The following is a 56,688-nucleotide window of genomic DNA, read 5'->3' as shown; positions in this document are numbered from 1 at the left end:
ACTGATTCACTTTTATTTTTTGATGCATAACTAATTTTACTAGCGAAAATAATAACGGTCATTAAGCACATGCACAGTATCACAAGCTTAAGTAGTTTTCCCATTTATGAACCCCCGCTTTTAATATTATTAGTTTGCATGGATATTATAAACAGTTTCACTCCACCAAAAATTATTATTGTTATGGAACGTACTGAAATTATGATTATAATGATCACCATACCAAGGGTCCATGTATGTTATATAATCTGTTCCATTTGTCCCTTTATAAAATCCATCAAGTACTAGAAAGTGTCCGATGTTAGCTCCATTTTGCCACATAATGAGTGCAATCATCGGCTGATTACTATTAATTTGACTTTTGAACCAATCATAAGATTTTGCTCCAGAACTTATAGCTGAGCTAACACCATATCCCGATAATCCATATTGTATTTCACGTGAAGTTGCAGGATTATTATATGATCCACCCTTAACATACCTAACGTACTGATCTTGTGAAGGAGTTTTCCCAAAATAATTTAAAACTGAAACCGAAGTGCCTGCCCAACACCAATTTGATCTTTCTTGTAATATGTTAGGTACAGATAATTTACGGTCTGTTGGTGTACTTGGGGGATTTCCATTAATATACGCTGACGTTACATATACTTTTTTTCCATCTTTAAAATAATAAAACCAACGATTATCTAAATTTCCTGTCCAGTAATCTTTAACCGCTTCACCATACTCCCATCCTTTAAAAGATACTTTTGTATTTCCGGGAATCACATCTACAATATTTGCATTTAAACTTTTTGCCTCTCTAACATTTACATTCAATGGAGCTGTTGTTCCTGAAAATTCAACTTCTTCTGCTATTATTTTCTGAACACCAATAAAACTAAATGTGAAAAACAATAAAAACATACAAACAATAAAATGATTTCTTCCCTTCATTTCTCCACCCCTTCATCAGTACTAAAAAACATCAACAATTCATCCTTATTAATTGTTCAAGCTTAATATTACATACTAACGAAAAATGACTTCTCATAAAGTGAAACTTTAATCAGTAGTGGTTTTATTCATCCCCCACTGATTATTAGTTGAACCAATCGGGCTGCCCGGCAAATAGTGGGATAAATTCCAATACAAAAAAGGAGCCTATAAATTTTTATAGACTCCTTTTTATTTCGTCGTTATTACTTAGCTAATTCTTTCGTACCCTTCATTACATCAATGAAGAATCCCCAGTTATTCACTACAGAAGAGATACTGATATGTTCATCTGGAGTGTGGACGTTGAAAATGTCTGGTCCGAATGAAATTGCATCTAATTCAGGCATCTTTTGAACGAATGCGCTACACTCAATCCCCGCATGTACAGCGAAGATTTCAATTTCTTTATTGTATTTTTCTTGATGTACTTTCTCAAATAAATTACGAATTTGTGAGTTTGGATTGTATGGCCATTCTGGATACTCTGACTCTATTTCAAATGTAGCACCAACTAATTCAGCAATATATTTGATTTCTTCTGCAACATGTTGTTTTAAACTACTTACAGAACTTCGCACTTCGTTACGTAATTTAATTTCATCTTGCAAAGTTTCAATAGCGCCTAAATTTGTTGAACTTTCTACAAGACCTTTAATATCCATGCTCATACTTTGAATGCCATTTGGAATTAAGAATAATGATGAAATAAGCTGCTTTTGTGTCTCTTTAGCAAATACTTTTTCAACTTTTTCATCCAATTTTGTCAGTGTAACATGAACATCTGGATCAACAGCACGCATTTCTTCTTGTAATACACGTGTCCATGATTCTAGTTTTTCTTCTACTTGTCCTACATCTTCTGTACGAATTAAAATTGTAGCTACACTTTCACGCGGAATTGCATTCGTTTTTAATCCGCCGTGAACTTCACTTATGTAAAACTCCGTATGTACTGATAAATCACGTAATACTCGTCCTAATACTTTGTTCGCATTACCGCGTTGTTTATCAATTTCCATACCAGAATGGCCGCCTTTTAGACCACCAACATATATACGGTATGCATCCATATTCGCTGGCGTTTCATCCCAAATTACTTGAATTGTTTCAACAGCTTTCGCACCACCTGCACTACTTACAAGTAATTTATGATCTTCTTCAGAATCAATATTTATAAATATCTTTCCTTCAAAATGATTTGGATCAATAGCAAAAGCTCCGCCCATTGTCGTTTCTTCTTCAGTAGTGATAACGACTTCAAGTGCTGGATGCGGAATTTCTTTTGAATCTAATAAAGCTAATGCATACGCAACTGCAATACCATTATCAGCACCTAAAGTTGTTTGATTTGCATATAACATGTCCCCAATGATTCGTAATTCAATTGGATCTTTTTCAAAATCATGTACTGTTGCTTGATTTTTTTCGCAAACCATATCCATATGACCTTGAATAATAATAGCTGGTACATTTTCATAACCAGCTGTTGCTTCTTTTTTAATAATGACATTTAATGCTTCATCTTGAATGACTTCTAAGTTACGCTCTTTTGCAAAGCCCACTAAATAATCACTAATTTCCTTTTCATTACCTGATCCTCTAGGAATCTTTGAAATTTCTGCAAAATGAAAAAATACAGGGTGCTTTGTTAATTGTTCTAAAGTAGAATACATTTTTCAAGCTCCTCTCAAAATGAAAAAATAATATATAAGTCTCATATCATTATACCATGATTCATTATTTTATCTTTCTTTTAACTTTTATTGTTCATTTTATGTACAACACTCTTACAACATTGTAAGGGCGTTGTAATCTACATCGATTTTTCTCATTTAATAATAGTCGTATACTTTTTAAAGAAACACATTAAAGGAGATAAAGAAAATGAAAAAGTTTTTAGCAATTATTACACTATGTTTATTATTTTTTAGTTTTACTATTGGCTGTGAGAGAGCGTCACTAAATAGAATTGGTAAAGATGTATATTACATGCAGATAAAAGGCGAAGGAACTATCGAAAAAGTAGATCATAGAAACTTACGAAACTATACGCTGTCCGCATATGATGAAGATGGCGTCAAAAAACAAATTACATTTAGAAGTACAAAAAAAGAAAACAATCATAAATTAAATGAAGACGCGTTTTTACGCCTTTATGTAGATCAAGATGATAATAGCAACAATGAAATATCATCAATTGAAGTAAAGTCCTATGAAGAGATTCAGAAAACAGATTTACCTAAAAAAGTAAAAGATAAGTTTACTATTAAATAAAAAACAAAAGAAAATGCTCTATGCATTTTCTTTTGTTCTTTTCACCTGTATATATTTTGAACTACTATTATTCATCAGTTTCTCTAACCGATTTATATTCTCCGTTAATGCACCTTTCACAAGAGAGAAATCTGTATTGGATTCTTCTTTTTTTTCTTTAAAAAACGAAGACTTTTGTACATTGACTTCAGCCATCTCTTCTCCCCCTTTTCAAAAAGATACAACCTTTTATTTATATTATATAGCAAATGTAGAAAGAGTGTACACTTATGATTTTCTTTTTAATTCTTCTTCTAATTCTTCTACTTGCTGCAACGTATCCCCTTTTATTAAAGAGAAATCTGTTGTATCTTCGTTATCTTCTTTAAAAAAATCATTGTCATAATCTTTTACCACTACAATCACCTCTACATGCTAGTGTAGGAATGATTGTCCAATTTTATTCAACTTTGTCGGATTTTGTTTTTAATTTATGTATAGAAGAAAAGGACAGAAAAAGATTCTGTCCTTATTTACTAAAATAACTATGATGTATTGTTAAATTATATACATTTTCAAAATCCCGATCTTGCAGGTTATTTTTCTTTCCATCAATAACAATGAAAACGTCACTTACTATTTTTGCTGGTATAATCCCGACATTTTCTACTTGCACCGCTTTCTGCTCATTCAATTGCTCGATATGCTCTAACGGGACGATAATACTAAATTGTGAGCGAATACCACGAAAGTTTGTATTTAATTCCTTCGCAGCTTCAAAAACAACAATTTTCGCGCCAATCTTTTCCCCATATGAATCTAAAAATGCATTTAAGCTCTTTGTATATTCCTCTTCCGTATGCCATTCCATCGTACCGAATACTGCTGGATTAACATTTTGAATAATTGTCGTGTATATTTCTCCTCTTGCTTTAGATGCAATTAATGATCGTTTTATGGATTGAACTGTCTTGCCAATATCGCTAAATTTTGCACCCCATATTTCTGAAATATTAGGCGTTAAAATGAACGCAATATCAACAAAAATAACCATTGCAGTAAACATTAAAAGATTTTTCCAGAGGGTTAAATCGATTCCTTTTATCATGAAATACACGGTGACAGATATGATAAACAAACCATACCAAGTCTTTCTAATACGTTGCTTCTTCTCCTCGTACAACTCTTCATTTTTCCAATAAAAGAAAACAAGGACTACAAAGACAATCGCTAAAACAAATAAGCCAATTCGAATGTTAGAGATCATTAATCACATCACCCTCCATTCAAAAACTACTCACGATATCATTACATGCGCAAGCTGCTCTCTTTATGACAAAAGACGTGGACAAGCTTCTAAAATTAGCTACATCGCATATATATTAGAAGGTACCACGTCTTTTATCCTGCTATTTGTGGGCAGTAAGACCCCACTGATTAAAATTTCACTTTACCATGAGTCTATATTGTATATGTAGACAAGCATTCATTTCAACTTTTCGTATTAAAAAGAAATATGTTTCGGAATTTCCCCTTCAGGTACTTCTCCATCCATACTTAAATAATAATGACGAATCGGACGTAAGTTTTCGTCTAATTCATAAACAAGCGGAATGCTAGTTGGAATATTTAATGAAACTACACCATCACTTGAAAGGTTGTCTAAATATTTTACTAGCGAGCGAATTGCGTTACCGTGTGATGAAATAATTACTTTATTACCACTTTTTAATGTCGGCGCAATTTCTGAATGCCAATAAGCAAGTACTCTCTTCTCCGTATCCTCTAAACATTCAGTTAATGGAAATTCACCTTTTTTGAGTGTTTTATATCTTGGATCGGTCGCTTCATATCGAGGATCGTCTTCAGTAAAAGCCGGTGGTCTTACATCAACACTTCTTCTCCAAATATGAACTTGCTCCTCACCATACTTTTGAGCAGTTTCATCTTTATTCAGCCCTTGCAATGCACCATAATGTCTTTCATTTAGCTTCCAAGATTTATGTATTGGAACCCAAGTAAGATCCATCTCATGAAGTACAATCCATAACGTCCGAATTGCGCGTTTTAATACAGATGTATAAGCCACATCAAAAGTATATCCGTTTTTCTTTAATATTGCTCCTGCTTCTCTCGCTTCACTTAATCCATTCTCTGATAGATCAACATCTGTCCATCCAGTAAAGCGATTTTCAAGATTCCATAAGCTTTGTCCGTGACGAATAAGTACAAGTTTTATCATTATAATTCCCCTTTCGGAAATGTGAATTTTATTGTTCCATTGCGTACACGTATAAAGTATCTAGTAATGTATCTTTTTATCCATTCACTCTATGACCAATCGATAGTTGCCAAATGTATGGATAAAATTTGTTCTTTTTCAAACGATAAAAACAGAAGTTTTTTCATTATTTTTGATCGACTGGTATTTCACGTTTCGATATCCAAGCATTAAAACCTGATCGGCTATTTGCCATTTCATTCATAACTTGGTGCCAATTGTCCTCACATGATTCACCAAATTTTGAAAAAATAGCACCCATTTGTTGTCTTTGTACATCACTCAGTTTTTTCTCTAAATCTGTACCTTTTTCTGTTAAAGACAACTGTTTCACACGTCGATCATGCATAGCTTCATTACTCTCAATTAAGCCCTTTTCCACAAGTTGACGTAGCGGTCCGTGGAGCGCTTGCTTACTTATTTCTAATAGTGATAATAACTCATTTACACTTATCCCTGGAAAACGTGCGATAAAAAATAAAATTCGATGATGTACTCGTTGAATGCCATATTCTTTTATAATTTCATCTGGCTTTTCAGTAAATGTTTTATATGCAAAATAAAATAATGCTAATGCCTCATTCATCTGTTCTTCTTTATGTTGTGTCATCTACTTTCCCCCTGTATGTAAATTATACCACAATCTAGTAATGAATATTTTAATCAACGCATTAGAACTTGTTCAGTCTATTGAAACATTCATTGCATAATTAGGAGATGATTCATTTGAAAAAACAATATACTGTAAGTACATATTTATTGGATAGACTACACGAATTAGGAATTGAACATATATTTGGGGTTCCTGGTGATTATAATCTTGCCTTTTTAGATGATGTGGTAGCACATAAAAATTTAAAGTGGATTGGCAATTGTAATGAATTAAATGCTGCATATGCAGCAGATGGGTACGCTCGCATAAAAGGAATCGCCGCTCTTATTACTACTTTCGGTGTTGGAGAATTAAGCGCTATTAACGGTATTGCTGGCTCATATGCGGAAAACGTGCCAGTTATAAAAATTACAGGTACGCCACCAACAAAAGTAATGGAAAATGGAGCAATCGTCCATCATACGTTAGGAGATGGAAAGTTCGATCACTTTTCCAATATGTATCGAGAAATCACTATAGCACAAACAAATGTAACACCTGAGCATGCTGCTGAGGAAATTGACCGTGTTTTACGTGCATGTTGGAATGAAAAACGCCCTGTTCATATTAATTTGCCGATTGATGTGTATAATAAACCAATTAATAAACCGACAGAACCTATTATAAATAAACCTATTTTAAGTAATAAAGAAGCATTAAATAAAATGCTTCTACATGCCATTTCAAAAATAAATAGTGCCAAAAAACCTGTTATTTTAGCTGATTTTGAAGTAGATCGATTTCATGCTAAAGAAAGTTTACATCAATTCGTAGAAAAAACTGGGTTTCCCATCGCGACGTTCAGTATGGGAAAAGGAATATTCCCAGAAAAACACCCTCAATTTATAGGTGTTTATACTGGTGATGTAAGTTCTCCGTACTTGCGAAAAAGAATTGATGAATCTGATTGTATTATTAGTATTGGTGTGAAGTTAACTGATACTATTACAGGCGGCTTCACACAAGGTTTTACAAAAGAACAAGTTATAGAAATCCATCCCTACACTGTGAAAATTATAGATAAAAAATACGGTCCAGTTGTAATGCAGGATGTTTTACAACATTTAAGTGATTCAATTGAGCATCGTAATAAAGATACCCTTGACGTTAAGCCATTTATTTTAGAATCATCACCTTTTACTGAAGAGTTCAATCCAAAAGCACAAATGGTCACACAAAAACGTTTTTGGCAGCAAATGTACCATTTCTTACAAGAAAACGACGTCTTAATTGTAGAGCAAGGAACACCTTTCTTTGGTAGTGCTGCTATCCCTCTACCTAATGACACTGCATATGTAGGACAACCGTTATGGGGATCTATCGGATATACACTGCCCGCTCTACTTGGTACACAGCTCGCCACTTTATCACGGCGCAACATTTTAATTATTGGTGATGGTTCTTTCCAAGTAACTGCCCAAGAGTTATCAACTATACTACGTCAAAATTTAAAACCGATTATATTTTTAATCAATAACAACGGATACACTGTTGAACGTGCCATTCACGGACAAAACCAACCTTATAATGACATACAGATGTGGGATTACAATAAACTATCAATGATATTTGGATCAGAAGAAAAAAGTCTAACATTTAAAGTAGAAAATGAAGCAGAATTAGCAGAAGTCTTAACAAATATAATTTTTAATAAGAATCAACTTATCTTTATTGAAGTTATAATGAGCCAAAGCGATCAACCTGAATTGTTAGCTAAACTCGGGAAAAGATTCGGTCAGCAAAATTCTTAATATAAAAGCATAACCTAATTATACAACTAGTAGTGTAAAACTTGTTTTGAGAATAGTTTCGACACTCAAAATACATAAGGAAAAGGATGGAAAGTACCATCCTTTTCTATTTTAAGAGCCTTCTTCGACTAACGCCCCGTGCGACAAGCAAAAATTCTTAATCCATCTTTAATTTTATAGCTTTTGTCGCAATAAATGTTTTAATATGCTTATCCAATATCCTTGTTCCACCAAAATCATCCTCATAAAAACCTGTTATAGCAAAACCAGCATCAATTTGGCCTTGGATTTGGTCTTCTAAAGTATGCGCATATTCTATTGTTTGATTTGAATCGATGTAATCTTGAACTTCATCCTCTGGTAAATAATCCAATGTTGATGAAGGAATTGAATGTTTAACATCCAGAATACCTTTTTGCTCTTGGTTATCATCAAAAATCCATAGTAACGGATTTGTAAATCCAGCAATAAGAACACCTTTATTCTTTAAAACCCTAGAAACTTCATTCCATACAAGATGAACATCTTTGACAAACAAATTAGACACAGGATTTACAACAATATCAAAATATTCTTCCTCAAAATCACTAAGGTCTGACATATCTCCTTGTACGGTTTTTAAAGTTAAACCATCCCGTTTTGCTACCTTTTCATCTTGTTCCAATTGCTTCTTAGATATATCAGTAACTGTTACATCTGCTCCAGCAGCAGATAGAACTGGTGCTTGTTGTCCGCCACCTGATGCTAAGCAAAGTATCTTTAATCCATCTAATGACTTTGGAAACCATTCTCTAGGAACTGATTTTTCCGTAGTGACTGTAATCTCCCATTCACCTGATTTGCTTTTCTCAATAATCTCGCTACTTACAGACTGCGTGTATCTAGAACCTTCTTCCACCTTCTTATCCCATGCATTACTGTTTTGTTGTGTAGTATCCATTACAATTATTCCTCCTAACGATCTAGTTGCATTTTAAGTGTAAACTTATTAACTATTTAAGCTTTCCTTTTTCTATTAACCCGCCTGATAGTTCATACATAGTTGTCTATATTTATATTAACAGATAAACGCTAATAATCGCTAAAAATTCTAAAAAGACAAAAAATTATACATCCATTCCATTCATTTAAAATAATCGTAGAATTGGTAAGTTTTAAACAACTCACTTCCACATAAAAAAAGCATTCCAAATCTGTTGACAGTTGGAACGCTTTTTTATGTTATTTCATTTTTCAAGCTTTTAACTAAATCCATTAAACAAATAAGCTACGCTTTTTCTTTTTTATTCAGCAAGAGTTAACTGCCAAGATACACCATACTTATCATTTAACCAGCCAAACTTTTTACTAAACGGATAAGAACCTAAAGGCATAAGAATCGCTCCATCCTGCGCTAGTTTATGAAAGACCGTTTCAATTTCTTCTTCTGTCTCACAAGTTACATAAAGAGACATAGCTGGAGTGAATGTAAAATTATGATTTACATAACTATCAATACACATAAACTCTTGGCCATTTAGCGTAAAAGTTGCATGAATTACAGTTCCCTCTTTACCAGGTCCATTTTCATCGTAGCGAGAAATACTTACAATTTCTGATTGATCAAATAGTGACGTATAAAAATTCATTGCTTCCTCAGCTTTGCCCTCAAACATTAAAAACGTAGTAATTTTTTGATTTGCGTTACTCATATGGAGACAGCCCCTTGTTATGTATTTATGTAAAACATACGCCAACAAAACCAAACGTACGTTCCTTTTAATATATTGTCTATAAAAACGATGAGTTTGTCAATTATCTACTTTATTATTTCTTCTTAAATAATGCTGTCCAAAGAAATGATTCTCCAAACATTTCTTTCGGTTGTTTCATTTGTTTCATTCTTCTAATCTCAATTACCTCAAATTCTTTAAATATCTCTCTTAACTTTTCTTCCGAGTATGCAAGACCACCTTGTAGACTCCACCCTCTATATACGTCCCAATCTGTTATTTCCGATCCATTTCGCTCATCTAAATCACCTGCCGCAAAACATGTTAATCCGAAATAACCACCCGATTTTAATGAGTTTTTAATTAAATCCACATAATTTATTCTTCTATGCGGTGGAATGTGATGCAAACAGCCCGAATCGTATACAAAATCAAATTCGTTTTGAACCTCTAAATTAAAAATTGAATCACAAATAAAATGAATTGCTACCTCTTTTGCCAATGCCCTTTCTTTAGCCCAATTAATGCCTTCTACAGATAAATCCACTGCTGTTACATCAAATCCTTGAGTCGCTAAATAAATGGCATTTCTACCTGGACCACACCCAAGTTCTAATACTTTCCCTTTTGAAACTCTCTCTTTTTGTATATACGAAACTAGGTTCTCATCTGGGACATTTCCAAAAAACGGAACATCCTTTTCTCTATTCTCATAAAATTCATTCCAAAATGGTTCTGCAGGTCTTAATAATGAATCAAGCATTTTTAAAATGTCTTCTTGTGTGTGTAACGTTTCATTTTTCATTAATACCCCTCCACAAATTAATAGTCAGAAAATTATTATATATCTTTTTGAACTTTCAAACAAAGAAAAACTCCTACATTCAATAGGAGTTTTTTCTTTAAAATCCAAGTACATCTTGCCATTTTAGCAATTTCTCTTCCCGTACTTTCAAATAATCATGTTCATATTTCCCCATCCGTATTTCACTAACAATTTCTCAGTCTGCAAAAAAAGAACTCTTTCTGTTTTCGCTGCTACCTTTACAACATGAGTCACTTAAGAAGAATACTTTGCTGAAAAATAAAGTCGATTTCGTTAAGGTATATTTTTGCTAACGCCTCTTCTTTCATACATGATATTTCATACAATCATATTTTTCTAATAAAATAACGTTTTTGTTCACTTTTTTGATACATTTACGAAACATTCATGTATTATCTTCATTAAGTTCTTTTCTTTTTATAATGTCGTGTGAGATATACCAACAGAGGAAGCCCTAGATCCCCTAATCCTAGGGCTTTTTTATAAGAATTTTATACATTTTATTATTTCCACTAACTCTTTAAATTGTATATACATAATATAAAATTTTCATGTTGTTATATTTTTTGATGGCCTCTTATCTTTCCTTAAAAGGCTTTTTTTCAAATAACGCTTTTGTTTAATTTATATTTAAAAAGTTCCTTTTCATAAAGACTTCCCTTATATGCTATACTCATTCTTAAATAATTGTATAAGGAATGTTAAAAATGGATGATAGATCGTCAAGACAATGGAAATTGCGACAAAAGTTAAGAGCACTGAAAACCAAAAACAACAATGACACAAACCCTTTGTTTAGTGAATGCCTTGAATCCCTAGGAAACGAAACTCTCATTTTCTCCCAAGAAAAAAGCCAGCAGATTGCTACTATTTTAATGAATTCATTTCCTATAATTGTCTCGGGAAGAATAGATTGGGAACAGATAGATAATCAATTCATAGCTTCGAACAAAGAACAACTAATTTCCCTTATTAGAGCAAACCAACTAGATTTTGACGAACAGATTTTTATAATACGGGATAACTATGAAATCCCTGTAGTAAGTACAAATCTTGATAAAGTATTCCAATCACTAGTTGACGTTGATGCAGTCAGTTTTTATTACTGGCTATTAGACAAAGAATATAGATTCGTAATTGAAATAAATGATGAAGAATTGATTAGGATTGGGTTTCGCTAATACTCTAAGCATATGAAGCTAGTTCCCTTCATTTCTTAATATTTTCTTCGTCACCACCGCTATTATTATCATTATGAAACTAATAGCAAATATAGGTAAATAAATTTTCGTACTGAATCCTTCAAACATAAAACCATATACGACTTGCCCAATTGGTGCCATACATTGAGATACCGCTGTTATAAATGCCATCACTTTTCCTAGATTTTCATTTGGTGTTTTCTTTTGGACTACAGTAATCACATAAATGGATACAATTGTCATAATCATTGCGATTAGAAGAGAAGAAAGTATAAAGAGGATAAATGGTGGATAGTATCCTAAATTAAGAATAAACGGTGTAACTGATAGTGCCACTGGCATTACTAATAAAGCTATGATAAGCATCCAATTATATAATGTTTTCATCTGTAACTTTTTAGCAAAGAAACCGATTGACAATGCCCCTAATATGGTTGCAAAATCAATTAATCCCATTCCAATTCCATACATCGTATCGCTACTCTGCATAGTTACTCGTAACATAATAGGTCCTCCAACAACAAATAACGGTGTCAAAATTAAGTTTAGTAAAGCTGCAAGTAACATAGCCTTCAAAATAAAAGGTTGCTTTAAAACATAAAGAAAACCTTTTTTCATATCTTTTACAATTGTCGGTATGATATGGCTTTCTTGCGCTCTTTTTATAAAAGGTATTGTAATAAACATTTCTAAAATTGCAGATAAAAAGAAAGCAAGACAACTTGTTATTACGAGCATTTTCAAACCAATTATGCCATATAATATTCCTCCTAGTACAGGTGCAACTATATTAGATAATGCTTGCACACCATTTATGATACCGTTTGCTTGTTCTAACTTTTTCTCTGGAACTAATTGCGGAATACTTGCCATAACAACTGGTGAGTACATTGCACTAATGACTGCTAGTAAAAACATAATTGCTCCAATCAATAAAATAGATACCGATTCAGTTAATAACAAAACTATAAAACTTAATACAATAGCAGCGTTTATAAAATCCAAAATGACCATTACATTACGGCGGTTGAAACGATCTGCTATCGCTCCGCCAAGAGGAGCTAACAAAAAAGGGATACTCGTTATGGCATATAACCCTGCAAATATATCGGCACGTCCTGTTATATCTAGCACATATAAAGACAGTGCAAAACGTAATAGTGTTGAACCTAAAATAGTAATAATTTGACCACTTACCATTAAGTGAAAATCTTTCAAGGAAGATTGAATACTTGCTGGCATCTTCATCACATCCTTCATTTAGTCTAGACCGACTGCCGGTCTATAACACCCAAACAGAAAAAAGCTATTTCTGTTTCATTAAAACCTCGATCATATAATCAAAGGACCCTTCTTTCGCTCCAACAGATACTTCCATCATTTTAATATAAGCCTTAGCTCTTCTCATCATTTCTTCCGGTTTCCACTGGAATAAACCATCATCAAATATGACTTGTGCTGAAGAGAGTAATAATTCAATTGTTTCTTGTGGGTATGGAGTAGAAAATATGCCTTCTTCTATTCCTTGCTCTAAAACTTCCGTTAATACAGGAGATAAATGTATAATGGATTGCACTAAACTTTTCTGATGCATTTCTGCATTATTTGGTTGATGGAATTGTTCAATCATTTTTTCTTTGACATCTCCTGATTTTGGTGATTGTTCCATTAAAATTTTAAATAACTTATCTAAAACGGGGATATCGGGATTGGAGACAATCCTTTTCGCCTTAGTGACATCCTCTTTAATAATCCTCATAATGATTTCATCCATTACTTCCTCCTTCGACTTAAAATAATGATAAAACGTCCCCTTTGCTATACCAATTTCTTTTAAAATATCATTCACGGTTGTTTTCGTATAACCTTTCGTAAGAAACAAACGCTCAGCTGTTTCTAAAATTTCCTTTCTACGCTCCTCATACTCCTTTACAATTCGCATTCAAGTTCTCCTTCCCATCAGACCGACTGTCGGTCTATTAAAATTATATGTTTAGTTTGCAAAAAGTTTCCTATTATCGTACATATACAACACCATACATTCTATTTCCTTTATAGATTTTTATTTTTTAACGTCCGCTCAATTTGTTTAAAACGTATCTCATGTTTCTTATCGTCACCTTTCATTTTAGGAAAAGAACGATGCCTCCGTTCGATCTATGTACTTATCAATGGAGTATTTTGTTGAGTTCCAATATGTAATATTGCATATTTCGCACTTTTAATTTTTGTATATGTGATAATTTATTTATAAAAATATAAATTATTAATAAGGGTGATTTATATGAGCAAGTTCCGAAAGAAGATGATTAAATATTTGCAAACATTTTGGGGATGCTTAGCATTTGGTGTATTAATGTTTGCTATCTTCTTAATTACGGATTTAACAGATGCATCTTTAAATACATTAGGCTGGAGAGACTGGCTAGGTTCTGTAGCAGGCGCAACCATTTTATCTGTTGGGATGTTTACTTTAAATAAATTGAATTTAAAATAAATATTCGGTCAATACTGAATGTGGGCTGTATGCCAACATTCATTTAAAGTAGTCTTCTCTGTATCTCCTTGTATTGAGCAGTTAGCTTTTGCTAGCCGCTCTTTTATTTTGTTCCGGTTCTTGCCTCTTAAAGAACTCTTTATCTACTTTCCCCCAATAAGTACACATATCTATTCTCCATTGCTACAAAATGAAATCTTTATTTTGTTTTACGCGTCGCTTCTTCAATCAGCCAAGATACAATATTAAAATCATTAGCTTCACCCTTTAAAGATGTTCCGTTCCAAAAGCATTCTTTCATCACTTCAAGTAATTTTTCAACAGCTTCAATTCATCTCATATTCATTTTCCTTTTCTTCCAAATAACTATTTTGTTTTACTAATTAGCTGATTAATTTCACAAACACCTTTATCAAACATTCCACGTTTCTTCACCCCGTGAATATTTTCCAAATAAAAATACATACTATTTTCAAGCCGCCGTGTCCACGGCTAATACCTCTTTCTTTTGTTACAGCAAAAACAGGTAGGTTCTTCACTTATCTACTTTCTCTGTATATTTTTTAAGAAATCGAAAATAATACCAACAAGCTGTTTGAACTAGCAGCTTCACTCTTCTCGCAATGGGGATGCAAATTATCACAATTAGCTAACTCATTGAACTCACTGGCAGACAACCAAAATCGTTGTCTGCTTTTTGTATGAGATTTTTCGTTTTACATATACTACTTTTGAACCTGCAGACCAATACGAGCCATTTTGGTGCTTGGGATTTCCCTTCCGGGGATAAGTATCTTTTACTTATCCCTTTTTTGTATAGACACGTATATTTAGGGTAAAACTAATTACAAGCAGATTTTCTGTTTATGCGTAGTTCTAAACAAGATTACTTTTTCTCCTATTAAAGGACGGCAGGTACGACTGCTAGTCCTTTTTTCTTATTTCGCATATTATCACTACATTACCTTCATCGTCGTCGTAAGCAATTTCCCCATAAGGATGGCAGTGGTGCTTCTCGAGTTCCTCATCGATCAAAACTAACAAATTAGTTTTCCAGTTTCCAACGATCGTACACCAATACGAGTTTAATCCTTCATAAACTTCTCTTGTTCTATTTCAATAATTGCGGAATGTATAATGAAAATACTCGCTCGCTTCAATACCTTTTCTTTTAACCAAAGTGTTCTGCTGAATGATAGTAATACCCTTGCTCTAATGGTTTTGGACTATAAAATTTCCTTTATAAATTTCAAATACGGTGAATGAAATTTCTGTTTTTTCTTGCCATCATCCTTGTTGTATACAAACAAAAAAAGAGCCACAATATTTTGCGACTCTTTTACAATTATAACTATTTAACGACCACGTCTTTGCTGACCTTGCTTTGTACTACCTTTTTTATTACTTGGCTTATTAAATGATCGGTTATTTTCATTTCTCGAACTATTTCTTGAATCACTTCTTGAGCTATTTCTGGAATCACGTCTTGAATCACTTCTTGAACCTTCGCGGCTATCTCTTTGACGATTTTGACCTGATTTCTTCGGAGCCGGCTTTGGTACCGGTTTTCCATTTTCATCTACACGTTTTATCTTCGGTTGTTCGATTATTTCTCTTTGTATTGGTGCACCAAGCGTTTTTTCAATTTCTTCTAAATGTTTTTCATCTTTCGCTGCAACGAACGTAATTGCAAGACCTGATCCACCTGCACGTCCTGTTCGGCCAATGCGGTGAATGTAACTTTCTACATCTTCAGGGATATCATAGTTAAATACGTGCGTTACACCATCTACATCAAGGCCACGAGCTGCTACATCCGTTGCGATTAAGTACTGAATTTTAGCTTCGCGGAAACTCTTCATAACTCTTTCACGTTTCGCTTGAGGTATATCACCATGAAGTTCAGCACAATTATAACCTAGTCCTTTTAAATTATCATAAAGCTTACTTGCTCTAACCTTTGTACGACAGAAAATAACAGCTAAAAATGGCTGATCACGATCCATAACAAAACGAAGTGCATCTGGCTTTGCACGGTCTGTCGTCTCAATGACACGCTGCTCAATTGTATCAACCGTTACTTCTTCACTTTGTACTTGAATCATTTGCGGTTCATCCATATAACGCTTCGCCAATTTTTTAATATCTTTTGGCATCGTTGCTGAGAATAACATCGTTTGTTTACTACCTGGTGTCTCATCTAAAATATCTTCAATATCATATAAGAAACCAAAATAAAGCATTTGATCCGCTTCATCTAGTACAATCGTTGAAAGATTACTTAAATCAATTGTTTCACGTCGTATATGATCTAATAATCGTCCTGGTGTTGCAACAACAATATGTGTATTACCTTTTAATTTTCTCAATTGTTGTGCTACATCTTGCCCACCATAAATCGCTAGTACATTAATATCTTCTCTTTGAACAAGCATTTTTTTAATTTCAGTTGTAATTTGCAGGGCTAGTTCCCTTGTTGGTGCAACAATTAAAGCCTGAACATCACTAGACGCTGGATCGATTTTTTCTAAAATCGGTAACACGAATGCTAACGTTTTACCCGTTCCTGTTTTCGCCTGCCCAATAATATCTTTACCTGACATAATAACAGGAATTGCCTTCTCTTGAATTGGTGTTGCTTCTGTAATTCCATTTTCACGTAATGTATGATTAAAAGTTTCACTAATTCCTAATTCTAAAAAGTTTTTCAAATAGACCACTTCTTTTCCTTATTTTTCACATTAGCTTTCATTGTACCATTTGTTTCGCCAAATATGAAAAATAAAAAAATTCTTATCTTCTTTTTTTATATTCATCCTATACTAGATGAACAAAATCTTTTTGCTTTTTCTCAGATTTTATTAATGCTTCCATGTTAGTAGAAGACAAAATGAACTTCTTAATTTTGCTATTACATCAAATAACGAACCCATCTTCTCCCCCCTATACCCTTGCTCAAATTATATATATTCTTCTTTACATATATATTTCAATTTTACCGAAATATAATGTTACTGATTTGGTTGAAATCGCAAAATATATGAACTAAAAAACCGCTCTTTTCGATTTAGGAAAGACCGGTTTTCATTAATTTATACAGTAAGCTTTCCTCCATGATAGCAATAATACTCTGCTGCTTTAAAACTTTTAATCCTGTTTAAAGACTGTTTCGCTTTTTCTATATCCAAACAAAAATTCGGATTAGCTATTACTAACTCACGATTCTCTTGAACAGCCGCATCTCCCGTAATTACACAATCTAAATTCGGAAAATATAATGAAATATGCCCCGAAGTATGTCCTGGCGTCGCTACTATTTGACATTCATTATTCAAAATCATTTGACCATCATGCACTTTTTCATCGACGGAAATATGTTTTATATTTTTTAACTGTTGTATAAACCATTTACCAAATTCTTTTTCTTCATTTGGCATACGTTCTAACATTTCTTCAGCTTGAACTAACCTCTCTGATTTTATATCACCACTAATATAGTTAGATTCAATTTCACTAGCAATAACATTAATTTGAGGATATTTCACTTTAAAATCGTATACAGACCCTATATGATCATCATCATAATGAGTAATAATTATATTTTTTAAGTTTTTCATCTCATATCCATGTTTTAATATTGCATTTTCAATTAAAGGTAAAAAACTTGGATATCCTGTATCGACTAACGTTAATTCATTATGTACTATAATTAAACTTGGATAAACACATTGTTTTTGCCCGTTAAATTCGAATTCAATTGGCAGTTCTATTATTTTCATTTTTCTTCCCCCATACCGCTTATAAAATGCATAATAATAACTAAATCATCCACATACATCTTACATATATATACTATGTAACGGAACACTGTGAATCATTGTATAATCCACATTATATTATTTTAAACAGGTAATCCCCTATTTTTATGGAAATATATAATTAAGAAAAACAATAAAATTGATTAATCTCTCACTTCTTTGTCCATCCTTTTAAAAAATCTATGTTTTTGTAAAAGGAGCGTTCATATGGAGAAACAGACACTTTGGAAAAAGTTCAAAAAAAGCTCTGTAAACCTCGGTAAATCTAGCGTATATGAAAGTATTATTTTATTCTACACAATGAAAAAGAAAGAATTACCTACTAAGGCAAAATTCATAATATTAGCCGCTTTATCTTATTACGTATTAACAATCGATTTCATTCCAGATATAGCTGCTATTATTGGGATTGGCTTATTAGATGATGTTTTAGCAATCGCTGTAGCGCATAAATATGTGATGCGCCATGCAGATACCGACAGCCTATATAGACAAAAATATAACTACTATTCTTCAAATCTATATCGGATATCTACCGCCCCATTTTGGCTTATGTCTATTCGTGCAATTAATTTCTTAAAAACCGGATATAGATTTTCAGAATCCTCTAGCAACTTAAATGCATCTTTTACCTTCTGCTGCTCGACTATTAACGCTTTAACGTCATCCAATTTTAAAATTTCTAACTCTTTTTCTTTTATATTTTTCGCAAAGTTAGCATCTCGTTTGGTAAAAGTTGCTTTATCGATAGATCCACCATCTAAATACAAATCTAATAAACGCTCTCTTTTTATCTCTAATTCTTTCTTTTCTTTTCTTAATTTCTTCTGCTTTTCTTGATGTTTATCTTTATCATTCAATTTAAATACTTTTTCCAAATCTCTCTCTTTTTCCTTTAATTTTCGCAACACAAGAGAACGCAATCTTTCATACCTTAGTCCGGAGTGTTTGACGCAACCACGCCCACCAGTCAACTTATACGTGCCGCACGTTAAATAACCATAATTAAGCTCTTCACCTTCTTTGTTTTTGTATTTGTAAGTGTGTAGAACAAACGGTGAACCACAATGAATACAACGTGCTATTCCTCTTAATTCATTCGTTACTGCTACACGCCGCTTTATTTTTTTATTTATTTTGGGGTTATTTATTTTATCCCATAACGAACGTTCAATTATAGCCGGATGATGATTTTCAAATACTACCCACTTTTCTCTAGGCTCTTGAATCCGCTTTTTTCTTCCGTCTACTTTTACCTCTGTAGACCTCCCCATTACATAATCACCTTTATACATAGGATTCGTAATTATTAGCTTCACAGCCGAATAAGTCCACAATTTCCCAGATCTCTTATACTTACCAACATCATTTAGTGCATTAGAAATTCTCAAATAGCCTAATCCATTGTCATATAATTCATACATTTCCCGAACAATTTCAGCTTCTTCCTGATTAATCACATATTTCTTATCTACAATTTTATAACCATACGGAACTGTCCCACCAGTGTACTCTCCCCTTCTTACCTTAGCCGCTAGCGCTGCTGATATAGAAACGGATAATGTCTTAGGTAATTGGGATGCAAACATTGCATACATCTCAAACTTCAAATCATTTTTCCCTTCATAATAACTGTCATAACCTTCTTCAATCGTCACCAGTCGGACACCATGCCCTAACAGTATCTCCTTGATTTCTAATGCGTCCCTCAAATCTCTTCCCAGTCGATGAATAGATTTAAAAACAACAGTATCTAATTCTTTTTTACGAGCTTTCCCCAAGATCAACTGCATCGCACGTCTTTCTAGCCATGCTGTTCCAGAAACAGCTTCATCTTTATAAATTGAATTTTCATCCCACTCGAATCCATTTTTTTCAATCCAGTATCTACAGATTTCAATCTGATTTTGAATCGACGAAACTTGCTCATCTTTATCAGTGGATACACGTACATATACAGCATATTTCAACTAATATCCCCCTCCCACATCCATCATGATTATGACACCATTATATAACTCCTGGAGTCATATGGCAATCTATTACCAAAATAAAAAGACGACTTTCTACAGTCGTCAAAATAAAAATATATAAATCTCAAAAATTTAGGAGGGGGTAAACAATACACAACAACATCTAATAAAAACAAAAAAGAAAAAGAACCCCCTCTATAAAAAATATACCTTATATATATATAATATAAATATATAACTTATAAATATATATTATATATAGAGTATATTATTAGTAATAATATATAAGTATTGTTACTGTTAGTGTTCTAAGGGGTTAAGACTGTAACATACTCTACATTCTAAAGTCCGTATATATCAAATTGTTCCCATGGTCCCACTGCGTTTCTATCGGCGATTAATTGATTATTTTTTTTATGATCAGCACTAACATACTTACCGTTCGATGAAATTATTACAAATTTCCGCCTCCCCCCGATATTAACAGGTTGAAAAGTGAACTGTTCCTGCGGTCCAATCCATATTCTATTAGCCACTAGGCCCCCACCACTACCATAATCAGCTGATACAAAATTATTATTTGCAGCCCTTAATGCATATTTATTTCCTGACTCCCAAGTAATTGGAATTAGCGTAAAGCTTTCCCATGATCCTACAGCATCTCTATTTGTAAAAAGCCAACCACCTTCAGCATTAGCATATTTTCCTGCATCATCTCTAATTGATATCACTTTAAATTGTCGGTATACATGTTCATACTCAAGTCTATCTTGTGGGGATTGGTTGTAAGTATTTAAACTGTTATACATAGTACACCCTCCTTTTTCTTAGATACTCATTCTATGAAAAGGCGCATGTACTATGTTATAAAGATATGCTTCTGCCTATAAAAATATAAAGTCTTGTATCAGTCTTTAAATTCCTGAAACCACATAAACTTTTGCATAGATATCATATTTAGCTGCAAGCTGCTCCAGCTTTTTTTGTCTGTATTCTGTCATAGTAAAGAAATGAATGAGTGGTACTTTTCCGTTATATTTATTTTTGTAGTATAGTGAAAACTCCCTATACCTGCTCATTTTTTCAGCGTTCACATTCATCATTTGCGTACGATCTATTTCTACAGCATTTAGTGTACCTTCTTCATCTCGAAACTTCACATCAGGAATAATTGTCTTCTTTTTATCATCTACTTTATAACGTATAGGTGTTTCTATCTGCCAGTCGTCGGGACAAAACAGATAGAGCCACGCTTCATTTCTCATTAAGCTGTGTGCTAGTCGACTATTTGGTACAATCTTCTCAGTATCGTCGAACAGTTCACGGCCCTTTTTATTTAAATAATACACGTACTCTTTTTGGTACACTGTGTTATTTACATAAGGACTGAGGTCTTTTAAAATACGATTCGCGTTACGAATCCCTCCCATATCGTGCACCGCCATTAGATGCCTACGTGTTGCGAATTTCAGCTTTCTAATCGAGGTCAGAATCGTCATCTGACGGTTTATTTTGATATGTGTCTGGATGTTCATCTTTTTTCACCTCGTATTGTTTTAGATGTTCCCACATCATTTCATCGCTAATAAACGGTACCTGCAGCTCAGTTAGTCGATCAGTTTTATAAATAGCTCTACCAGGTAAGGACGGCAATGTTTCTAGTCCCGATTCATCAAGAACAACCTCAGATGCCTTATATGTTGGTAGCCGAAAACCTAACTTCGCATCAGACATCTGCTTTACTACTGATGGAATTGATGTGACTGTAGGATACTGTGTAGCTAAAATCAAACGAAATCCTAAGCCGCCCGATACAGTCGCTATATAACTAAGCATGTACTGACACTCTTCTCGGATCTTATTAACATGACGTGGTAATCCTTTGGCCGGAGCAAGCACGGCACCTTCGTCAACAATAACGAAATACCGATCTTTTTCTTTTGTTTCAACAATATTTTTGTAACCATTTTCCTTCATGAATTTTCCACGCTCTTCGATTTTTTTCATTATTTGTTTTAGTACATGATGTGCTTTTTCTACAGAGTCAGCCACTTCCACCACCTGCTTTAAGCCGCTAAACTCACTAAATTCTAATCCCTTTTCCTTTAAATCAATTAAATATACGTGAGCATTTTCAGGGTTTGCCTCAATCAAAGTAGTAAGTAGTACTTTCATAAATACTGTTTTCCCCATTCGTGTAAGACCACCTAGTACCATATGAGGAGTTTTATCAAAGTCATGATAAATTAACTTCTCGAGGCTTTGCCCCATCGGTACTTGCCATTCACCTTTTTTTACTAGCCCTTCATTCCAACACCACTTTTTGGGGATACGTTTACTGAATACCCGAATCATTATCTTGTAGTTATCGTATTTGATACGTACAGGCTTATTTAATCCTTCACTTACAACATCCTCAACCTTTTGTATTAATTTAGATGGCATCCCTAACGGAAGTTTATATACATAAGTCGTACTACGATCATCTTCTTTTCTTTCGAGAAAAACCGGATAATGTAATTTTTCATCCTTCCTAATTGCAATCCCACTTACTTCAAAGAATACTTGTATCTTCTTTCTATCATCCTCTTTACCTTTTAAACTATCATTTAGCAAAGCGTACCCAAGCGAAACTGCAGGTATTAATAACAATTCAAGCATAGGGGTTCACTCCTTATATATCCTTAAAGGATATAGTTGCTCTTAACTGGAAGATTTACATACAAGTTGTTTTTCTTATATAACAAAGTGTCCCATGATTCTAGGTTCCATTCCTTCAAAGAAACACCATTAGCACATAACGTAGAAGATACAAAAACGAGCCGGTAAGAGTTGTATACATCGTCATACGTGGAAGCCACTGTGGTACACTCATCCCCATTTTCTCAGCTGCCTTCATCGCCACTACAGACAATCCTGTCGCTGTCCAAATTACTACAACTTCCCCAGCAAGTGTCATATCGAATCCCTCTTTCTTTTTAGTTGTAATCCTTTTGACGTGAGAATCGGTTGATATTGATTAACCATTTCATCCCATTCAAGAATTTCTTCCTCTTCCCCGTATAGATCTTCCATAATATCGTTAGATAAGCTGTAGTAACCGCGGTACTCTTTGTTGTTAGATACCTCGTGTCTTTCCATATGTTTTAGAATAGAGTTTACTTCACCTTTACCCCTGGACTCTTTATACATGCTTCTCAGTTCTTTAGAAGGATACAGATACGGCGTGTCATTCAAGTAATCATATTGCCACCTCATCGCTCATCCCTCCACTGTTTACATTTCTCTAAGTATGCATCAATCCTATTTTGAATCCCTATTTCGTTATACGGACCGTAAGGCTCTTCTCCCCCTAATAAGTCAACAATATCGATGTAGTTAGGATGTTGTAGCATATCGTGTTTTGCAATGTGATCGTACACACAACGTACTTCATTTTTGTCGTCCGCTTCTGTGTACATGTTGTAAAGAGTTTGGGATGGATACAGCTGCATACGGTTTAAATACTTATACCCAGGTCTCATCGTTCCTCACCTTTCCCCTCTTGATGTCCTTAGTTCGACTTGGTATTCCTCGTGGTCTTGATATAGGTATATGACCTGGAGAATTATTTTTGCACGTCCACACCAATTTTTTTCTTTCTAGCTTGTACTTTTTATAAAGGAATTTATTTCTGTATATAGAAAGTAAATTCTTGAGGTGAGCGTATATGAAGTTTAAATGTAGACTCAAGGTAATCTTTGCAGAGCTTGATATTAAACAGAGTGATTTTGCAAAACGTATCGGAGTTGACGACTCTACCCTTAGTGCAATTGTTCGTAATCGTACTAAACCTAGATTCGATACAGCCTATTTAATCTGTAAGGAACTCGGTAAGCCAATCGAAGAGATCTGGACCATCGAGGAGTAATTCCTCCCCCCTCCAGCCTTAATAAGTTTTTATCTTTATCTTTATTTTTCTTTTTACACTTGACTTTTGTGTTCGGCATACAATCATGGGATGAGGGTACAGGACAACGGCTAGGGCAGAGAATGACTACCTTACAACGCTTCAAAAATAAAAAGCGTCGTAAAGTAGACGTTCTGTCAATCATGGTCTATCGGGTTAAGGAATCCGTATAGTAACACCCTGTTTAAACGCTGTAATTTCTTACACAGCTGACTTTTTACAGATAAAGCTTGTCCTATCTGCAGAAAGAATCAGGAAAGGAAATGCACTACTGGCGTATCCTTCATTACTCGCAACCTATAATTCTTTCATTATCAGCTGCTACCCGTGCCGTAGCACGCCAAGCAACCGCCGTACCGTTAATGGCCGTACTCGCCTAGACTCCTAACAACGCAAACAAGGAAACGTTATTCGTTAGGACGCTTAACTTTCTGACGTTGGCTTAGCTAACCTGTTCAAGTTTAACGAGTGTTAGGTCATTCCTCTTGTGGATCCTCCTCTTAGTTACCTAAAAAAGACAATAAGAAACTAGACCTCGTGCATATCTGTTTTTTCGAATAAGGATAGTCACGAGGATGGAGGTTGTCCGATATTTAGTTAAAGAAAGAGCTTATAGCACATGAGCTATAAGCATATTGATAAGGAATAAAACCGAAGCTACAGTATAAAAACCATAAAACCAAATACAATCAGATTTTGTTTCTAAACCGAAGTAATCGCTTATTCTTTGCATCTATACTGTTCCACCTTTCATATTTACACAAAAGTATGACTCCACAAGTAAAACTTTGTTAGTATCAATATATAACTCTAGGAGTCATACGTCAATAGTATCCCTAAAAAAGTTTTACTTTGATATGTAAATTGTGTAAAATGTAAAGTAATAAATGATCGGAATGAACGGAGGTATTACCATGAGTTCTATGGTATTCACTTTAGGAGAAACGATGGAGGAAATCGGGATTACCAAAAACAAGTTAGCAGTGGAATCAAAAGTTCGTCCAGCCACTATTAGTAATCTAGTTAATGGTGAGGTTGGTCTTGTACGTTTTGACACATTAAAGTCAATCCTGGACGCTTTAAACCAATTAGCTGAAGAAAACGGTGTTGATAAAACCTACCGTATTGAGGACGTTGTACAGTACATAAAATAAATGTACTGTTTTTATTTGTAAATACATTTCAGAATACTCTGATATACTTATTTGAAAGTAATAAAGGAGGAGAAATATGGAGACAAAAACAACAGCAGACGGTAATACGTTTATCATTGAAGTGGATCAAAAAAAGAGTTCTGGAAAAGAAAAATTCGGCCGTAAAACTTCATTGGTTTTCGGCATTTTTGGTATCATTTTTTCTGTTTTTTTAGGTATCACAATAGTCGGGTTATTTTTCGTTGTTCCACTGTTTCTTTTTTCATTAGGCTTTATTTATGCAGCATTTGAAAAGCAAGAAATCCAGTGCCCTAACTGTAATCACAAACAAAGAATTACAAAAGGAAATGGTTATTTTGATTGTGGAAGTTGCAAGAAACGTACTTTAGTAGAGTGGAAGTAGCATAACGAAAAAGAATCGGCGTTTAAGGACCGATTCTTTTTCGTTATGTATATCTATTTTAACCATTCTTTTACATTGTCCCAAAAAGGAAATAACAAAATAATTCCTACAATGAGCGATACAATCGCACTAGAAATCCAAGGATGCCTCTCATAGAATTTTTTATTACCGCCTCCACCTGATGTATTATGTTGATGTCCAATTGAAGAGTTTTTTATTTTATTGTTATCACCGATTTTTATGCTCATTTTTCTCCTCCAAAAAAAGACCAGAATTTAGACCTCTTAATTTTATTGTTATTCCCCATTTTTATTGATCCGTCAAAAATAATGTTTTCTATATTGAAAATAACCTTTTCTTTTTTATGCTTATCCTCTTCCACTTGAGACTTTATATCTAATTCATCTAAATTTTCATATTGTTTTTCTAGTTCCATAATTACATCTACTAATTTAGATTTCACATTAGATATTACTTTACTAATGAAATTAGAAGGACATTTTATCTTCATTGCTAATATCTGTAGTTCCTGTGTTGAAATTCCATGACACAATTCAGTTGGTACAACTAAACAATAATCTTCTTTATTTTCCCCAGATAATATTTCCTCAAGTGTCTTAATAGTATCTAATATGGGTATTCTCACTAAATCCTTTATCATATCCGGTTCTAACACTTGACCTAAAGGCACCTGCGAGTCAGTGTATTCAAAACTTCCATTTACAATAAATTTTCCCATTGGAATCCCCGTAACCACCCGATAATCAGGTAATTTATCATCTAATTTATATCCTGTAAGCTCCCCCTCTATCCAACTCATTATCAATTCGTTATCAAGATTAGATAATATAACTTTCAACCTTAAAAGAATATTTTCAAAACTACTTTGTTCACTTACCGTGTCTTTCAGCAATTGACTTTTTGCCATGATGTCACTCCATTTCTAATAATTTACTTTTAAGTCTAATAGATTTAAATTTCACATGCAATATGTTAGATGTGGAAAAGTCAACATTCATAGCATTTGAATTGCAATAATCCTACGCTTCAAAAAGAACATTCGTTCGTATATAATAGATATAAATTATACGAATCGGGGGATCATCATGGAAAAGCATAACTGGGGAACACCAAAATTACGCGGGAGAGGTATGGTGAAGTGGCAGCCTTTTGCCAGTATGCCGGAGCAATACGAGGTGATACGAGAAATAATTAGCGATTTGAATAAAGTGCCGAAACCAATTCTTACACAAGATACAAAAGAGCGGATTGAACGTGCTTTAATTGATTCTGCACAGAGGCAGGAAGATATCCTTATTTCTTTTTATAGAGACGGATTTATCAGCAATATGTACATAACTGTCACACGAATTGATTTAAACACTGATACAGTGCATTGTACAGATGCATTTAATTTAAATACGGAATTTAAATTTGATGAAATTATTGATGTGGCTGACTAATTATTGTCAGCCTTTTTACATTTTTTAAGGTTATTGTAAGGTAAATGAAAGTCTAGAGAAAGATTGAAGTTGTACGATGAATTTGTGTTAATAAATAGGAGGTGTATTAAAAATGAAGAAAGTACTAAAAAGTTTAACTGTTACATCATTAGTTTTAAGTGGCGGCTTCCTTTTTGGTTTTAGTGAACAAGCAAGTGCTGCTAGTCCTCAAACAAGTAAATCTGAGTTTTCTACAGAAAATAGAAGTATTGCATCATATGAATTCTCCTTCTATGACTTAAGTGATCTGAGGGGAACGGAATTTTTCACTCTAACTCCTGGTAGTTCCAAAAACTTTGTAGGAAATGCTGGCATATCATCTATAAAAATGCCTCCATCCTCCTCTATGACTCTCTACAGAGATCAAGATTATGAAGGAAAGAAAATAACAATTAAGAATACAGATGAATCGAGTTACTTAACTGTTAATTTGAATGAGTACTATATTGATGGAACTGATAAGAAATGGAATAATAAAGTTGGATCAATAAAAACAAAACGTATATAGTGATTGATAAAAGTGAAAAAAAGAGCCACCCAATAGGACGGCTCTTTTTTTAATCAAATTATTATTTTATTAAGCTTACACTTGATATACTTCGCAATACCATCCTTTATAATCTCTAAAATACCATGTGATAGCACCTAATTTATTACGGTCGTCAACAGGTTCACATTGCAGATAGAAAATACCATCTGCTTCATAAACTAAGTTCCCCTTCACTTTGAATTCAGCGAGTTTATCCATAATTTCTTGAGCTAAATTAACTCCTAATCCGCCTGATTTCATTGTCCATTTCATATTATTACCTCCACCGTTATATGCATTTTGTACTCTTTCAATGAAGCTATTCCATCGCCCTTCATCAAGCATACGATGAGGACAATACTTTCCACTCCATGATTGGTGTGTACGAACTTTACTAATTGGAATATTGTACTGTTTCATTAGTTGTGCTACAACGATAGCTGCATTATCTTCTGCCTTATAATATCTATCTCCACCGCTTAAAGAGTAGCAAATTTCAACTCCGATAGATTTACGATTACCATTTCCGCCACCATCACCACAATGCCAAGCGTTACGTTCTAAGGGAATACCTTGTACAGCTTCTTTATCATCTACTGCAATGTGAAACGAGACTTGATTATCATTGCGAATCATATAAGATACTTCATTTTCTGCTGTAGCATCATTATACGTATTATGAACTGTAATAAATTCTGGATTCATTGTATATGGACACTTTGTACCATATTTACTTGCGTCAACTAATTTTTTTCTGATTTCCATTACTCAACATCTCCTTTTAGTGTAAGTTATTTTTTTCTAATACATCTTTTTGTTGTAGTCCTTTGTTGCTCAAATAGTTGTTCTTCCAAGCCACGTACAAAGTAAAGGCTCCTGTAATTACGGCTACTAAATCGTTTGTAATTTTGTCATCAATCGTTTGGTATCCAATCAGATTTAAGACACTATTAATCACAGCGATTACTAATACGACATAGCGACTAATTGAAGCTGCATCAAAGTTCCCCATGCTCTCACCCCCTCTCATTTAAAGAAATTTAAAATGTTAAATAATAAAAGGACTGCCAATGACAGTCCTGAAATCCACATGGATATATGAGCTTTTTTGTTACTCTCCAACTTTTCTTGCGCTAGTTTTAAGTCTCGTATTTCTCGATCACGGAACTTGAACATTTCATCAACTTCAGTCCTTTGCATATAATTTTTTTGATTGTAGTCTAGCTTTTCCTCGATTCGTTTAACTGCGGCGTTCATTGTTTGAAGATGCACCTCTAATTTCGCAATACGTTCGTACTCTTTTTGCTCCAACGCCATCACCCCTTTTTAGACAATAAAAAAGACCAGCTTATAGCTGCTCTGGTTTTTCATTTATTAATTTTTGAACTAAACCTGTTAATATGGACACATTACTTGTAAGTACCGTAACTTGACTTGTTAATGTAGTAACTTGTTCTTTTAGTTGTTTATTTTCTTCTTTAACTACATTTAACTCATCGGCATTCTGCTTAACTTGCTCCTTTAACAATATGAATTCATAATACAGCTGTTGGAAAGCTACGATAAAAAGAGAAACAGTATTATATAAATTAATAGCACGCTTCTCTTTATCGGTAAATACATCGTCCGTATCATCTGCAATCATGCCGAAATAAGTTTCAATTTCTTTTGTTGTATATGGTTCTGTTTGTTCTTCCGGCTTGTTCACACGCATTTGATACAGATCATACATATCGTCCTTGAAGTTATACTGTTTGATAGCTAAACTCATGATTTTATCAAGAGCTGAAAAAGGAATATCTTTTATATTTTCTTTCATATTTCTAGCTGATGTAGGATTAAATGCTTTCGCCCACATTTGGCCATTAGCATTTATATTTTCTTGCGCTCGTAGTGTTCTTAATTCTATATCTTTCCATCCTTGACCCATCATATCTTTAATCTGTAAGCCATTGTTATAACCTTGTACAAAACTTGACCTTATCATTGCATTACCCATGATTAAATCATGATCGGTGGCGCCGTTTACGAAATGTATTTTATAGTCACTGCCTTTTCTTTTGAAAGTAAACTGCCCCGAGTTATTTGTAAAAATATGCGGCTCAGTTGTAGTTACAGAGAAGTAACCATATCCTGGAGCCCATCCTTCAGATTCAAAAATAATATTATTCAAGTTTTGAAAACGAAATTGTCCATCTGAATATACGCTCAGATGTCCACCGTCATTATGCATTTGAATATAGTTTGACCAAATATTAGTTCCTTCTGCATTTTCCCCTTTAGAAATCCCAAATTTTGCATATGCTTTAGAAGGTTGATCGACTCCATTAATTCGCGGCATGACTTGATAAATATAAAACGATCCTGTACCCCTGTATTTAATATTGTCAGAACCAAGGACGAGTGAAGGTTGAATACTTCCATCATTTGTTTCCATAAATCCTATATAGCCACGTGGCTTATCTGCATCGAAAATCTTCATGTCTTGCTTATTTATTTCAACAAATCTGTTTCCACTCGTTTTAAGTGTTACTCCTTCTAAAACTTTCCCTTTGATATGCTCAGCTGTTACATATCCTATAAGATTAATTCTGGACCCCTGAATTAGAATTTCCTCAGCTGATTGATTAATCTGGGATATAACATCGCCTTTTTTAACCCTAGAATTAATATTTTGATTTGTTAAACTAAAAGCCGCTTCCATTTCCAAAACATAAGCAAATTTTTTGTCGGCATCCGTCTTTGAGTACACTTCAGTCGCTTTAGCACGAAAACCTATTTCCTCGGTATTCTGCCGGATTTCTGTCTGCATATTTGTAGTTACTGTATCAAAGTCACTTTTAGCAACCTTATCCGCAACTAAGTCAACCAATTCTTTATAGTTGGTAATGTCTTTTGGGTTTTGCATGTATACAGATGGTTCTTTTCCTTGCTGTAGCTGCGGTTGAGATACCCACATTGTGCCATTACGGCGTACCCATATATCTCCTTGCAAACGAGTTACAGGAACGTCAGGCGCTTTAATGGTTACACTAACTAGTATCCAGGAGCCATTAACTAATAACTCTTTTATTTCAGTTTGCTCATAACCTAATGCGGTTGAACCATTAAAGAATTGAAGCTTAACGCACGCTCCTTGGTCTAATAAGTTTTTATCTACTACATAGACCCATGCAGACAATACGTAGTCACCGCTATTTTGTGAGGCTCCAATACTTTGAGCAATACCAGTCCAGCTATTTGTTGTAACCCCCGCATTTGCAATTCTGACCGAGTTATAACCGTCATGACGTCTGTCTGTTACTGGTGTTACTGTAGCACCTGATACAACTCCTGCTACTGTCCATTTATCGGTACTAGCAACCTCATTTGTTATATTGCCATTAGCATCAACTGTTTTTTTCTTAAACTCTGTGTTGAAGAATTGATTTATACTGCCAAGTGCCCCTACATAAGCTTTCATTTGCTTTTCCGAAATCTTTGAACTTAATGAGTCTTTTGTTTGTGTAATTTCATTCTTGTTTTCTTGAATGAGCTTTCCTTGATCTGTTTGTGTTTCTGTTAGCGTTTTAATACTAAGAGAATTCGAATTTGTGGTCTGCTTCACTTCATTTAGAGTTGTTTGCATTGTACCTTGATCTTGTTGTACTTTCGAGATTGTTTTGGAGTTCGTATTTACTGTTTGCTGAATTTCATTAGTTGTTTGGGTAAAATCTGCTTTAGAAGTAACTTCATCGTTAGAAAGTTGCCATGTAGTTCGTATGTTACCTTCTTCAAATTTAGCGTGATGTGAGTTTAAACCCCCATCAATGTTGCGCCCAGAATAGTAGAATTTAATTTGAGTTACGTCTTTGTCTTTTGTTCTGAATGTAACTGATAGTGGCTCGTCTTTATAATCCACATTAACCTTTAATTGCGAGTCTGCGCGTACAGATTTCCATTCTTGCTCTCCATCTGCATACGTTATCGCTGTTTCTACGCCAAACCAAGCATTTGTATTGAATTTTGTCATTTTACCAGTAAACAAAAATGAAATAGTAAAAATTTTATTTCTATAGCTGACCTTATCCGATAAAGTCATTTGTTTATTGTCTGACCATGTTCCAGTCATGTTCTGTTTATTTAACCCTGTTTCTGAACCGCTAGCTAAATTGATTGAACCTACAGAAATATTATTTACAGTAGTTTTTAATTCTGTAATAGTGTTAGTGTTAGATTCGGCTGTCTGTTTAGCAGTATTGGCAGTTTGACTTACTAGTTTAAGATTATCATTTAGAGTTGTTATCTCCGTTTTTTCTGCTTTATTTTTAATTTCTTCAGCTGTGCGTTCAGCAGTCGTTTTTGTTTCATTTAATACTTTTATATCACCTTTACGGTTTGTTTCGTACACTTGCTTTCCAATAAGGTTTTCGTTTACCCAATCTTTTGTATAAACACCTTCTTTGTTGGCCTTTCCTTCAAGTTGCTGATTTAACCAAGTCTTATCAGGTATATCTTCAATTGTCTCTTTTAAAGTATCAATTTCTGTTTGTGCATTCTTTATATCTTTTTGTAATGGTCCCGTATCCGGAACAACCGATTCCCAAGCTGTACCTGTCCATATTTTCAAAATACCAGGTTTACCGTTGCTGGTATCTCGCCATAGCGTTTTGTTTGGCTTAAGATCAGTAGTTGGTGGTTCTTTACCTTCTATAATGTTAACCATATTATTTTCAATATTTTTTTTTAGTTGCTCTGATATATCTTTAGCCTCTTGTGATTCCTTTACAGCTTTTCCCGATTCTTTCTTTGCTTCTTCGGCCAAATTTTCTAATTGTTCTAACAGTTCCTTGTTAGCCTTCCCCTCTAACCAAGCACGCATTTTGTTATATAATTTTCGTAATTCCTCGTTCGAATCTATAATCTCTCGATAGTCTCCAAATACATATTTATCTTGCGAAGGATCCGTATATGATTCATCACCAGCGATTGCCCTTGCTTCAAGGTATAACTTAGGTGTGAAGCCTGTATCTTTGATTCGGATTGTATCGCCTTCATTGATTAGTTCATGTGCTAGTCCGAAAATGCGACCGATTGATTGTGCCTCTACTTCATACGAGACTGAAGTATTGACACGCTTCTTTAATTCCGTCTTCATCAAAGTCATTAATCGTTTTGGTGTCATATTTTGGTCTTCTGTTTCTGGAGTGTAAAAACCAAATTTATGTTTACCATGTGCATTCCAACGTTGAAAGGCATCACTATCTGTAATATAAACAAGTCCGTTATTAATGCTCTCAACCGTGATAATTTCATCGCCTTCACCTCGTACAAATCCGACTAAGGCGGTACAAATATCCCTGGAATGCTCAATGCGTCTAACGCCTACTAAGTCTTTTCCCAGCGTTACTTCCTTCCCTGTTTCTCTCCCTCGTTTATTTATCATATCGACGTACCATCCAGTAATTTGAGAACCAGATACTTCAACTCGATATTGGATTTCCAATTCAAACAAAGCTGCAATTTTCTTTAAAAAAGTAAGGGGATCGATGAATTCATCGATAGTCATCGTGTGGAACGAAGAATAATCCGTTATTCCACGTTGCCATTTTGAATCGGCAAGAGCGATATCAATAAACGTATTAACTGTTTCGCTCTCTATACGTTGAGGTTTAATAATCCCATCTTTGGCGATTTGAACCCAGGCACCGGAAGAGTGTACAGTTAATGATCTATCCTTTGAATCTTTTTCTACTTCATTATTAATAACATACGGAACAATTCGACCATCACGTACTTCCTTTAAAACCAAGTTCTGCTGTTGTAATGTAATTGCATGTGGAGTACCGTCAAAAATTTTGAACTCTAGCATATCAATGTTATTCTTGATTTCCCAATGACGCTTATCTTCCCAGTAGTCCTTTGGTTGAATAGCGGATAGAATTTGATCTGTTTTGAAATCAACAACATGAAGTAATCCGCTTGGTGTTCTCATCGAAATCGCTCCCTATATTTAACTTTTGCTGTTCCGATATTTGCTGGCATAATTTCAAGTTTATTCTGGCCCTTAGTAATTTTAGGATAATCACTGAATAATTCCTTCAGATTAATTGCACTTGAACCATTAATACTAACTAGACTTTTAGCTGTATCGATTTGCACTTTATCTCCTTTTCCAACAATATATGGAGGATTATTACTTGTATTTTGGTTAACTTTCCAAATCTTAATATCATCAACTGTCATAAGTACAGCCGGATTATTATTCCACCATTGACAGATAGAAATTTGTACCTGTGCAATTTTATTCATCAAAATCCCATCTTTGTCTACCCAACGAGCTTTTGCTCCAGCATCATCAATCTCAGTACCGTACGCAAATTTCGCAATATAAAACTCCCATTCATTCCCAATACGGTAAACACATAACTTTCCGTAAAAATTATTCCACGTCCAAGGATACATACCGCGCGTATGGATCATCATTTGTTCAGCTGGATGCCCTGGATAGGCAATCTTAGCAACACCAAAAGTTTCTTCAGCCTCCCAATATACATCGTTTAGCGACAATCGAACTACAGGTTTACTAGTCTCATCCAGTAGGGCCACTTCTACTTGTCCCATTTGTACATAACTACTGCAGTTGAACCTCACATAAGCATCCATTATAAAATCTTGTAATGGTCCGCTAGGAATACTTTTTTTAGCAATCGCTCCATGATTCCCTTTGTAATTCTGATCACCATAATCTTCTACATAAAATTGATGTCCATTAGATTTGAATGTACCTCCACCTTTAGTGTTTTCAAACTGTGATACACTTGTCCATCCAACTGTAGTAGACATTTCATCCCACATTACACGTTGTTTCCACTCTACTGGAAGTTGGTTTACTTGTAACGGGTAACCAATCCGAAAATAATCTTCTTTGTTTGGAAGATATACGCTCTTATTCCGAACATCTAAAAATGTAGAAGGGTTTTCAACTTCAATTTCGATGATAGGTTCTGACTCCGCACTGCCTTTATTTTGAATGTTGGCTATTAACCCTCGACCGTCATTTTCAAAGTCAACCGTTTTCTCATTCCCTAACTTATACGGCATTGGACATATTAGTGTAATAGTTGCTTGATGAATATTAGATTTTTCTAAAGTCTCCTCTACAGATTCCTTAATCCCGTAATACACAATATCCGGTTCGTCTGTGAAGGTAATTTTTACAGGTTCTTCTGTATCTAATAAACCATTCAATTCATCTATCCGTTTCCTTAGTTCAAAAAGAGAGACTCCCTTAAGAGAGAAATCTACTTCTAATACTCTCTTGGGAGTCCTTTTACTTAAAAAATATGAACCTGGGCGGTGAGGTACCGTTAACTCATTAATTTCGTCACTTAAAATTCCGCGACCTCTTATATCGTTAACCATAAAAAATCCTTTTTCGTATTTTTGCCCGAAATATTCTTCTAAATTAATCCCATTAAAAACTAACAATCTACCGCCCTCCTTTAAAATACATCTTTCCGTTTTTTCACAGCTTCTTGCTCTCCAGTAATATCATCAACGAACCTATTAAACTCTTGTCTACCAAGTTGTATATTAATATACGCGGGTTGTCTTTCACTAGCTGTAGAATTTGAAGCAGTTCCGGAATCCGTATTACCTGAGCTCGCTTGTGGTTTAGCTGTCTGGTACGCACCAAGTCCTCTTGGCATTCCGTATACAGTCTCTACTTGTAGAGCTTCCGGTTTCATCCATTCAGTCATTTGTTCGGTTGTTCTTTGTACAGCGCCTTTCATTGCATCAATACCATTAATCCACCCTTTCATCATATTGACACCAATGAAATCCCTGAACCAACGACTTGGTGAGTGAATCGATAAAAGTCCTGAAATTTTATCTTTAATTCCATTTCCGATGTCCGTAATTTTGTCCCAAATAGCCCCAGCCATAGAGCTTATACCATTTAAAAGCCCCTGCATCATATTTTTTCCTATGCTTCCTAAATCAATTCCGCTTAGGAATGACTTTACATTGCCAAAAATTTGAGTCACTGTGTTATAGATAGAATTTAGGATGTTAGATGTCGCTGACTTAGCCGCATTCCAAATTGAGGAAATGATGCTACCTGCTGCATTCATAACAGATGAAATAACCGAGCCTATCCCCGAGAAAATTGAGCTTACTAGAGAACCTATCGCTGATAGAACACTAGAAAAAATAGATTTCACTAAATTTAGCCCACCAGTCACGACCGCGGAAATTAAATTTATCGCCCCTTGGATGATATTTCCGATTAATGACATTACACTCGACGTAATGCCTTTCACCGCGTTCCACGCTCCACTCCAATCTCCTTTTAAAACTGAAGTGAAAAGCTTTATTATGTTAGTGATTATCCCAATAGCAGAGGTTATTACACCCATAATAGCTGGAAAAACTGCCTGGACAATCGACAAAATAAATTGAATCGCCGGGATCACTACGCCTTTTATTATTGTCGCTAGACCTTCAAGTATCGCAGTCGCTACGGGAATCGCCGCTTGAATTATCGAAACTATCACCGGGAAAACCGCCTGGACTATTTGCAAAATTAAAGGAATAACCGTAGTCGCTATGATAGAGATTACCTGACCTAATAATTGAATAATCGGAATCGCAACGGAAATCGCAGCAGCAATAATCCCAGCTATTACTGGGAAGACCGCTTGTACCGCCTGGAGAATAATCGGAATTACTGATGTCGCTATGATCGATAGGACCTCTCCAAATCCTTGAATCAGCATTCCTGCTATACTAAACACCGTCTGTATTACTTGTAATATAATAGGGAATGCCGTTTGAAAAGCTTGAGCGAATATCGGTAAAACTGTAGATGCTAGCTCAGTAAAAATTTGAGCTACTTGTTGTATAGCCTCCGTTATCACTGGCATAATTTCTATTGTCGTATCAGCAAACATCTGAATTAATTCAGTAATCATAGGCATCACTTCTTGTACCACTTGACCGAAAAGTTTGAATAAATCAGATGCTAAAGGTACTACAGCTTGTATTGTTTCTCCGAACAAACGGAATAAATCGAGTGCTATCGGTACTACTGCTTGTACTACTTCACTAAACAAACTAGCTATTGTAGAACCTAACTCACCAAAGGCCGCGCCTAGCTCAGAAAGAGCAGGTCCAAGTGTAGCGAAGCTTTCTGCTATAACTTGTCCTGTTTTCGCAAATTCAGGAGCAAGTGGTGCAAATGCTTGTGTAATCCCTTGAGCTATTGACTGAACAACCGGCAAAATCGCAGACATCACAGAACTAAAAATCGATTGTATAGACTGCCAAGCCGACATAAAAGCAGACTTCACTTGATCATTTGTATTTATCAACTTAAATATCGTAGCACCTAAAGAAGCTACAATAGCGATTACCCATCCTACAGGGCCTGAAACACCTAAAAATGATAAACCTAAACGTACAATTAATGGTGTTAAAGTAGCTATCGTATTTCCAATTGAAGAGAAAGACATTTTTATAAAGTTAATTACTGGAGAAAGAGCTGATCCAATTCCAGCAAATGCTGAACTAAGTCCTGATATTGCTGAACTAAACGCACCACTTATCCCCTGACCAAATTCACTAAATTTCGATTTTATTACAGCTAGCGAAATCTCTACAGCTGTTGCAAAACCAGAAAACACTTGCCCCGCTTTAATTAACCCTGCCTCTAATGCTGCGCCGATTGCTGTACCCATTGCTGAAAATTTTTCCGGTATTGTCCCAAGATAAGAACCTAAAGAATCAATAGCAGATTTCATAGCTTCAACTGCCGCTACTGTCCCACTTTTTATTGATTCCCACGCATTATTAACGGCATTTCGAAAAGTCTCATTATGTTTGTATAGTTGAACTAGCGCTACCCCCACTAAGCTTAGAATTGCAATAACCGCACCAACCGGTCCTAACAATAAAGCAAATCCGGCTCTTAATGCTGATAAAGCAGCCCGAAGCATTACCGCTGCTTTTGATGTTCCCGACATCCATAGCATAAGTTGACCGAGGGTGATAATTGCACCACCGATTGCGTTAATAACAATACCCGCTACCGTTGCTATAACTAAAAAAGCCGTAGTAAATGCTACTACGGAAGCAATCACCGTCTGCACAGGAGCTGGTAATTTCATAAACGCGTTTGCCAAGGTTTCAACTACTCCAGCTACGGCCATTAATGCAGGAGCTAATGCATCAGTAAATGCACGTGCTGCAGCATCAAGAGAGGATTCCATTTTCGTCAGTGCTCCGGCCCATCCTTCAAGCATGGAGTCCGCTGCTTTTTTAGAAGCACCGTCCGAGTTCACTAAGGATTGTGTTAAAGCATCAATCTTTTCAGGCCCCGCTGCTACAAGTGCCATCATACCTGATACAGCTTCTGTACCAAATATCGTTGCTAACGCCGCGCCTTTTTGTGCACTTGTCATACCTTCCATTCCCGTTTTTAATTCACCAATAATTTGAGACAATGGTTTCATATTACCTTGTTGATCCGTAATAGATACGCCAAGTCGTTTTAACTCATTTGCCGCTGCTTTTGGCGGTTTAACTAAACGTAGTAAAGATGCACGTAATGCTGTACCAGCGGTCTCCCCTTTAATACCGCTATTTGACATAATACCAACAGAAGCCGCTAGTTCTTCCATCGATATGCCTAATTGAGCTGCTGGACCTGCCGCATATTTAAAAGCGTATTGCATATCCCCTACACCCGCAGCTGTTGCGTTTGCGGCTGTTGCTAGAACATCAGCAACATGTGTACTTTGATTTGCCTCCATACCAAATGAGTTTAAAGCTGACGTAATCGTATCAGCAACCATCCCCAGGTCTTCGCCTGACGCAGCCGCTGCACTCAACACACCAGGTAATGCGGACGTTGCCTGAGCAGAATCAAAACCTTTCGCACCCATTTCAGCAAAAGCCGCTGCTACCTGCCCTGTTGAATACACAGAATCCTTTGCCATATCAAGAATCGCTTTCTTTACTTGGCCGTAGTCACCTGCAGTTAAAACCGCCGCTTTACGAGTTTGTGATTCAAATTCTCGAGACTTTTGAATCATACTCCCTAAAGCAAAAGCCGACGCTGCAGCTGCAGGACCAAATGCATTTTGCATTGTTTGCCCTGTTTGCTGCACACGTCGGCCCATTTCAATTGCTTGATTACCTACTTCTTGAAATCTAGCACGCCACCCTGAATAATCAGGAGGCGGTGGTGCTGGTGGCGCTGGTGGTAATGGTGGAGGTGACGGCGGTTGTGGAGCCGGTGGGATAGGAGGTGGTCTACTAATCTGTTGAAAAAATGTATTCCATGCTTGTGTAGCTTGTCCAAGGTTACTTATTAAATTAGATATGTCCGCAATCACCTGAGTTTCTACCTTGTTCTGGCTCATTCACCTCACCTACCCTTCCTCTTCTTTTATTTGACTTCTAATCATCGATTCTATTTGATCAAAGAACGATTCGTTCCTTTGAATTTTTTCAACTACTTCTTTCCGTGCATATGCTTGTTTTTCAATATCACGAACACTTTCTGGACGTGTATATATATCCGCTAATGACTTGATTTTGTCACTTTGAGCATTTCGATTAAACAAAGCTTGTACACTTGCAAACTCGTACTTATCAAGTAGTTGTTCCTTATATCCGTTCAACATAAGATGATATTCCTTGAGACTAATACGCCAAGATTGCAAGGTGGGCATATTAAAAAAACGAAAACACTCACCTTGCAATTCATCAATATTTATGCGTACAGGTTCTCGAACGATTTCTGTTGTTCCGCTGTCATTGTCCCTAGAAGTTTCTTCACTGTCTTCTGGAAGAAAAAACTATTTAACACAACTGCTTTGTTGTACTTTAGAATTTCATCAAGGTCTAGTTTTTCTGCATTAAACATATTTTCAATCTCTTTCTGTACTGCTTCATACGTGATTCCCTCATTTGTATGAATCAGTGCGTAATAAACCACATCCGTGAAATTAGTAATTCCGCCCTGCATGGTTTGAGAAACGAATTGCATCGGTCCACCGTTTTCATCTAATAACCTCAGTGCTTGTAAACAGAATTTCAGTTCTTGTTCTTTACCATTAATTATGAAACGCGTATATGATTTTTCAGCCATAATAATTACCTCCAATTATTTTTTGTTCAAAATAAAAAAGCGTCTATATGAACGCTTATTCAGATCACAATTATTTATTTCCCACAAATTCATCCATTGTTTTATTAAGCAAGCTAATCATTGCTTCTCTTCGCTCACGAGGGGTTGTATTATCGTATAGCTCATTGTGAATATCACTTACTTTGGCCAACTTCTTAGGATCGACATAATTAGTTACCTCTTCATGCCCACCAAGCATCATAATTGTATTGCCTATAATAACCGCTTGCTCTTGTTGATCTAGCTTCATTGTTCACCCTCCTCTGACAAGCTATCAATAATCTTATTTAAAACACTAACTGTCGCTTCACCACATTGTCTCGCTGTTGAATTTCGAGTCGATTCCTCACATAATTCTGATAAACGATTTAAATCAACGTGAGGAGCCAATGCATCCTCTCCGAATGTTGAAAGAATTGAAGATACGATTGCAATTTTTTCGATTTTAGATATATCCAAAGATCTCCCCCCATAAACATTCTTAATTAATAGTAAATAGACTTACTATTACGCTTCAGGAGTAGCTACGTCACCAGTTGGCGCGCCATTAGGTACTTTATTAAGCGTCCCTTTAGAAATTTTCCCATTTAATTTTAAGCCGATAGAATACTTTGAGTACTCCTCATTTTCATGAGAAAGTTCCAAACTATTCAACATGTATGTTCCTGATTTAACTTTAAACTCAGAAGCGGTTGCACTACGTAGGTTAACTTCATGAATTCTTACTAAAACTTTATTAAGAATTGCTTCTTCTACATAATCAAGTCCCTCGTCACCTTCAGTACAAATCCCTTCAATACTAGCGGATTGTGTTACGTCACCGTAATCAGATCCACTCTTATCTTTTGTTTTCAACTCGATTTCTCCAGCCTCAATTGACCGTGAACCTGACGTTTGGTTAAAAAATCGGACTGTTTTTGTAGTTTTCCCATCAGGTTGCGGAATGTCAATCAAGTAAAGTGTTTCAGCACCTTTAAACTCAGGTGCATTACTTTTTTTCACTTCTGCCATTTTTAGTCCCCCTCTAATTTCTGATTGTTATAGTAATAAAACTCAAATGTTTCGCTGTTAAAATCTCAACGTCTTTTTGAGACAGTGGTTCAAAATCCTTTACTTTTGCATTAAAAAAACCGATTCTTTCTGGATTCTTTTTACTTGTATTGTACAAGTCAATTGAACCCTTTTCGAATCGGTTAATTAATTTATCTTGCAAATCATTCCTGTCAAAAACTTTATCCGCATAAACACCTACTTGGATAAGATGATCTCGCGAGAAATTCTCCTTTGAAAACCTGCTAATTGTTCCTGACAAATCCTCAATGGTAATGAAGGGTTTGTCTTTTCCTGATACAGAAACACCATCGTATATCCATGTAGTAGGCGCAAAAACATCCAGCAACTTTTTTAATGAATACATTACATCATTCAACATAATTAATGCCCCTTTGCTACACGTTGAACAGTTTTGTTTATATCCTCAACAAATGGTTGCTCACCTTCAAATGCTGTTTTACGCATAAAGCCTTTTTTGGTTTTGTGCGTAAATTCTTGTACCGCTGCGTAAATAAGAGGAGATCCATACGTACCAATAATTCTCGCACCGACTACCATCTTTACACTTGCAGGAATACTTTCAGATAAAGGACCGTATAATATCGGTGCTCGATTAGAGGCTTGATTAGCTTGTAAGCGTGTATGTTTTTCTACCGTTTGCTCAATTGGTGTTTTGTATCTATTAGGGTTATGTGCTTTTAACACATTTGATTTTCCTTTAACAACAACTCTGATTCTCATCAAATCACCCTCTTCACAATGACCTCACGACGGTTTACGCCACCAAGCCCTCTTTCATCGATAAGTTCGATAACGTAAAAAACACCTTTACGTTCAATTTTTTCAATGTTCTCTAAGTCCACATTAAGAGGAAATGTAACAAGCGCCTCTCCTTTTTTAACATCGAGATCAGCGAACTTCGTCTTTTCCACTGACGTGAATTTCTTCCAAACTAATTGAACAGTTTCTTTTCGGGGGTCACCTTGGATTTCTTCTCCTGTAATTGGATCCTTTTCAGAAACCCCTTTAATGTATAAAATCACCGGTTCTCTACGTCCCTGCTCAATCATTTCACGATTTTCTCGAATCTCTTTAATATCATCTTCAGTAAGCAATTGCTACACCTCCTCGCTTATTAAGTAGTTCAGCCGTGACGAACATTGTGGATGTGGGCTTATTAATTGATTCATAAGGCTTTCCGGAATATTTTTCGGATACTTTCCAGCCCCTAAACCGTACGCATCGCGTCTCGCTAACTTGTAACACGTGTGCTTTGAATGATATCTGTGACGGTGACCATTATCAATAATTTGATAACCTGTCACAATTTCACTTTCTAAGCCATTATGTATAGTAGCTGCTCGGTATGCGTTAGTACTCTCAGAAACTGCTACACGCTCAACCTTCCATTTCTCATTGTCGTGTACTTCCTTTATCTTTTGAGAAATCATTGTAATGCTCTCGCCCTTTAATACAGATGGACGAATGATACTACTTAATCGGTCTCTCATATCTCCAGATAAATTCCATACACGATCAGACAGAACTAAGCCATCTTCACCAGGTCTTTTTATAACCCCTTGAATAATTTGCTTATTTACTGCAGTTATAGATTTCACGTCCAAACCTGCTTCTGATAATTTAAATGTGGTCCATTTCGACGTGTTTTCAATCAATGTATGGAATGATCGCTCTGCTTGTTTACGAAATTCTTTTTCGTATAAAGTAAGGTCTCGTAATAACGCATTTAACCTACTACGCTTCACGATTCCATCCTTTTGATAGTCATTCAATAAATCAACTAAAAACAAACGTATTAGGATAATGGCCTTTACGGTTTCAGAAACTTGTTTTTCGTGCTCCTCTTTAAATTCTTCGGAAATGGTATCGAGCGCTGCATCCATCTCTTGTTGAGAATCGCTCATGTAATCATCTCCCATCTGCCCGCTTAGCAAATGTTTGGTGAGTACCTTTTCCTCGTCTATACTTCCTGTACTTTTTAAGCGCGTCCGCTGATAACTTCTTATAATTTGCAAAGATCATCGATTTATCAACCGATTCTTCACCATCTGTATAAGAAAAATAGCGTGCTGCGTCTGCCGCAATCGATTCATAAGCAAATGACAGAGCAAGATAAAAAACAGCATTTGCGTTTAACTCTTCGGTTAATTCTGACTCAGTTTCGGCTTCAGACAACCAATTTCCGATGTCCTCCGGAGTTACTTTTGGAACTTTTGCTAACCGACTCCCCAGCCTTTCCGACACCTTCATTTGGCGTCACCCCCGTCACTGTATTTTGTTAAGGCATCATGATTCCTGCAGCTTTTAACTTTGCAATAAGGGCGTTTAAATCTTTTACGACACCCGCTACGTCAGTCGCTGTACTATCTGGTTGTTTATCAACCTTTTTAGGTATTAGAGCTACTTTTTCTTCAAGACCTTTAATAATAGTGCCAAGTGATGTGTCTTTCGCAATCGGCATCGATCTGTTTAAACGTTGTGCTTGATTTTCAGAAATAGACATGCATAAAACTCCTTTCAAAATACAAAAAAGGTAGCATACACGCTACCTTTTAAGCCATTGTTTTAGAGATATTTTCAAGAACAGCGATAGACTCTTTCGCATTCTTAACTTCAAAACCAAATTCCCCACGAATTACACGAGAGAAGTAGTCAGCACCATTTGGTGTAGCATCTTGATCATAAATCGGAGTTAAGTAACGTGCCTTTACTTTTTCTGTATCAAGAAGTAACGCACGATCTTTAGGCATATTTAAATCAACTACAACACTAGAAATCGCTCCACCTGGTAAATCCGATACAAATGATAAGATTTGGTAACCTGCCGCAGTATCTTGACGCGTAGTACGAATTGTATCGCCACCAAGTTTTGTGATTTGTCGTGCGATATTCGGTCCACATAGAATCGTATTTGCTGAACCACCTCGAGTAAATACTTGTTCTACAGCGTCATTTAAAGGTTTTGCCGCAATTTCGTTCCCTTTAAAGTCTTGCTTATGAGAACCTTCAATACCCGCAAATGCAAATAAACCACCTGTAGTACGAGGTTGTGTTGGAGAGCCAACATTTCTACGACCATAGATTAGAGAAGTGTTAGCTTCCCGAATCATCTCTTGTAAACGCAGGTTTACTTGATAATCTAATTCGTTTGATACGCCGTATGTGTTCACTTGTTGTTGTGTACGTGAAACAGATGCATATCTTGAAAAGATTTGTGAGAAGTTATGTGACACTAAACGGTCATTGATCTCATTCTTACGGAAAGCATCTTCACCTTCTGGTCTCGGTCTTGCTATGACTTTTAATTCACCACCAGCTGTAATTGCCTCCGCTTTCGTACTATCGTAACCACGTTGCACAGTGATTTTATCCGCGTTTTCATCGACACTTACTATACATAGCACTTCTAAGCCGTTTTGTACCAGAGCATTTTCAGTGAATTTACGAGCCTCGCCTTTTTCTAAAACTAGGTCCGTATCCCCAACAGCTGCAGCAGTTTTTACAATACCTGTATCAGAGTTTAAATAGTCGTTCTGCCATTCAAATTTAGTTTGTGTTAAAGCGTCTCCTACACCAATTAATCCGAAAAGAACAGGTGCTTTTGTAAGAATTAAATCCACATTCGCTTGCATTTGTCTTACTTGTTGTTGAAATTCGTACGTAGTTGGTACTGGCATATTTGTAGCCCCCTCAAATTTTTTAAATTAAAAAATCGCTGACTTTTAATCAACGATCCGTTATTTCTTCGATTTTGCTTCTAACAACTTGTTATAAATACGAGTTACCTCGCCCGCATACTTTGAATCTTTTAACGCTTTTGTTTTTGCTTCTTCCAGCTCTTTTTCTAAAGCAAGAATTTCATTCGCTCTCGGACTTGTTCCTGGATTCGCGCCACCAGCTGCATCTGCCCCCACAACTTTCTTGAACATCCAAGGTTTACTTTCCTTTAGCGCATTAACAGCCTCTTCAACTCCTTGATAATTACCATTCTCATCAAGTTGAATAGTCGACTTATCTAAAAGCGCCAATACGTCACCTGGATCATTTGCATCTAAAGCACGTGCAATGCTCTTAATTTCTGTATTCAGGATACGAGTATTTGCTTTCTCTTGCGCTTTTTGCGCTGCTTCGGAAGCTTCTAGTGCCTTTTTGTCAGCTTCTTCTTTTTCAGCCTGCAAGCGTTCAATTTCTGTCATTTCTTGCTTTTTACGCTCTTCTTCAGCTTTTTCAAATTCTGCTAATTTCGCTTTTACATTATCGTAGTCACCGTATTTCTCAGCGGATTTACTACGTTCACGTTCTAAGCGCTTCTTAACAATTTCGTCTAGTTCTTCTTGCGTAAAAGTTTTTGACAGGTCGTCAGTATCTCCAGGTTTTTTGTCCGGATCATCTCCAGAACCGCCATCATCAGAGAAAAACTGAAGATTTAATCGAAGTGGGAACTTAGGTGTTTTTTGTACTTGTTCTACAAAAAATTTTAATGCTGTAGCTTGTTTTGCGTATTCCATTTGCAAATCCTCCATTTTGAGCCTGTCGGCTATAATTTCCGAAAGTTTATAGCGCCATTTCGTAAGGCAAGTATTACTTTTCGTTATACGGATCCTGAGACTGTCGTTTCAACATCCGCTCTTGCATAATCTCCATAAACTTTTGTTCCGCATTTTCTTTACCACTTCTCGTAATAGCACCTTTAATTGATTCGATTTCGTTAGAAATTTCATCTCCTAACTGTTCGATAAGTGCTTTTTGATCTTGTGGTAACGGTAAACCGAAAATAATCTTGCTAGCATAATAGTTATCTACTTTTGCTAACATCGCTTTATCATATTTGAATTTTGGATCATCTTGTCTTGCTTTCATATAACGCAAAATATACTCATTTAAGGTTTGGAGGCGTGATTGCCATATAACCCATGAGCGTTGTGTTTTTGAAATGATATTACTGAATAAAAGCTGCACGGCCATGTCATTTATACCACCTGTATTCATATCAGCCGTATTCACCATTGGTACTTCTGCTTTTTCATGTAGGCGTTTTTGCAATCGGTCCAGATACGCTTCAATGGTTTCTTTAAATCGGAATCCACTTTCCAGCTTTTTAGCGCTTGGTTCACCTGCATCTTCAGCGCCGTCACCTAAATCCCATTTCGCACCTGGTGCTACTTGAAGTGGATTCTTTGGATCCTCGTCTACATTCGTTAGTAACGTAATGGCGAACATTTCAAAACGTAGCGCATCCGAGTAATCAGACATCTTTTTATCGATTTCGTCAGAAAGCTTAATCGTTTTTTCAAGCTCACTATAACCTGTAGTTCGCTTACTGAGCTTTTCAGTCGGCACTGGTACAACGGGAATAAAATCGATTCCCATTGATGAGCGCTCAACCCTATCCTCTTGTTTTTCTAAGTCACCGTTGTATACAGCCTCTTCAATTTCACAGTCGTACTCACCAGCTTCTTCATGCCAAACTAAGTAATACGATAATTTCCACATTTTCGTTTGATCTTCATCAAGCCATGCAATAAAATGAATCTCTTCCAGTTGGTCTATATCCCAGTCGCTATACTTTGCAATAACTTCTGTTGATGGATGCCAAATAATCTTAAATTCACCGCGACGTTTATCGTAATGAATCCGAGCATACACACCAGTTTTTGAAATAGCCCTGTCTTTTGCTGCTGCTAATAACTTCTCATGCATTCGGTTGTCATCCCAAACCCATGTTAATAACCGTTCCTTTGCCTTCGCTCTACTGTTTTCGCGTTGTTGCTCTTCACTAGGCTCATATCCTGATTGAATCATAAGAGCTGGATCGTCTATCACATCCGGAGGAACTGTGACTTTCGGTTCTTTTTCAAATTGCCACGCTGCAATCATGTTTACAATTTTTTGAGGATAATCAAGTTGTATTTTCGTAGGTTCGTAGTCGAGATTATCTGGTTTTTTATAATCAGACCATACGTTTAAGTCTCCTTCATAACGCTCATACAAACGAACCTCGGCCATCATTCGTGCCCACTCAGAATCACCAAGCGCGGTACGAACTGGCATTACAATTTCCACCGGATTCATAAAATTACGATCACCCTGTACTCTCATTCAAGCCCCTCCTTTCTCAATATCTTGAATTTCCTGTAGTTCCCGCTTTACGTCTTGCACGTTTATATGCAATAGAAAAAGCCATTTGAACTGCATCCGGACCGTCATCATGCGGATGCATCGGATACATTTCAAATTGCTCCAATAAAGCACGTAAATGTTTCATAAAACGCAATTTACCGCTCTGTATATCTGGTAATAACGACTCAATACGTAGTGCTTTTCGTGTACGCTGCTTAATTTGTTTTAAACGAGTCGATGACGGATATCCTTTCTTCTGCAACGCTTCCCCAACTTTCTCAGCAAACCACTCCTGTGCTTGTTGTGCCTCTACTGCGATTGATTCATATTGATATGCCAGCGTGTATTCTACAGCCTTTTCTAACAACGTATTTGGATGCACACGCTCCATAAAAATATCGATAATGTAGCACGTGCCTGTTTCCACGTTTTTGGCAAGTGTAACTACTACGCTGTAGTCACCTTTTTCTTTCCCCATTGCGAAATCGACAGCACCATAATATAAAAGGTTTTTATCTTTCAAATCTTCTTCAGTACAGTACGTGAAATATTTAGGTTTAAATATCTGTCTTTCCTCGTCTGTCGGGTTACATAAATACTCCTGGTTAAACGCTTTGGTACCGTCATCTTCCCTAATTTCCATCAGATCGATGTATGGGAAATGTGATGGCCATAACGTTTTTGTACCACGGAGCATTTCTTCTTTGTTCTGCTCATAAAATTGCCGAGCACGATCTGCTGAGTCTGGATCATCTACCTGACGAATCTCACGCCATTCTTGCCATAAGTCTTCGCGCTCTGACCATTTCAGAATTGCCGGGAATGACCTTGAGACGAAATCACGACGGTTTTTAATCACGTGATGCAATAAACTGTCGTAGCAAACGATGGTACCCATATAAATACAAGCACCTTCTTGACGACTCAAACCTGGAAGCAATTCTTCCTTGAACCAACGCTTATTTTTCGCAATTAAATCAACCGTCGCGGTATTTTCTTTACTCTCCAAGTCATCCAAAATATAGAGCTGAACCCTTTTAGAACCGTGGCGTAATCCACGTACTTGTGTCCCTATACCTTTTGCTTCGACTTTCGTGTTTGTTAAAGTCACAAACTCTTTATCGTTATCTACTTCATTTCGGCTCTTTTGCTCATGCAATAGAATACCAAAATCCCCACGTAGTTTTTCGTTGTACTTTAACTGATCACGTGCCCAAGATATAAAGTCACCAGCTACATCAGATGTTTCAGAAATCAAAACAATATACTGCTTTAATCGATACACGACTTGATGACACAAATAACCGTTACTCAGATAAGCAGTTTTCGCGTGACCACGTCCTACACTCCATGCTACTTTTTTCTTTTTCGCCCTACCTGTTGTGATGTCATCTAACAAGCCACATAAGGTTTCGTGAAATTCAGCCGCATCATCCATCGTTACTCCAGCTGGGATTAAGTTATCAGGATTTCCGGGATTTCCTTCTTCCGAGAAATACTCATACATGAAGTACAACATGTCATGTTCTCCACGATGTACCCTTTTTAACTTTTCTAGCTCATCAATGTCAGCAAGAAGTGTATCCATATAATATTCTGTAGCCTCGCCAGATTCGTACAACTCCTGTAATTTCTTTGCTCTTTCTGCTACAAGATTAATACGCTCCTGACGTTCTTGACGGGCTAACCATTTACCGTCTATATATGCCATGTAGCCCGCCCTCCTTTTACTCGCCTGTCAATTTTTTTAATTTCTGAAGCTGTTCTTCGATTTCTGCATTTGTACGAGTCGCATTTCCTAGATCACCCTCAATTACTTTCTTATCAGTCAGTAAACCGAATCGCTGCATATACAACTGCATAGCTTTTACACTCGGTTGCGGTCCCAAGATTAACTGCATTAACTTGCTGTACACCTGCTCACGCTTCTCTGCAAGGAAACTGTCAGCTACTTCGCTCTTGAAGGCGATAAAGTCCTGATTCTTAGTTCGCCACTCCCAAAGTGTCGTTCGATTGATACCAAGTTCGTTCGCCATCTCATCTTGCGTCCTTTTTTCCTCGTTGTTCGATTCCATCAACTCGTTTTCTACTAACAAATACGCCGCTTGGATTTGTTTAGCGGTGAGTTTCTGCTTTAATTCGTCTAACTTAGCCATTCTCTCGCTCCCCTTTCTTCGTGAAATGGAAAAAGGCAACCGATTTAGTATCGATTGCCTTGAAATTCGTATGATTTGTATACACTCATATATTTATATCTTGCTGTTCTTTAATTAAAGTACTAATGAAATCTAAACCAAGCAAACCACTGACCTTGTTTATTTTTAGTTACAAAAATTTGTCTATGTGATGCATCATACGCTGGTAAATACTGCGGAAATAATACTTCTACGAACCAGGAGTTCTTTGCTACTTTCTCTCCACAGTAATGTTTAGCCATCGCATAATAAGATTCGGGATGTGGTCCCTTTGGAAGATATGCTATTGTTTCTATCTTCCAACCTTTATAATTCTCACCCTTATAGACTTGTGGAATAATTGTATTCAGTGCTTCAATTAAGCCCTCATCGGAGCTTACATGTCCTCCTACCCCTTGTGGCTTAGGACATGTACCATTGTTAATTAAAAATGGTACATCTTCGTGTGTTAAAGCAAATGATTCTTGAGAATACATAGAAATCCCTAATATGCTCAGCAAAATAATAACCTGTAAATATTTCATTTCATCACTCCTACATAGTTATCATTCGCTAGGAAAATCAATCCAATACCTCATTTTCACGATATGAATGTGAGCTTTTTACGTATCTCTTGTATAGCCCCCTGAGTTTAAAAATTCTGGCGGAACGTTACGAGCGTCTGCCAGCCCCTCACCAGATTTGACCTCCCCCGGGGGATTAAAACAAAACCAAATGTTTAATAATCTAAAATACCTATTTTGAATAACGATGAATATTGTATTAAAAATGACTGCCTATAACATTGGTTATGTAAACTACATTTAAGATTAATCCATTGGTATCAATGATTCTTTCTTTTTTCACTACGTAACCAATATACATTTATTATACATCGTTGTTATATCAACGTTTATAAGTCACACATACAACCTCTGTCGGCCTAATTAATGCATAAACTTCACCTTATTAACTACCTAGACATTGGATCAAGACCCCCTGAGTTTCGAAGTGCCTTCTTCTTCAGGAGAGAGCGACTGGTGAAATTACCCTAAGGTTTCTCTTTCGCGTTGCCTACAGTTCATAGTATGTTATACAGCTTCTCCTATTTCCTACTTACTATATGTAACACAATGAACCAAATCCAACGGACATAAAAATAGCCATGATACCCTCATCACGGGCCTCATGGCTATGCGTATTATTTAGTACTGGAGTAGGACACAAATTCACCATCCTAACATAAATTGTACCTACAGCAGGTACCTCTTGTCAAGCTCCGTACAACTTTTTTATCAGTTTCTTCATACCAACCATATCACCGTTAATGGTCATGTGTAATATGTCCACGGCTTGTTTACAGCGTGTATAGTATACAGTCTCTGTTATGTTCATCGTACGCAGTGTATTCTTCCTCGGAATCTTCGCCACATACCGCGCCAATACGATATACTGCATGTTCTTCGGTAATTGTTTAATCGCTTGATCCAGCACAATCTTATTCAATCGTCCATCGCTTTTCCCGTCCTGTGCACCAGGTCCAGTAAAGCTAGGTGGTGCATCAGGGAACCGATCACCTACAGCCAGTGATTCGTAATTCTCCAGCCATAGTCGTATTGTCTTCTTTGAAACATAACCATCAATTCTGGTCATCTCCGAACCTCCTGACTCAGAAAATCAAACCCCTAAAACGAAAACCTTAAACCATTAATAGTATTACATACTATATAACTATTAATAAATAATACTATATATATAATATATAATTATTAGTTTTATATTTATATTATATATATAAGGTATATTTTTTTAAGGGGGGGTTCTTTTTTATTTTGTTTTTCTTTTTTAAGTACTGTAGTGTATTAGACCCCCTCTTAAAAACTTTTCTTTTATATATTTTTATTCTCGTGTTAACAGCTGTGAATCTCCGAATCTCGAAACACGTGCCACGTCACTTTAATTACACTGTTCTCGCTAGTCAATTCCTTCTTTTCTCAGTAGTTAGCTAGTAATTACATTGTCTTTAGTATGAAACATTCAGTAACAATATCCTATATAGCCATAGCATTTTTTTACTTGATTGAAGGTTATTGCTTAGCTATTAAATAAAATGCTATTTTCCTTGGAGCATCTACTAGATTTTGCACAGTCATGTACCAATTATTTTGATCTTTAGGATAACTCTCAACTAAAATAGCATTACCTGAATTCTGTATTCCATATCCTGCACTTATAACTTTCAATGGTCCAGCGTGAATAGACACAGGCAATATTTGGCGTGCTCCTATACTTCTATTTTCCCATGCAAATCGGTAAAAACCGTTCCCCAAATCATCACCTTGAAATCCCATACCTGATTGAGGTAATTCTAAATCAATTCTATATTCACTTTTCAGTTCATTATTAGTGGGGTATGTTTGATGTTGAATTTGATTATTATTAAAACCAATATCATTGAAATTACTTGAATCAAATATATTATTTCTACCTGCATGATAATAAGGGTTATTAGGACCTACATTGGGAACAGCATTCGGATACATCACATCTTGATTTGGATTCCAGTAATTATTATACATAATTATCCACTCCTAAAATTTATTTACAATTTTCATGATATTAATTATCACTATCAAAGTGCTTAACGCTTATTAAAAGAGGCTTAATTATGATACTAGAGCCCACCGAATATTATCTTTTTTTGAATTTATCTAGCATTCGAAACACGTGCCACGTCGCTGTTGTCTCATACCCACGTAGCACCGACTTTCCAGCTAAGAGAAACTGTTCCTCAGTCACTTTCGTAATCAATCCTTCTCCGGCATATACATTGCCCTGCTCTGTCTCGATATTCACATCACGTAACTGGTTCGTGGCTACAAATTCACTTACCCCATAATCCACAACATGGAGACTCCAGGTGAGCTTACTCGTAACAACTCCTTCTTGTACCGTCACATACCCATTGTAAAACGGAACCTCTACACCATCGATTTCTAAATTCCTTATTTCCTCAGATGTCATGTTCCTTACTCCTTGCGGCCACACGTTCCACGAATTTCAGTTGTTGTTCAATATACGGGTCATCCTCTTTCCCACCACTTACAACCCAATCCTTAATCCGGTTCGTTACATCTTCTAAAACGATCGCCGGTACTTGTGGGGCTAATTCCGTGATACGCTTTATATAATCCATTTACGTCCCTCCTAAAAACAAATTATCCAATTATTCAAACCAAATAATGACTAGCCCTTATAATTTTCTGGTATTATTAAAATACTGGTATATATTTTACATTTTAAGGAGCAATAATTATGGTCAAAATCACAGAGCATGTTTCGGTTTTCTTAAATAACAAGTTAAACAGTATAGTTTATTTACACGGGAAAGATACCTTTAATCGATATACAGGTTTTTACGGTAACGTTCCATCCCCGTTAAAGGAGATTTTTTCTTTTTTTCATTCTGAATTAAATCAACTATTCAGCCATTTGAATGTCAGGTTATCGACTGGACATTATACGGCCCAAGAAAGTAGAAATCTTATTGGGTATATCAATGCGATTAACAAGTTTCAAGTAGATTTGTCTACTACCGAAGTAGCATTTAATCTATGCACTTATTACAAACGCACAATTAATGAATGCCAAGAATTTCTTAAACCCAGTGGTGGTAGCCACATCCCTGCAGATTTTGAGTCTGTAAACATAATAGAAATGGGTCCAATATTCGAATTGCAAACCGGTATATCCGTTACTAGATCCGGCGCATCAATTCCATTCCGTTTAAAGACAATTGGTGAAGGATCCTACGCGACAGTTCATAAATATAAGGATACATTTTACAACCAGTTTTTTGCTGTAAAAAAAGCTCGTAAAAATTTAAATGAAACCGAATATGATAGATTTCGTACTGAATTTTTGGAAATGCGTAAATTAAAGTCGCCTTATATTTTAGAAGTTTACAAATTTGATGACGAGAATCGTCAGTATATAATGGAATATGCAAATGACTCATTGCATTCTTACATCCTAAAAAATAACAATTCCATGACTTTTTCACAAAGAAACAGTTTAATCCAACAAATTTTCAAAGCTTTCATATATCTTCACGAAAAGGATATTTTGCACAGAGAAATTAGTCCAACAAACATTTTAGTTAAAACTTATGAGGATACTGAAATCATTAAAGTTTCCGATTTTGGTTTAGTAAAATTAGAAGACAGTCAACTTACAAACCAATATACAGAACTAAAAGGTGTATTCAATGACCCTCTACTAGCGGAAGTTGGATTTTCAAATTATAAAAAACACCACGAAATTTACGCTTTAACCAGGCTGATTTATTTTATTATTACTGCAAAAATGCAAATAAGTACTTACCCAAACACACATTTCCAAGGCTTTGTTGCTAAAGGAATTAATCGCAATATTGAAGAACGGTACAAAAGTGTACAAGAAATGCGTGAATCCTTTAGTCAAATCGTTTCTACTGTCAGGTACTTTAGTAAACAATAGTTTTCTTTACACCCTTCTTCGCTAAAAACTGCCTTGCGTTATCCGTAAGTCGGTAATAGTAAACATGCTTATCATCTTTTGTGACTTGCTCCAGTAGACCTAACTGAGAGAGTTGTCCCAGCCACGTATCAAACTGCGTAGCTGGGATTTCTCCTCCTGCCTGGTGCATCGCTCGTAAGATGGCTTCCGAACCTTTCACTCTATACCACGTGATTTTACGATTTCCAGTGCTTGTTGCTCCGTAAAACCTTCCGAAACAAGTGCATCAAAACGCACCTTATATACTTTAGACATCTCACGCTGCATACGCATTTGCATCGGTAACGCCTTTACAAAGTTATCCAAAATCATTTCCAGCTCGATATTTGTATATTGTTTATTAGGTTCGCTCATCTTATCACCCCTTCAAATATGCTTCGAGTTCCGCTAATACCTGATCAACCCCTTCAGGACTTAACACGAGTTTACCGCCAGCTAGTTCAATATTTTCTTCTGAAACCTCGCCTGTAATTTGGCAAGAGTTATTAGGATTATATTTTTGTAGAATAATAGATTCACCATCTACGAAAAACTCCATAGGGTCCTTTACCTGGATACCTAATGTACGGCGTAATTCCATTGGAACCACAATACGCCCTAGTGAATCAATGTTACGAATAATACCTGTTGATTTCATTTCCCTTCAGCTCCCTTATCTTTCTCATATTCGAACTTGATCGCAGAAACATGCTGCATATTCACAATTCCCGTAATACGACCGTTATCATCGTAAGTATCTATCGCATTTCCTTCCGCAAATAACTCCCCTTCTAGCTTTTTGTATCCTTCAAAAATAAAATCGGCTTCCTCTACAGTGTGTACAGAACCGTCAACTGTTTTAATTACCGCTCTCATATCTTCCATCTCCTTTTCCTTACTTCTTAATCGTTTCTATAACGCTAGCTAAACCAAAGAATATTACACAGATAGACTACGTTGTCCAAATCGGATAATCATATATAATTTTCATCCAATCACCCCTAGTCTTTATTAATAAGAATCACAGCCGGGCCCTCAACCGTAATACCGGCTACTTCAATCTTTTCATGTGGACTTACTTGCACCGTTGTGACACCTGCACGTGTTTCCAGCTCTTCACTTATGTTTTTTGTAGGTATATTCTTCATCTTTACTCACCATCCAAAATAATACTGTATTCATCATTAGCTACGTAAAAATTACCAAATGCATCGCGTTCAGGGAATCCGTTTTTCGTTGCCTGTACTATCTTGAGTTTCGCATTACATTTATGACATTTCGTGAATTTGTTCTCCTTGTACTCGTATTGATTCCCACGATTTCCGCACATGCAGCACTCATAGCGTGTACGATATCTCGGATTTCCTTCTTTGTCATATTTAATACCTGTTTTCCAATGAATCGGATCGGCTTCTTCTTTTTTCGTGATCTTTGCTATCTCTTCCATAGGAAACGAGCTACGATTCACTTCTACTATTGGTAGTTTACGAGTTTGCTTATCCGTGGTCATCTTAACAGCCGATTCCTGAATCTGTTCATGCGCAACACCTAAATCTACAGCCTTATGAACTTCCGTTTTTGCCATCGCAGTTCCTAATGCTGAGACATCCACTTCTGGTGGGTGTAGATTAATAGTTTCTACAAGTTCCGCTGCTGTATTGATAAATGAAAGTTCATCTGTTTCTTTTTTTAATCTTAGATTGGCAGGCTCCGCATCAGAGTCATAAAATTCTACATTTGTTTTTTCGGGACGTTTAAGTAATAAATACTGATACCCTACAAAACTGGAGATACCACCACGAATGTTATTTTTAATAAAGTCGAAAAAGACTGTAGTTAATGCGTTTACGTTTGCTTCTTTATTTAAACGATCGAGTCCGTATTCATAAAGCATTGCGTGAATAGCCTCATGAAGTACGTTTTTCATTTGCCCTTCATGCTTCGCTACATTGTCCGAAATCTTGATTTGTTGTTCGTGATACGTTACTTCAGCAATTCTTACTTCTCCGTTTTCTCTTTCTTCAAGCCATCCTTTTACGACTTCCACATCATAAGGTATACTACCAATCATCAATTGTTTAGGTATACTCATATAACTTCAGCCCCCTTTATTTTGGTAAATCATTTTCAATTTCCGTTCGTAATTTATCTCGTAACCACTTAAACTCTAAATCCTTTTTATCGATTTTCTCCTGGATCACTTTTGCATGTTCCTTCGTATAACATGTACGGAAACCGTTGTATAATTTCGAAATTTCTTTCTGTAGCTGTCTCATTTCACGGTTCGAAAAATAACTTACAAATTCCGTTTTACAGCTTGGACAAATGAAGTAGTACTTGTCCACACGGTTCGATAATCGTGCTGTAAGTATCTGGACACGAAACACGTGCTCACATGCTTCACATTTCGCTTTTACTGGTTTCATTGTTTTGGATGCTCCTTTCTTTCAAAGGATTTTTTTGTTTGGTTTCTAACAAACTTCATCTTTAATTTTTCTGGTTTTAATGAACCTCTAGACGAATACACCATATACTAATTTAAATACGTTCTAGGAAAGCAGGTGTGTACTATGCCTTCTGTCGTTGGAAATCTTGTCGTTCAAAACAGTAATGGTGCTTTCAATTTAGGGGATTTTTATAACGTATCTCCAAAAGAGAATACAAAATCTTATAATGGTTCAGGGGCATCAAATGTTTCTTTTGTTGTTAATACCTTTAACGGTGTTAGTGCAACGAATACATTTGATTCTGATGTTGCTGATCAAGATCAAGTTGTATCAAGTTAAAATTATTTTTTCCCTCTCCCCCTTGAATAAAACTCGATATTCCGTCAATACTGTGCATAGGCGATAGCCAAAACTCATATTAATGAACCTCTATCAGCAGTAGTTCCCTGACCCCAGCAGTTAGCTTTTGCTAGCTGCTCTTTTAATTACACATTTTTGTCTTAACACTCATATATTATTGAGAATTAAAAAATCATTTCATGTATAAAGGGAAAGTATTCTTTTTCATTACTCCACTCCCTCTTTAAATACCACTGTTTGAATAAGGTTTTTAAAGAGGGAATACATTTAAAAATCTTGGTTACACTGTAAACAGGCTCGTGAATAGCCAATTTTA

70 protein-coding genes and 2 pseudogenes (1 of these 72 only partly in view) are annotated in these 56,688 nt (G+C 35.8%); 12 read left to right on the top strand and 60 right to left on the bottom strand.

Annotated elements, in window-relative coordinates; translation table 11 throughout:
* From D1166_RS24975 to pepD, 3 genes are all read right to left on the bottom strand, one after another.
* Positions 1-104: the 5' end (the start) of a hypothetical protein gene (locus D1166_RS24975; RefSeq protein WP_000517260.1), read on the bottom strand. It extends 499 nt beyond the left edge of the window; the window shows 104 of its 603 coding nt (coding positions 1-104); its start codon is at positions 102-104; the stop codon falls past the left edge of the window.
* A gap of 25 nt (positions 105-129) precedes the next feature.
* Positions 130-939, bottom strand: a complete 810-nt coding sequence (locus D1166_RS24970; protein WP_000678509.1) for a papain-like cysteine protease family protein — start codon at positions 937-939, stop codon at positions 130-132.
* A gap of 245 nt (positions 940-1,184) precedes the next feature.
* The gene (pepD, locus tag D1166_RS24965) at positions 1,185-2,654 is read right to left on the bottom strand and encodes a beta-Ala-His dipeptidase (RefSeq protein WP_118043474.1); all 1,470 of its coding nucleotides are present in this window, start codon (positions 2,652-2,654) and stop codon (positions 1,185-1,187) included.
* Positions 2,655-2,865: 211 nt separating this feature from the next.
* Here pepD and D1166_RS24960 point away from each other — a divergent pair, with 211 nt between their 5' ends.
* Positions 2,866-3,255, top strand: a complete 390-nt coding sequence (locus D1166_RS24960; RefSeq protein ID WP_000713866.1) for a YxeA family protein — start codon at positions 2,866-2,868, stop codon at positions 3,253-3,255.
* An 18-nt stretch (positions 3,256-3,273) separates the two neighbouring features.
* Here the strand turns inward: D1166_RS24960 and spoIISB are convergent, their stop codons facing one another.
* From spoIISB to D1166_RS24935, 5 genes are all read right to left on the bottom strand, one after another.
* Entirely contained in the window at positions 3,274-3,450 is a 177-nt protein-coding gene (gene spoIISB, locus D1166_RS24955; RefSeq protein WP_000852629.1) for a stage II sporulation protein SB, read from the bottom strand.
* 72 nt (positions 3,451-3,522) lie between these two features.
* Complete coding sequence (locus D1166_RS24950) at positions 3,523-3,651, bottom strand: hypothetical protein (RefSeq protein WP_000237818.1); 129 nt, start codon at positions 3,649-3,651, stop codon at positions 3,523-3,525.
* A gap of 112 nt (positions 3,652-3,763) precedes the next feature.
* Positions 3,764-4,501, bottom strand: coding sequence for a type II toxin-antitoxin system SpoIISA family toxin (locus D1166_RS24945; RefSeq protein WP_000624977.1), 738 nt, complete (start codon positions 4,499-4,501; stop codon positions 3,764-3,766).
* 237 nt (positions 4,502-4,738) lie between these two features.
* Positions 4,739-5,476, bottom strand: a complete 738-nt coding sequence (gene gpmA / locus D1166_RS24940) for a 2,3-diphosphoglycerate-dependent phosphoglycerate mutase (protein WP_098318751.1) — start codon at positions 5,474-5,476, stop codon at positions 4,739-4,741.
* A gap of 166 nt (positions 5,477-5,642) precedes the next feature.
* On the bottom strand, positions 5,643-6,125 hold the full coding sequence (locus D1166_RS24935; RefSeq protein ID WP_098318750.1) for a MarR family winged helix-turn-helix transcriptional regulator: 483 nt from the start codon (positions 6,123-6,125) through the stop codon (positions 5,643-5,645).
* 107 nt (positions 6,126-6,232) lie between these two features.
* Between D1166_RS24935 and D1166_RS24930 the strand changes: the two genes are divergently transcribed.
* A complete protein-coding gene (locus D1166_RS24930) occupies positions 6,233-7,918 on the top strand; it encodes an alpha-keto acid decarboxylase family protein (protein WP_098329913.1) in 1,686 nt (561 codons plus the stop codon).
* Between the two features lie 157 nt (positions 7,919-8,075).
* On the opposite strand, the gene D1166_RS24925 is transcribed toward D1166_RS24930, so the two are convergent.
* The 4 genes and pseudogenes from D1166_RS24925 to D1166_RS24910 form a co-directional block, all read right to left on the bottom strand.
* On the bottom strand, positions 8,076-8,858 hold the full coding sequence (locus D1166_RS24925) for a class I SAM-dependent methyltransferase (RefSeq protein ID WP_000381800.1): 783 nt from the start codon (positions 8,856-8,858) through the stop codon (positions 8,076-8,078).
* Positions 8,859-9,201: 343 nt separating this feature from the next.
* Positions 9,202-9,609: a VOC family protein gene (locus tag D1166_RS24920; RefSeq protein WP_000063589.1), complete on the bottom strand. Its 408-nt coding sequence runs from the start codon at positions 9,607-9,609 to the stop codon at positions 9,202-9,204.
* A 115-nt stretch (positions 9,610-9,724) separates the two neighbouring features.
* On the bottom strand, positions 9,725-10,435 hold the full coding sequence (locus D1166_RS24915) for a class I SAM-dependent methyltransferase (protein WP_000787498.1): 711 nt from the start codon (positions 10,433-10,435) through the stop codon (positions 9,725-9,727).
* Between the two features lie 97 nt (positions 10,436-10,532).
* Positions 10,533-10,690 (bottom strand): annotated as a pseudogene (locus D1166_RS24910) (ABC transporter ATP-binding protein); the annotation flags it as partial.
* Positions 10,691-11,163: 473 nt separating this feature from the next.
* On the opposite strand from D1166_RS24910, the gene D1166_RS24905 reads away from it, so the two are divergent.
* A complete protein-coding gene (locus tag D1166_RS24905) occupies positions 11,164-11,637 on the top strand; it encodes a CDI toxin immunity protein (RefSeq protein WP_000342727.1) in 474 nt (157 codons plus the stop codon).
* Between the two features lie 18 nt (positions 11,638-11,655).
* Here the strand turns inward: D1166_RS24905 and D1166_RS24900 are convergent, their stop codons facing one another.
* Positions 11,656-12,900 (bottom strand): MFS transporter, encoded by a 1,245-nt coding sequence (locus D1166_RS24900; protein WP_001111715.1) that lies wholly within the window; start codon positions 12,898-12,900, stop codon positions 11,656-11,658.
* Between the two features lie 64 nt (positions 12,901-12,964).
* Complete coding sequence (locus tag D1166_RS24895; RefSeq protein WP_001223580.1) at positions 12,965-13,600, bottom strand: TetR/AcrR family transcriptional regulator; 636 nt, start codon at positions 13,598-13,600, stop codon at positions 12,965-12,967.
* Positions 13,601-13,942: 342 nt separating this feature from the next.
* Between D1166_RS24895 and D1166_RS24890 the strand changes: the two genes are divergently transcribed.
* On the top strand, positions 13,943-14,155 hold the full coding sequence (locus D1166_RS24890; protein ID WP_000033159.1) for a hypothetical protein: 213 nt from the start codon (positions 13,943-13,945) through the stop codon (positions 14,153-14,155).
* Between the two features lie 1,355 nt (positions 14,156-15,510).
* Here the strand turns inward: D1166_RS24890 and D1166_RS24880 are convergent.
* The gene (locus tag D1166_RS24880; RefSeq protein ID WP_098283796.1) at positions 15,511-16,875 is read right to left on the bottom strand and encodes a DEAD/DEAH box helicase; all 1,365 of its coding nucleotides are present in this window, start codon (positions 16,873-16,875) and stop codon (positions 15,511-15,513) included.
* 372 nt (positions 16,876-17,247) lie between these two features.
* On the bottom strand, positions 17,248-17,934 hold the full coding sequence (locus D1166_RS24875; protein WP_000691169.1) for an MBL fold metallo-hydrolase: 687 nt from the start codon (positions 17,932-17,934) through the stop codon (positions 17,248-17,250).
* Positions 17,935-18,180: 246 nt separating this feature from the next.
* Between D1166_RS24875 and D1166_RS24870 the strand changes: the two are divergent.
* A pseudogene (locus D1166_RS24870) lies at positions 18,181-18,513 on the top strand (YkvA family protein); the annotation flags it as partial.
* Here D1166_RS24870 and D1166_RS24865 read toward each other — a convergent pair.
* The 7 genes from D1166_RS24865 to D1166_RS24835 all read right to left on the bottom strand — a co-directional run bounded on the left by D1166_RS24865 (position 18,480) and on the right by D1166_RS24835 (position 23,470).
* Positions 18,480-19,943 (bottom strand): recombinase family protein, encoded by a 1,464-nt coding sequence (locus D1166_RS24865; RefSeq protein ID WP_044797544.1) that lies wholly within the window; start codon positions 19,941-19,943, stop codon positions 18,480-18,482. The pseudogene D1166_RS24870 and the gene D1166_RS24865 sit on opposite strands and share 34 nt — an antisense overlap.
* Before the next feature lie 344 nt (positions 19,944-20,287).
* Positions 20,288-20,677: a fascin domain-containing protein gene (locus D1166_RS24860; RefSeq protein WP_165851674.1), complete on the bottom strand. Its 390-nt coding sequence runs from the start codon at positions 20,675-20,677 to the stop codon at positions 20,288-20,290.
* Positions 20,678-20,860: 183 nt separating this feature from the next.
* Positions 20,861-21,481 (bottom strand): replication-relaxation family protein, encoded by a 621-nt coding sequence (locus D1166_RS24855; protein WP_118043472.1) that lies wholly within the window; start codon positions 21,479-21,481, stop codon positions 20,861-20,863.
* Positions 21,423-22,607, bottom strand: coding sequence for an FtsK/SpoIIIE domain-containing protein (locus D1166_RS24850; protein ID WP_098348450.1), 1,185 nt, complete (start codon positions 22,605-22,607; stop codon positions 21,423-21,425). Before D1166_RS24850 ends, D1166_RS24855 begins: the two co-directional genes overlap by 59 nt.
* A gap of 115 nt (positions 22,608-22,722) precedes the next feature.
* Positions 22,723-22,905, bottom strand: coding sequence for a hypothetical protein (locus D1166_RS24845; RefSeq protein ID WP_042597843.1), 183 nt, complete (start codon positions 22,903-22,905; stop codon positions 22,723-22,725).
* Positions 22,902-23,204: a hypothetical protein gene (locus D1166_RS24840; protein ID WP_001267618.1), complete on the bottom strand. Its 303-nt coding sequence runs from the start codon at positions 23,202-23,204 to the stop codon at positions 22,902-22,904. The genes D1166_RS24845 and D1166_RS24840 overlap by 4 nt, the downstream gene beginning before the upstream one ends.
* Positions 23,201-23,470 (bottom strand): hypothetical protein, encoded by a 270-nt coding sequence (locus D1166_RS24835; RefSeq protein ID WP_118043471.1) that lies wholly within the window; start codon positions 23,468-23,470, stop codon positions 23,201-23,203. The genes D1166_RS24840 and D1166_RS24835 overlap by 4 nt, the downstream gene beginning before the upstream one ends.
* A 185-nt stretch (positions 23,471-23,655) precedes the next feature.
* Between D1166_RS24835 and D1166_RS24830 the strand changes: the two genes are divergently transcribed.
* The gene (locus D1166_RS24830) at positions 23,656-23,856 is read left to right on the top strand and encodes a helix-turn-helix transcriptional regulator (RefSeq protein ID WP_000669091.1); all 201 of its coding nucleotides are present in this window, start codon (positions 23,656-23,658) and stop codon (positions 23,854-23,856) included.
* 649 nt (positions 23,857-24,505) lie between these two features.
* Here the strand turns inward: D1166_RS24830 and D1166_RS24825 are convergent.
* The gene (locus D1166_RS24825) at positions 24,506-24,628 is read right to left on the bottom strand and encodes a DUF3961 domain-containing protein (RefSeq protein ID WP_118043470.1); all 123 of its coding nucleotides are present in this window, start codon (positions 24,626-24,628) and stop codon (positions 24,506-24,508) included.
* Positions 24,629-24,809: 181 nt separating this feature from the next.
* Between D1166_RS24825 and D1166_RS24820 the strand changes: the two genes are divergently transcribed.
* Both D1166_RS24820 and D1166_RS24815 read left to right on the top strand, forming a co-directional pair.
* Entirely contained in the window at positions 24,810-25,049 is a 240-nt protein-coding gene (locus D1166_RS24820; protein ID WP_000097410.1) for a helix-turn-helix domain-containing protein, read from the top strand.
* A gap of 76 nt (positions 25,050-25,125) precedes the next feature.
* A complete protein-coding gene (locus D1166_RS24815; protein WP_118043469.1) occupies positions 25,126-25,452 on the top strand; it encodes a hypothetical protein in 327 nt (108 codons plus the stop codon).
* 53 nt (positions 25,453-25,505) lie between these two features.
* Here D1166_RS24815 and D1166_RS24810 read toward each other — a convergent pair whose 3' ends face one another.
* Together D1166_RS24810 and D1166_RS24805 are read right to left on the bottom strand one after the other, a co-directional pair.
* A complete protein-coding gene (locus tag D1166_RS24810) occupies positions 25,506-25,700 on the bottom strand; it encodes a hypothetical protein (protein WP_098297721.1) in 195 nt (64 codons plus the stop codon).
* Positions 25,697-26,380 (bottom strand): AbiTii domain-containing protein, encoded by a 684-nt coding sequence (locus D1166_RS24805; protein ID WP_098297720.1) that lies wholly within the window; start codon positions 26,378-26,380, stop codon positions 25,697-25,699. The genes D1166_RS24810 and D1166_RS24805 overlap by 4 nt, the downstream gene beginning before the upstream one ends.
* A gap of 178 nt (positions 26,381-26,558) precedes the next feature.
* Here D1166_RS24805 and D1166_RS24800 point away from each other — a divergent pair, with 178 nt between their 5' ends.
* The gene (locus D1166_RS24800) at positions 26,559-26,915 is read left to right on the top strand and encodes a YolD-like family protein (protein ID WP_118043468.1); all 357 of its coding nucleotides are present in this window, start codon (positions 26,559-26,561) and stop codon (positions 26,913-26,915) included.
* 112 nt (positions 26,916-27,027) lie between these two features.
* Positions 27,028-27,462: a hypothetical protein gene (locus D1166_RS24795; protein ID WP_098297717.1), complete on the top strand. Its 435-nt coding sequence runs from the start codon at positions 27,028-27,030 to the stop codon at positions 27,460-27,462.
* Positions 27,463-27,537: 75 nt separating this feature from the next.
* Here D1166_RS24795 and D1166_RS24790 read toward each other — a convergent pair whose 3' ends face one another.
* The 27 genes from D1166_RS24790 to D1166_RS24660 all read right to left on the bottom strand — a co-directional run bounded on the left by D1166_RS24790 (position 27,538) and on the right by D1166_RS24660 (position 52,225).
* Complete coding sequence (locus D1166_RS24790; RefSeq protein WP_098660214.1) at positions 27,538-28,248, bottom strand: peptidoglycan recognition protein family protein; 711 nt, start codon at positions 28,246-28,248, stop codon at positions 27,538-27,540.
* Positions 28,249-28,264: 16 nt separating this feature from the next.
* Positions 28,265-28,495, bottom strand: a complete 231-nt coding sequence (locus D1166_RS24785) for a phage holin (RefSeq protein WP_118043467.1) — start codon at positions 28,493-28,495, stop codon at positions 28,265-28,267.
* A 14-nt stretch (positions 28,496-28,509) separates the two neighbouring features.
* Positions 28,510-28,800: a hypothetical protein gene (locus D1166_RS24780; RefSeq protein ID WP_255422598.1), complete on the bottom strand. Its 291-nt coding sequence runs from the start codon at positions 28,798-28,800 to the stop codon at positions 28,510-28,512.
* 31 nt (positions 28,801-28,831) lie between these two features.
* Positions 28,832-33,457 carry a phage tail spike protein gene (locus tag D1166_RS24775; protein ID WP_118043466.1) on the bottom strand — a complete coding sequence of 1,542 codons (4,626 nt, stop codon included), beginning with the start codon at positions 33,455-33,457 and terminating at the stop codon, positions 28,832-28,834.
* Positions 33,454-34,953 carry a distal tail protein Dit gene (locus D1166_RS24770; protein WP_118043465.1) on the bottom strand — a complete coding sequence of 500 codons (1,500 nt, stop codon included), beginning with the start codon at positions 34,951-34,953 and terminating at the stop codon, positions 33,454-33,456. Before D1166_RS24770 ends, D1166_RS24775 begins: the two co-directional genes overlap by 4 nt.
* A gap of 14 nt (positions 34,954-34,967) precedes the next feature.
* On the bottom strand, positions 34,968-38,864 hold the full coding sequence (locus tag D1166_RS24765; protein WP_118043475.1) for a phage tail tape measure protein: 3,897 nt from the start codon (positions 38,862-38,864) through the stop codon (positions 34,968-34,970).
* A gap of 36 nt (positions 38,865-38,900) precedes the next feature.
* Positions 38,901-39,155, bottom strand: a complete 255-nt coding sequence (locus tag D1166_RS24760) for a hypothetical protein (RefSeq protein ID WP_118043464.1) — start codon at positions 39,153-39,155, stop codon at positions 38,901-38,903.
* An 89-nt stretch (positions 39,156-39,244) separates the two neighbouring features.
* On the bottom strand, positions 39,245-39,622 hold the full coding sequence (locus D1166_RS24755; RefSeq protein ID WP_097855793.1) for a tail assembly chaperone: 378 nt from the start codon (positions 39,620-39,622) through the stop codon (positions 39,245-39,247).
* Positions 39,623-39,692: 70 nt separating this feature from the next.
* Positions 39,693-39,911 carry a hypothetical protein gene (locus tag D1166_RS24750; protein ID WP_097855792.1) on the bottom strand — a complete coding sequence of 73 codons (219 nt, stop codon included), beginning with the start codon at positions 39,909-39,911 and terminating at the stop codon, positions 39,693-39,695.
* On the bottom strand, positions 39,908-40,120 hold the full coding sequence (locus D1166_RS24745) for a hypothetical protein (RefSeq protein ID WP_098902258.1): 213 nt from the start codon (positions 40,118-40,120) through the stop codon (positions 39,908-39,910). Before D1166_RS24745 ends, D1166_RS24750 begins: the two co-directional genes overlap by 4 nt.
* Positions 40,121-40,168: 48 nt before the next feature.
* Positions 40,169-40,672, bottom strand: coding sequence for a phage major tail protein, TP901-1 family (locus D1166_RS24740; RefSeq protein ID WP_000852563.1), 504 nt, complete (start codon positions 40,670-40,672; stop codon positions 40,169-40,171).
* A gap of 13 nt (positions 40,673-40,685) precedes the next feature.
* Entirely contained in the window at positions 40,686-41,093 is a 408-nt protein-coding gene (locus tag D1166_RS24735) for a hypothetical protein (protein WP_118043463.1), read from the bottom strand.
* 2 nt (positions 41,094-41,095) lie between these two features.
* Positions 41,096-41,455, bottom strand: coding sequence for a hypothetical protein (locus D1166_RS24730; RefSeq protein WP_001222698.1), 360 nt, complete (start codon positions 41,453-41,455; stop codon positions 41,096-41,098).
* Positions 41,455-41,829, bottom strand: a complete 375-nt coding sequence (locus D1166_RS24725) for a hypothetical protein (protein WP_000954645.1) — start codon at positions 41,827-41,829, stop codon at positions 41,455-41,457. The genes D1166_RS24730 and D1166_RS24725 overlap by 1 nt, the downstream gene beginning before the upstream one ends.
* 3 nt (positions 41,830-41,832) lie before the next feature.
* Positions 41,833-42,639 carry a hypothetical protein gene (locus tag D1166_RS24720; RefSeq protein WP_118043462.1) on the bottom strand — a complete coding sequence of 269 codons (807 nt, stop codon included), beginning with the start codon at positions 42,637-42,639 and terminating at the stop codon, positions 41,833-41,835.
* Between the two features lie 4 nt (positions 42,640-42,643).
* Positions 42,644-42,985: a hypothetical protein gene (locus D1166_RS24715; protein ID WP_118043461.1), complete on the bottom strand. Its 342-nt coding sequence runs from the start codon at positions 42,983-42,985 to the stop codon at positions 42,644-42,646.
* 28 nt (positions 42,986-43,013) lie between these two features.
* Positions 43,014-43,238, bottom strand: coding sequence for a head fiber protein (locus D1166_RS24710; RefSeq protein WP_118043460.1), 225 nt, complete (start codon positions 43,236-43,238; stop codon positions 43,014-43,016).
* Positions 43,239-43,287: 49 nt separating this feature from the next.
* Entirely contained in the window at positions 43,288-44,412 is a 1,125-nt protein-coding gene (locus D1166_RS24705; protein ID WP_118043459.1) for an SU10 major capsid protein, read from the bottom strand.
* Positions 44,413-44,472: 60 nt separating this feature from the next.
* Entirely contained in the window at positions 44,473-45,243 is a 771-nt protein-coding gene (locus D1166_RS24700) for a phage scaffolding protein (protein WP_255422596.1), read from the bottom strand.
* Between the two features lie 73 nt (positions 45,244-45,316).
* Complete coding sequence (locus tag D1166_RS24695) at positions 45,317-46,834, bottom strand: phage portal protein (protein ID WP_118043457.1); 1,518 nt, start codon at positions 46,832-46,834, stop codon at positions 45,317-45,319.
* A gap of 16 nt (positions 46,835-46,850) precedes the next feature.
* Complete coding sequence (gene terL, locus D1166_RS24690) at positions 46,851-48,566, bottom strand: phage terminase large subunit (RefSeq protein ID WP_118043456.1); 1,716 nt, start codon at positions 48,564-48,566, stop codon at positions 46,851-46,853.
* 16 nt (positions 48,567-48,582) lie between these two features.
* The gene (locus tag D1166_RS24685; RefSeq protein WP_001086032.1) at positions 48,583-49,011 is read right to left on the bottom strand and encodes a phBC6A51 family helix-turn-helix protein; all 429 of its coding nucleotides are present in this window, start codon (positions 49,009-49,011) and stop codon (positions 48,583-48,585) included.
* A gap of 122 nt (positions 49,012-49,133) precedes the next feature.
* Complete coding sequence (locus tag D1166_RS24680; RefSeq protein ID WP_118043455.1) at positions 49,134-49,574, bottom strand: hypothetical protein; 441 nt, start codon at positions 49,572-49,574, stop codon at positions 49,134-49,136.
* A 727-nt stretch (positions 49,575-50,301) separates the two neighbouring features.
* A complete protein-coding gene (locus D1166_RS24675) occupies positions 50,302-50,682 on the bottom strand; it encodes a hypothetical protein (RefSeq protein WP_118043454.1) in 381 nt (126 codons plus the stop codon).
* Positions 50,683-51,116: 434 nt separating this feature from the next.
* Positions 51,117-51,608 carry a hypothetical protein gene (locus tag D1166_RS24670; protein WP_118043453.1) on the bottom strand — a complete coding sequence of 164 codons (492 nt, stop codon included), beginning with the start codon at positions 51,606-51,608 and terminating at the stop codon, positions 51,117-51,119.
* Between the two features lie 112 nt (positions 51,609-51,720).
* Complete coding sequence (locus tag D1166_RS24665; protein ID WP_118043452.1) at positions 51,721-52,053, bottom strand: hypothetical protein; 333 nt, start codon at positions 52,051-52,053, stop codon at positions 51,721-51,723.
* Positions 52,043-52,225, bottom strand: a complete 183-nt coding sequence (locus tag D1166_RS24660; RefSeq protein ID WP_118043451.1) for a DUF6877 family protein — start codon at positions 52,223-52,225, stop codon at positions 52,043-52,045. The genes D1166_RS24665 and D1166_RS24660 overlap by 11 nt, the downstream gene beginning before the upstream one ends.
* A gap of 119 nt (positions 52,226-52,344) precedes the next feature.
* On the opposite strand from D1166_RS24660, the gene D1166_RS24655 reads away from it, so the two are divergent.
* Entirely contained in the window at positions 52,345-53,547 is a 1,203-nt protein-coding gene (locus D1166_RS24655) for a protein kinase family protein (RefSeq protein WP_118043450.1), read from the top strand.
* Here D1166_RS24655 and D1166_RS24650 read toward each other — a convergent pair.
* The 7 genes from D1166_RS24650 to D1166_RS24620 form a co-directional block, all read right to left on the bottom strand.
* Complete coding sequence (locus D1166_RS24650; protein WP_165851673.1) at positions 53,534-53,716, bottom strand: hypothetical protein; 183 nt, start codon at positions 53,714-53,716, stop codon at positions 53,534-53,536. The genes D1166_RS24655 and D1166_RS24650 overlap by 14 nt on opposite strands.
* A 26-nt stretch (positions 53,717-53,742) precedes the next feature.
* Positions 53,743-53,940 carry a hypothetical protein gene (locus D1166_RS24645; RefSeq protein ID WP_118043448.1) on the bottom strand — a complete coding sequence of 66 codons (198 nt, stop codon included), beginning with the start codon at positions 53,938-53,940 and terminating at the stop codon, positions 53,743-53,745.
* 4 nt (positions 53,941-53,944) lie between these two features.
* Positions 53,945-54,223, bottom strand: a complete 279-nt coding sequence (locus D1166_RS24640) for an AbrB/MazE/SpoVT family DNA-binding domain-containing protein (RefSeq protein ID WP_118043447.1) — start codon at positions 54,221-54,223, stop codon at positions 53,945-53,947.
* On the bottom strand, positions 54,220-54,441 hold the full coding sequence (locus tag D1166_RS24635; RefSeq protein ID WP_078993300.1) for a hypothetical protein: 222 nt from the start codon (positions 54,439-54,441) through the stop codon (positions 54,220-54,222). Before D1166_RS24635 ends, D1166_RS24640 begins: the two co-directional genes overlap by 4 nt.
* A gap of 125 nt (positions 54,442-54,566) precedes the next feature.
* Complete coding sequence (locus D1166_RS24630; protein ID WP_079245409.1) at positions 54,567-54,713, bottom strand: BC1881 family protein; 147 nt, start codon at positions 54,711-54,713, stop codon at positions 54,567-54,569.
* A 2-nt stretch (positions 54,714-54,715) separates the two neighbouring features.
* Positions 54,716-55,657 carry a hypothetical protein gene (locus tag D1166_RS24625; protein WP_098943290.1) on the bottom strand — a complete coding sequence of 314 codons (942 nt, stop codon included), beginning with the start codon at positions 55,655-55,657 and terminating at the stop codon, positions 54,716-54,718.
* A 16-nt stretch (positions 55,658-55,673) separates the two neighbouring features.
* The gene (locus D1166_RS24620) at positions 55,674-55,991 is read right to left on the bottom strand and encodes a transglycosylase (protein WP_098943292.1); all 318 of its coding nucleotides are present in this window, start codon (positions 55,989-55,991) and stop codon (positions 55,674-55,676) included.
* Positions 55,992-56,135: 144 nt separating this feature from the next.
* Between D1166_RS24620 and gerPF the strand changes: the two genes are divergently transcribed.
* A complete protein-coding gene (gerPF, locus tag D1166_RS24615; RefSeq protein WP_061884034.1) occupies positions 56,136-56,351 on the top strand; it encodes a spore germination protein GerPF in 216 nt (71 codons plus the stop codon).
* The last annotated feature ends 337 nt before the right edge of the window (positions 56,352-56,688 follow it).

This window comes from Bacillus sp. ISO11 (genome assembly GCF_003458115.1).
In the GTDB taxonomy this organism is placed as follows: Bacteria; Bacillota; Bacilli; order Bacillales; family Bacillaceae_G; genus Bacillus_A; species Bacillus_A cereus.
This window is presented reverse-complemented; position numbering and strand designations above follow the sequence as displayed.

Excerpts from the sequence above, each read along its gene's own strand:
- D1166_RS24970 (WP_000678509.1), bottom strand. The coding sequence starts at position 939 with ATGAAGGGAAGAAATCATTTTATTGTTTGTATGTTTTTATTGTTTTTC.
- pepD (WP_118043474.1), bottom strand. The coding sequence starts at position 2,654 with ATGTATTCTACTTTAGAACAATTAACAAAGCACCCTGTATTTTTTCAT.
- D1166_RS24960 (WP_000713866.1), top strand. The coding sequence starts at position 2,866 with ATGAAAAAGTTTTTAGCAATTATTACACTATGTTTATTATTTTTTAGT.
- spoIISB (WP_000852629.1), bottom strand. The coding sequence starts at position 3,450 with ATGGCTGAAGTCAATGTACAAAAGTCTTCGTTTTTTAAAGAAAAAAAA.
- D1166_RS24945 (WP_000624977.1), bottom strand. The coding sequence starts at position 4,501 with ATGATCTCTAACATTCGAATTGGCTTATTTGTTTTAGCGATTGTCTTT.
- gpmA (WP_098318751.1), bottom strand. The coding sequence starts at position 5,476 with ATGATAAAACTTGTACTTATTCGTCACGGACAAAGCTTATGGAATCTT.
- D1166_RS24935 (WP_098318750.1), bottom strand. The coding sequence starts at position 6,125 with ATGACACAACATAAAGAAGAACAGATGAATGAGGCATTAGCATTATTT.
- D1166_RS24930 (WP_098329913.1), top strand. The coding sequence starts at position 6,233 with ATGATTCATTTGAAAAAACAATATACTGTAAGTACATATTTATTGGAT.
- D1166_RS24925 (WP_000381800.1), bottom strand. The coding sequence starts at position 8,858 with ATGGATACTACACAACAAAACAGTAATGCATGGGATAAGAAGGTGGAA.
- D1166_RS24920 (WP_000063589.1), bottom strand. The coding sequence starts at position 9,609 with ATGAGTAACGCAAATCAAAAAATTACTACGTTTTTAATGTTTGAGGGC.
- D1166_RS24915 (WP_000787498.1), bottom strand. The coding sequence starts at position 10,435 with ATGAAAAATGAAACGTTACACACACAAGAAGACATTTTAAAAATGCTT.
- D1166_RS24905 (WP_000342727.1), top strand. The coding sequence starts at position 11,164 with ATGGATGATAGATCGTCAAGACAATGGAAATTGCGACAAAAGTTAAGA.
- D1166_RS24900 (WP_001111715.1), bottom strand. The coding sequence starts at position 12,900 with ATGCCAGCAAGTATTCAATCTTCCTTGAAAGATTTTCACTTAATGGTA.
- D1166_RS24895 (WP_001223580.1), bottom strand. The coding sequence starts at position 13,600 with ATGCGAATTGTAAAGGAGTATGAGGAGCGTAGAAAGGAAATTTTAGAA.
- D1166_RS24890 (WP_000033159.1), top strand. The coding sequence starts at position 13,943 with ATGAGCAAGTTCCGAAAGAAGATGATTAAATATTTGCAAACATTTTGG.
- D1166_RS24875 (WP_000691169.1), bottom strand. The coding sequence starts at position 17,934 with ATGAAAATAATAGAACTGCCAATTGAATTCGAATTTAACGGGCAAAAA.
- D1166_RS24855 (WP_118043472.1), bottom strand. The coding sequence starts at position 21,481 with ATGAACATCCAGACACATATCAAAATAAACCGTCAGATGACGATTCTG.
- D1166_RS24850 (WP_098348450.1), bottom strand. The coding sequence starts at position 22,607 with ATGCTTGAATTGTTATTAATACCTGCAGTTTCGCTTGGGTACGCTTTG.
- D1166_RS24845 (WP_042597843.1), bottom strand. The coding sequence starts at position 22,905 with ATGACACTTGCTGGGGAAGTTGTAGTAATTTGGACAGCGACAGGATTG.
- D1166_RS24840 (WP_001267618.1), bottom strand. The coding sequence starts at position 23,204 with ATGAGGTGGCAATATGATTACTTGAATGACACGCCGTATCTGTATCCT.
- D1166_RS24835 (WP_118043471.1), bottom strand. The coding sequence starts at position 23,470 with ATGAGACCTGGGTATAAGTATTTAAACCGTATGCAGCTGTATCCATCC.
- D1166_RS24830 (WP_000669091.1), top strand. The coding sequence starts at position 23,656 with ATGAAGTTTAAATGTAGACTCAAGGTAATCTTTGCAGAGCTTGATATT.
- D1166_RS24825 (WP_118043470.1), bottom strand. The coding sequence starts at position 24,628 with ATGCAAAGAATAAGCGATTACTTCGGTTTAGAAACAAAATCTGATTGT.
- D1166_RS24820 (WP_000097410.1), top strand. The coding sequence starts at position 24,810 with ATGAGTTCTATGGTATTCACTTTAGGAGAAACGATGGAGGAAATCGGG.
- D1166_RS24815 (WP_118043469.1), top strand. The coding sequence starts at position 25,126 with ATGGAGACAAAAACAACAGCAGACGGTAATACGTTTATCATTGAAGTG.
- D1166_RS24810 (WP_098297721.1), bottom strand. The coding sequence starts at position 25,700 with ATGAGCATAAAAATCGGTGATAACAATAAAATAAAAAACTCTTCAATT.
- D1166_RS24805 (WP_098297720.1), bottom strand. The coding sequence starts at position 26,380 with ATGGCAAAAAGTCAATTGCTGAAAGACACGGTAAGTGAACAAAGTAGT.
- D1166_RS24800 (WP_118043468.1), top strand. The coding sequence starts at position 26,559 with ATGGAAAAGCATAACTGGGGAACACCAAAATTACGCGGGAGAGGTATG.
- D1166_RS24795 (WP_098297717.1), top strand. The coding sequence starts at position 27,028 with ATGAAGAAAGTACTAAAAAGTTTAACTGTTACATCATTAGTTTTAAGT.
- D1166_RS24790 (WP_098660214.1), bottom strand. The coding sequence starts at position 28,248 with ATGGAAATCAGAAAAAAATTAGTTGACGCAAGTAAATATGGTACAAAG.
- D1166_RS24785 (WP_118043467.1), bottom strand. The coding sequence starts at position 28,495 with ATGGGGAACTTTGATGCAGCTTCAATTAGTCGCTATGTCGTATTAGTA.
- D1166_RS24780 (WP_255422598.1), bottom strand. The coding sequence starts at position 28,800 with ATGGCGTTGGAGCAAAAAGAGTACGAACGTATTGCGAAATTAGAGGTG.
- D1166_RS24775 (WP_118043466.1), bottom strand. The coding sequence starts at position 33,457 with ATGAGAACACCAAGCGGATTACTTCATGTTGTTGATTTCAAAACAGAT.
- D1166_RS24760 (WP_118043464.1), bottom strand. The coding sequence starts at position 39,155 with ATGTTGAACGGATATAAGGAACAACTACTTGATAAGTACGAGTTTGCA.
- D1166_RS24755 (WP_097855793.1), bottom strand. The coding sequence starts at position 39,622 with ATGGCTGAAAAATCATATACGCGTTTCATAATTAATGGTAAAGAACAA.
- D1166_RS24750 (WP_097855792.1), bottom strand. The coding sequence starts at position 39,911 with ATGAAGCTAGATCAACAAGAGCAAGCGGTTATTATAGGCAATACAATT.
- D1166_RS24740 (WP_000852563.1), bottom strand. The coding sequence starts at position 40,672 with ATGGCAGAAGTGAAAAAAAGTAATGCACCTGAGTTTAAAGGTGCTGAA.
- D1166_RS24735 (WP_118043463.1), bottom strand. The coding sequence starts at position 41,093 with ATGTTGAATGATGTAATGTATTCATTAAAAAAGTTGCTGGATGTTTTT.
- D1166_RS24730 (WP_001222698.1), bottom strand. The coding sequence starts at position 41,455 with ATGAGAATCAGAGTTGTTGTTAAAGGAAAATCAAATGTGTTAAAAGCA.
- D1166_RS24720 (WP_118043462.1), bottom strand. The coding sequence starts at position 42,639 with ATGAGCGATTCTCAACAAGAGATGGATGCAGCGCTCGATACCATTTCC.
- D1166_RS24715 (WP_118043461.1), bottom strand. The coding sequence starts at position 42,985 with ATGAAGGTGTCGGAAAGGCTGGGGAGTCGGTTAGCAAAAGTTCCAAAA.
- D1166_RS24710 (WP_118043460.1), bottom strand. The coding sequence starts at position 43,238 with ATGTCTATTTCTGAAAATCAAGCACAACGTTTAAACAGATCGATGCCG.
- D1166_RS24705 (WP_118043459.1), bottom strand. The coding sequence starts at position 44,412 with ATGCCAGTACCAACTACGTACGAATTTCAACAACAAGTAAGACAAATG.
- D1166_RS24700 (WP_255422596.1), bottom strand. The coding sequence starts at position 45,243 with ATGGAATACGCAAAACAAGCTACAGCATTAAAATTTTTTGTAGAACAA.
- D1166_RS24695 (WP_118043457.1), bottom strand. The coding sequence starts at position 46,834 with ATGAGAGTACAGGGTGATCGTAATTTTATGAATCCGGTGGAAATTGTA.
- terL (WP_118043456.1), bottom strand. The coding sequence starts at position 48,566 with ATGGCATATATAGACGGTAAATGGTTAGCCCGTCAAGAACGTCAGGAG.
- D1166_RS24685 (WP_001086032.1), bottom strand. The coding sequence starts at position 49,011 with ATGGCTAAGTTAGACGAATTAAAGCAGAAACTCACCGCTAAACAAATC.
- D1166_RS24680 (WP_118043455.1), bottom strand. The coding sequence starts at position 49,574 with ATGAAATATTTACAGGTTATTATTTTGCTGAGCATATTAGGGATTTCT.
- D1166_RS24675 (WP_118043454.1), bottom strand. The coding sequence starts at position 50,682 with ATGACCAGAATTGATGGTTATGTTTCAAAGAAGACAATACGACTATGG.
- D1166_RS24670 (WP_118043453.1), bottom strand. The coding sequence starts at position 51,608 with ATGTATAATAATTACTGGAATCCAAATCAAGATGTGATGTATCCGAAT.
- D1166_RS24665 (WP_118043452.1), bottom strand. The coding sequence starts at position 52,053 with ATGACATCTGAGGAAATAAGGAATTTAGAAATCGATGGTGTAGAGGTT.
- D1166_RS24660 (WP_118043451.1), bottom strand. The coding sequence starts at position 52,225 with ATGGATTATATAAAGCGTATCACGGAATTAGCCCCACAAGTACCGGCG.
- D1166_RS24655 (WP_118043450.1), top strand. The coding sequence starts at position 52,345 with ATGGTCAAAATCACAGAGCATGTTTCGGTTTTCTTAAATAACAAGTTA.
- D1166_RS24650 (WP_165851673.1), bottom strand. The coding sequence starts at position 53,716 with ATGCACCAGGCAGGAGGAGAAATCCCAGCTACGCAGTTTGATACGTGG.
- D1166_RS24645 (WP_118043448.1), bottom strand. The coding sequence starts at position 53,940 with ATGAGCGAACCTAATAAACAATATACAAATATCGAGCTGGAAATGATT.
- D1166_RS24640 (WP_118043447.1), bottom strand. The coding sequence starts at position 54,223 with ATGAAATCAACAGGTATTATTCGTAACATTGATTCACTAGGGCGTATT.
- D1166_RS24635 (WP_078993300.1), bottom strand. The coding sequence starts at position 54,441 with ATGAGAGCGGTAATTAAAACAGTTGACGGTTCTGTACACACTGTAGAG.
- D1166_RS24630 (WP_079245409.1), bottom strand. The coding sequence starts at position 54,713 with ATGAAGAATATACCTACAAAAAACATAAGTGAAGAGCTGGAAACACGT.
- D1166_RS24625 (WP_098943290.1), bottom strand. The coding sequence starts at position 55,657 with ATGAGTATACCTAAACAATTGATGATTGGTAGTATACCTTATGATGTG.
- D1166_RS24620 (WP_098943292.1), bottom strand. The coding sequence starts at position 55,991 with ATGAAACCAGTAAAAGCGAAATGTGAAGCATGTGAGCACGTGTTTCGT.
- gerPF (WP_061884034.1), top strand. The coding sequence starts at position 56,136 with ATGCCTTCTGTCGTTGGAAATCTTGTCGTTCAAAACAGTAATGGTGCT.